This window comes from Aeromicrobium sp. S22 (assembly GCF_009661045.1).
Taxonomy (GTDB): Bacteria; Actinomycetota; Actinomycetes; order Propionibacteriales; family Nocardioidaceae; genus Aeromicrobium; species Aeromicrobium yanjiei.
In genome coordinates this window covers 1-56,123 of record NZ_WJWV01000002.1, presented here as the reverse complement: position 1 = coordinate 56,123, position 56,123 = coordinate 1, and the positions used below count along the sequence as shown (strand labels likewise).

Here is a 56,123-nt window from a genome sequence, read left to right as displayed (position 1 = left end):
GCCAGAAGACCTGGACCAGCTACGCCCAGTTCGCCGACTTCCAGGAACTCCTGATCAGGACCAGCCGCGCCGACAAGCGCCACCACGGGATCACCTGGGCCGTGTGCGACATGCACGCCCCCGGCATCACGGTGCGTCCCATCGAGCTCCTCACGGGCGAGCCCGAGGTGTGCGATGTGTTCTATGACGATGTCCGAATCCCACTGTCGAACGTCGTGGGCGAGGTCGACGACGGCTGGAGCGTTGCGATGTCGACGCTGTCGTTCGAACGCGGCACGGGCTTCATGAAGGACCAGGTCGAGGCGTCCCGACGCATCGACCGGCTGATCGAGGAGGCCCGCACCAGGGTCGACCGTCGTGGCCGCACGCGTATCGACGATGACGCGATCGCCGATCGGCTCGCGACCGCGCGGGCCGAGGCGGCAGCGCTGTCGGCCATGAGCCTCGCGAACATCACCAGGAACGCCCGCAGCACGCAGCCCGGTCCGGAGGGATCCATGCTGAGGCTGTTCTTCGGCGAGCTCGACCAGCGTGTCAAGAAGCTCGCGGTCGACATCCTCGGCGCCGAGGCGGCGGAGCGATTCGGGGGTCCGGCAGATCCGTCGAAGGTCTGGCATCGCAGCTTTGCGGGGACGATCGCGGCCGGCAGCAAGGACATCCAGCGCAACATCATCGGCGAGCGGGTCCTCGGCCTGCCGAAGGGAAAGTGACTTCATGGATCTTCTTCTGGATGCACAGCAGGCCGCCATCGCCGACACGGCGCGACATCTGATCGAGAAGTCAGCCCCCCGGGATCGCTTGCGCGATCTTGCCGACGACCAGCCGGTGACGGACACGGAGTTCTGGGCGACGGCTGCGCAGAACGGCTTCTTCTCCCTCGATCTCCCCGAGGAGCTGGGCGGCACCGGACTCGGTCTGGCCGAAGTGACGCTGGTCTTCCGCGAGATCGGACGCGGCCTGGTTCCGGGCCCCTTCCTGGGCACGGCGCTCGCGCTGCAGATCGCACGTGCGGCCGGCCGGCTCGACCTCGTCGAGGAGATCTCCACCGGTGGGCGGCCGGTGGGCCTCATCGAACGCATCGGCGACGGCCTCTTCCGCACGCTCGATGCTGGCGAGGCAACCACATGGGTCGTCGCCGACGGCACCAGCGCCCTCTACGAGAGCTCCGCAGTCTCCACGGTCGAGACCAAGGAGTGCGTCGATCCCGGATCGCGGCTGGCACATCTGCGCATCACGGGCGAGCCCTTCGTCGAAGTCGCCCTCGCGGAGCTCGACGGCAATGCGTATCTGTCGATCCTGGTCGCGGCGATGCTCTCGGGAAGCGCCGAGGCGACGTGCGCCATGAGCGCCTCGTACACCGCGGTGCGGGAGCAGTTCGGCGTCCCGATCGGCTCGTTCCAGGCCGTGAAGCACCGCTGCGCCGACATGGCTGTCCGCGCCGAGGCAGCAACCCAGCTCGTGACCCTGGCGGCCCTGGCGCATGGCGGCGGCCGCAGCGACGAGGTCCTGCTCGGACATGCCGCCTTGTCGATCGGGCGCGACCACGCGATCAGGAATGCGGGCGACAACATCCAGAATCACGGAGGCTTGGGACTGACGACCGAGCAGGACGCTTCGCTGTACCTGAAGCGCACCCAGGTCTGGAGCACGATCGGCAGCCCGCCTGCGGAGCTGCGCGAGGCGATTCTGGCCGCGCCGTCCGAGCGACCAGCCTGATTCGTGGACACCAACAACCAATCAGTGCCGTCCGTCCTCGACTGCTGATGGGCACACCGGACTAGATGGAGGGTGGCCGCACCGCCCACGAGAAGCGCACCCCGCAGTGGGAATCTCAGGTCAGCCGCGACTGGCCCCCCGGCTGGTAGCCATCGATCTACGGTGTCGAGAGCCGTTCGCGAAGGGCGAACTTCTGCACCTTGCCCGACGGCGTGCGCGGCAGGTCCGTGACGACCTCGATCCGCTCCGGCGCCTTCTGCGGGGCGATGCCGGCCTCGGCGAACATCGACCGGATCTCCTCGACGTCCAGCGAATCGCCTTCACCGAGCAGGACGAAGGCCGCGACGCGCTCGCCGTACTTCGGGTCGGGCTCGGCGACGACCGCGGCCTCGAGCACTCGCGGATGGGTCGCCATGAGGTCCTCGACCTCCTTCGAGGCGATGTTCTCTCCGCCCCGGATGATGATGTCCTTCAACCGGTCGGTCACCGTGAGCCGGCCTCGGTCGTCGAGCCGGCCGATGTCGCCCGTGCGAAACCACCCGCCCGGCAGGAACGACTCGAGATTGAGGCTCTCGTCGTGATAGCCCACGAACTGCATCGGACCGCGCGTGACGATCTCCCCCTCCTCACCGATGGCCACGTCCTCACCCGACAGGTCGACGATCTTCAGCTCGTGGGAGAACCTGACGTGTCCGTCCGTGCGCGAACGCGTCCAGCGGTCGGCCTGCGGGCTCGACGACGCACTCGTGGGATGCTCGGTGCTGCCGTAGGCGCGGCCGACCGAGATCCCGGCGCGCTCGGCCCGGTCGACCAGCTCGGGCGGCACATTCGCCCCGCCCACCTGGATGTACCGCAGGCTTGAGATGTCGGCGCCTGTGCTGGCGGCAGCCTCGAGGATGGCCGCGACGTGCAACGGCGTGCCGCTCGTGCCCACGCAGCTGAACTCCTCGATCAGCTGGACCGCCGCGACGGCGTCCCATCGATCCATGAGAACGACCCCGGGCCCGCCGATCAGTCCCCCGCACACGCCGATCAGACCCGCGATGTGCCCCGCCGGCCACGGCACCAACTTGTTCTCGCCCGGTCCGCACTCGAGCATCGGGCCGATCGTCGCCATCTCCGCGAGCAGGGAGTTGTGGGTGTGCTGGACGCCCTTCGGATTGCTGGTCGTCCCCGACGTGTAGATGATCGTGCACACATCGTCGGCCGAGATCTCGACCTCTCGATATTGTCCGGACGTGATCATGTCGTCCCAGCGGATGCTGGTCTCGGTCGAGCCCTCTCCGAGCATGATCACGTGCTCGAGCGCCGACACGTCCTCGAGCCTGGCCACGCGTTCGAGGTAGTCGATCGAGCGCCACCGGTCGGGCAGGATCAGCGCCTTCGCCCCGGATTCGCGAAGGATGAACGAGACCTCGCGCGGACCGTAGATGTGCGTGATCGGCACGATCGTCAGCCCGGCCAGGTAGGCCCCGAAGTACGACGTGACCAGCTCGGGCCGGTTGGAGACCTGGATCGCGACCGTGTCGCCCGGCCGCAGGCCCAGCGCCTGGAGGCCACCCGCGACGCAACGGCTCTGCTCGAGCGCCTCGACGAACGTCATCGAGATCCGCTCGGCCTCGGTCGCGAAGACATAGCCCTGCCCGGGGAACTTCTCAGCCGCAACGGCCAGCTGCTCGCCGATCGTGCGCGTCGAGAAGTGCCCCTCGCGGTACCACCGCTCGCGCTGCTCTGCGATGTCGTCCGAGAACTGCTGTTTCGTCACGCTCACTGGAGTTTCCCGTCGTCGGCGCTCGATGGCTCGGGTGTTGTACAGATCACACTGTGCCTGTTATGGTCCGCTAAATCAATGCACTGATTGAGATGAGAAGTCCTTGACCATTCCTTCAGTAGACGACGTCGGAGCAGTAGTCGCCCGCGAGATGGGCGTGAACGTCCTGGACATCAGACGGCAGACCCGATGGCGCCCCACCTGGTTCGTCGAGGCCGAGAAGGACGGCATGCGTCACGATGTGGTCGTTCGCGGCGATCGGGCCGACACTCAGGCGTACCCGCTCCAGCACGAGATGGCCTTCCACCGCATCCTTCACGACAACGGCGTCAAGGTGCCCGAGCTGTACGGATATCTGCCGGAGATCGACGCGCTGATCCTCGAGCTCGTCCCGGGCAGACCCGACTTCGGCGGCGTCTCGGAGGCAGACCGCGACGTGATCGTCGATGAGTACCTGCAGGAGCTCGTCAAGGTCCATCAGCTCCCGATCGAGCCTTTCACCCAGGCAGGCATCATTCGCGCGGCTGCCGGCGAGGACCCCGCGCTCGTCCACCGCTCGCGGATGATCAAGAACTGGCGCGCCAAGAAGGCCGCGCCCGATCCGTTCACGGAGTTCTGCCTCGGCTGGATGCGACGGCACCCTCCCCGTTCCGACGGCCGTGAGGCGCCCATCATCTGCGACACCGGCCAGTTCCACCACGATCGGGGACATCTGACGGCGGTGCTCGACCTCGAGTTCGGCCACATCGGCGATCCTCTGATCGACCTGGCCGTGTGGCGCATGCGCGACACGCTCATCCCGTTCGGTGACTTCGCCACGCTCTATGCGCGCTACGAGGAGCTGTCCGGGACGATCGTCGACCTGGAGATGATCAAGCGCCACACGTTCGCGAGCACTCTGGGCAATCAGCTGATGTTCGGACCGGCGGTGGCCGATCCGGTCAGCGACACCGACTTGATGAACAACATGCAGTGGAACAGCGAGACCAATCTCCATGCGACGGGAGACCCTTGCCGAGCTGCTCGACATCGAGCTGCCCACCGTCACCGCGCCCGAGCCGCGGATCACCCGACAGGACAAGACCTTCGCCCATCTGGTCGAGTCCCTCAAGGTCGACACCGACGACTACCTGCTCAAGCACGATCTGCGTCTGGCCTTCCGCATGGCCCGCCACCTGCAACGCGCCCACGAGATCGGCGACCAGATCATCGAGGACGATCTCGACGATCTGCACGCGCTGCTCGGCCGGCGACCCGCCACCTTCGCCGAGGGCGATGCGGCACTCGAGGAATTCGTGCTCGCCGACGCCGCGGACGGCCGGCACGACGAGGCTCTCATCAAGCTCTTCCACCGCCGGAACCTCCGGGTCCACCTCCAGCTGGGACCGGCCGGCTCCAGCATGGCCACGCACCTACCGATGCGGCCCTTCCCCGCAGCCGTCGCAGCGCCATCTGAAAGGAATCATCCATGAGAAGATCGTCCACCCCACTCACGATGCTTGTCGCGGCTGCGATGCTGGCACTCGCAGCATGCAGCGGCGGCTCGACTGATGAAGCATCCCCGGCCAGCGAGGACGTCGACCGCAACGGCACCCTCAAGGTCGCGATGAACTATCCGCCCTATCCCCTCGACCCGCACAAGGCCGCCTCGACGCAGGCCTCGTTCCCGTTCACGACGCTGGTCTACGACAACCTGACCCGGATGGGGCCGGACCTCCAGCTCGAGTCGATGCTGGCCACGAAGTGGGAGTTCAGCGACGACAACAGGTCGGTCACCTTCACGCTGCGCGATGACGTCACCTTCTCCGACGGGGAGAAGCTCGATGCGAACGCCGTCAAGCTGAGCATGGAGCGCGCGATGAACCTGCCCGACTCGACGGTTGCGGTGTTCTTCCCGATGGTCGAGTCGATCGAGGTCGTCGACGCCCAGAACATCAAGTTCAACACCAACCGATCGGCCGCAGATCTCCCATACGTCCTGTCAGGCGCCGAAGGCGGCATCGTCAGCCCGGCAGCCATCGACAACGACGACCTCGACGTCAAGCCGGTCGGGTCCGGCGCATATGTGCTCGACAAGTTCACGTCCGGCCAGAACGCGTCGTTCAACCGGCGTGAGGACTACTGGGACAAGGAGGCCGCACCCGCGAAGCGCATCGAGATGACCGGCATCGTCTCGAATGCGACCCGCATCAACGCGATGCGGTCGGGCCAGTACGACATGTCGGTCAACAAGCTCGACCAGGTCAAGCAGCTCGACGCACTCCCGAAGAAGTTCACCACGACGTACTACCGGCCCGCCGTGACCTATGCGTTCATCTTCAACACCGGCAGCGAGAAGGTGTCCGATCTCAGGGTTCGACAGGCGCTGAACCATGCAGTCGACCGGGAGGCCATCAACACCTCGCTTCTCGGCGGCAAGTGCGAGCCCACGACGCAGCCACTGCCCGAGGTGTACGAAGGGCATCTCGAGAAGTCGCCCGTCGACTACACCTACGATCCCCAGAAGGCGAGGGCCATGCTCAAGGATGCCGGTGTCGCCGACGGGCTGAAGCTGGTCGCAGTGGTGGGAGCCAACATCTCCCCCGAGACCAGCATCGCCGAGACCCTGCAGGCCCAGTTCAAGGAGGTCGGTGTCGATCTCGAGGTCCGGGAGCTCGCAGGCACCCAGCTGTACCCCGCATGGGCAGACGGCGCCGCCGACGGCTTCGTCAGCGTCAAGCCGACCCAGCCCAACGGTGCGATGACACTGGCCAACCAGTACCTCAACCCGGCACGCTTCCCCGGTGGGACGCCGCCCGAGTTCGGTGAGGCGGTCAACAAGGCCTACGACCCGAAGCTCAGCGACGAGGAGCGTGTCGCGACGCTCGAGGCTGCGTCCAGGATCACGGTCGAGCAGGCGTTCGACGTCAACATCTGCGCGCTGCCGACGGTCATCGCGGCCAGTGACAAGGTGGTCGGTGCGGACACGATGGGACGGTCGGGCTTCGTCGGCATTCCCGATCTTCGCTACGTCGGCGTCACCAAGTAGTCCAGCTGAAAACGGCGAGGCGCCCGATCCGGAACTGTCGGATCGGGCGCCTTCTTCGTTCTTCTAGGCGGAGACGCGGATCGCCATCGCGCTGCCCATCCCGCCACCTGCACACATCGAGGCGATGGCGACTCCGCCGCCGCGACGTCGGAGCTCGTTGATCAGTGACGTGATCATCCGCGCACCGGTCGCGGCGACCGGATGTCCGAGGCTGCAGCCACTCCCCTGCACGTTGACCCGCTCGGGGTCGAGGCCGAGCATCTTGGTCGTCGCAACAGCCACGGTGGCAAAGGCCTCATTGATCTCCCACAGGTCCACATCGGCGACCGTGAGCCCCGTGCGCTCGAGCAGCTTCTGGATGGCCGGCACGGGTGCCGTGCCTGTGAGGCTCGGATCCACGCCCACGCTGGCCCAGCCGAGGATCGTCGCCAGCGGTTCGACGCCGTGCTCGGCGGCGAGCTCGGCCGAGGTCACGACGACGGCTGCGGCGGCGTCGTTGACACCGCTGGAGTTTCCGGCGGTCACGTTGAATCCGTCGATCTCCGGGTGCAGCGGCTTGAGATTCGCCAGCGCGTCGAGCGAGGAGGAACGTCGAGGGTGCTCGTCGACCTCGAACACGCTGACCGAGCCATCGCGTGCGGTGACCTTGACCGGCACGATCTCGTCGACGAAGTGTCCCTCGTCGATCGAGCGGATGGCCCGTTGATGCGACCGCAAGGCCCAGGCGTCGGCTTCCTCCCGGGTGATGCCGGCGGACTTGGCCGCACTCCATCCGACCGTGATGGTCATGTCCCGGTTGGGGGCGTCAGGAGTCGAGACGTGCGTGGGTGACATCCACGGGTCCTCCCACTCGTCGTCGGTACCGGGCGTGCGGCGCTTCGAGACCGGCGCGGTCGAGCTGGACTGCACTCCCCCGGCAACCACCGCGCGATCCATCCCGGCGGCAACGCTGCCCGCAGCCATCGCGATGCTGCTGAGGCCCGAGGCGCAGTGACGGTTGAGCGCGACACCGGGCACATCGGTCAGTCCGGCCTCAAGAGCCGCATAGCGGGCGATCGCTCCGCCACCGGCGAGGACCTCGCCCAAGATGACGTCGTCGAAGACCTCGACGGGCAGCTTCGACCTGCGGACGGCCTCGGAGACGATCAGCGGTGCCAGCTCGAACGCCGTCGTGTCGCGCAGAGTCCCCTTCCGGGCGGTTCCGATGGCGGTGCGGCAAGCAGCGAGGATGACGGGTTGGGACATGGGTGGGTCCTTTCGGGAAACGTTCAGTCGCGGGGTAGGCCGAGCACGCGCTCGGCGAGGATGTTCTTCATGACTTCGGTCGTGCCCGCGGCGATCGTCGCCGAGCGGGAGCGCAGGAATCGCTGGGTGCCACGATCGTCCGCCAGCAGGGAATGGTGCCCCGAGACCTTCATCTCGGTCTCGGCCAGACGAGACGACACGAGGCTCCAACCGAACTTGATGATCGACTGCTCCGAGCCGGGCTCCTCGCCCTCCTTGAGCCTGGCGAGCGCACGGGCTCCCATCAGTCCGACCAGCCGAGCGTCCATCCAGTGACCCAGGAGCTCGTCGCGCAGGATCGGATCCGTGACGGTCGTGTTCTCGACCACCTCACGAACGTCGCGCTCGAGCTTCGTTGCCATGTTGATGACGCCCGTGCGCTCGTAGCCGAGCGTCTTCATGGTCACGAGCCAGCCCTGGTTGAGCGGACCGAGCAGATTCGCCTCGGGCACCCGTACGTCGTGGAAGAACATCTCCGCGAAGCCGGACTCGCCCGTGATCTGCTTGATCGGCCGGCGTTCGATGCCCGGCGAGTCCAGCTTGACCAGCAGCGCCGAGATGCCCTTGTGCTTGGCCGCTTCCCGATCCGTGCGGACCAACAGCAGCGCGTGGGTCGACTGCATGCCGTTCGAGGTCCAGACCTTCTGGCCGTTGAGGACGAACTCGCCGTTCACGAGCTCTGCCCGCATCGTCAGCGCGGCCAGATCACTGCCCGCACCCGGCTCGCTGAAGCCCTGCGCCCAGAACTCCTCGCCGCTCAGGATGTGGGGCAGCGACCGCTGCTGCTCCTCAGTCCCGAACATCATCAGTGCGGGACCGATGTTCTGCAGCGCAATGGCACCCGCGGCCATCGGCGCGTCGACGCGTGCGAGCTCGGCATCGCAGGCGATCCGGTCGACCGTGCTGAGTCCTCTGCCGCCGTGCTCGACAGGCCACGACGGCGCAGCCCAGCCACCCTCGTTGAGCAGCTTCTGCCACGCGAGCTGGGCCTCGAAGGAGGTCGCGGCCCCCCACTCGGCGCGGAATCCGGGCATGACCTTCTCCAGATACACACGCAGCTCGCCCGCCGGTCCGTCGATGCTCATCAAGCGTCCTTCTTTCTGAATCGTGCCGTGGCATCCCGGAATTCCTGGCCCGTCAGCAGGCCGCCTTGCGTGGCACCGAGGATCGCGAGCTCCTGCTCGAAGCCGAGGGACATCGCGCGTTGGAGCGATTCCTTGCTGCTCTTGATCGCAGCCGCCGAAAGCGATCCGATGTGGTCGGTCATCGCGTCGACGGTCGTCCTCAACTCGCCTGCCGCGACGAGCTTGTTCACGAGACCCCATTCGAGCGCGGTCTGGGGTGAGACCCGCTCGCCCATCAGCACCATCTCGGTCGCTCGAGCCGTACCGATCGCGCGGCTGAGGAGGTGTGCGCCGCCCATTCCAGGGACCAGGCCGACGCCGATCCATGAGCTCGCGAACACCGCCTCGGTGCTGCTGACCCGTAGATCGCACGCCATCGCGAGATCGAGGCCTGCGCCCAGTGCGGGCCCGTTGACGGCCGCGATGACGGGGCACGGGGCCTCGGCGAGGGCCCGGACGAGCCGCTGGAACTGGGAGTAGATGACATCGGTGACGACGCGGGCACCGCCCTCGGCCACGGCGGAAAGATCGGTCAGATCGCCGCCTGCGCAGAACGCCGAGCCGCTACCGGTCAGCACGATGCATCGCACCTCGGCATCGCAACCGCCGATCGCGTCGGCGAGCTGCCTGACCAGGTCGACGGTCAGGGCATTGCGGCGCTCGGGCCGGTTCAACGTCAGCCAGAGCGTCGATCCGAATCGCTCGCTGAGCAGCACATCGTTCGACGTCATCGCAGCCCCGTCAGATCTCGCGCAATGATGGTCCGCATGATCTCCGAGGTCCCGCCGTAGATCGTCTGGATCCTCGCATCCACGTAGGACCGCGCTATCGGATATTCCAACATGTAGCCGTAGCCACCGAACAGCTGAAGGCATCGGTCGACGACGCGTTTTTGCGTCTCGGTCGACAACAGCTTGCCCTTGGCCGCATCGACAACCGTCAGCTCGCCCTCATTGAGCGCGATGATCGAGGCGTCGACATAGGCCTGCAGCACGTCCAGCTCGGTGACCATGTCGGCGAGCTCGAACTGCGTGTTCTGGAAGCTGGCGAGCGGCTGGCCGAACGCGACCCGTTCCTTGGTGTACTCGACGGTCCAGTCCAGGGCCGCGCGTGCAGCGGCCAGAGCCATCATGGAGATCGAGAGGCGCTCACGGGGAAGGCGCTCCATCAGGTGACCGAAACCGCCACCCTCGGTGCCGAGGAGATTCGCGGCGGGAACCCGCACATTGTCGAACGACAGCTCGGCGGTGTCCTGCGCCTGCAGCCCCACCTTCTCGAGCTTGCGCCCCCGCTCGAAGCCGGGCATGCCGCGCTCGACGACGAGCAGGCTGAATCCGCGCGAGCCCGCGCCGGGATCGGTCCGCGCCACCACGATCACCAGATCCGATGAGATGCCGTTGGTGATGAAGGTCTTGGACCCGTTGAGGACCCAGTCGTCCCCCTCGCGCACTGCGGTCGTACGGACGCCCTGGAGGTCGCTGCCGGCCCCCGGCTCGGTCATCGCGATCGCGCCGATGAGCTCGCCGGTGACCATCCGAGGAACCCAGCGCTCATGCTGCTCGGGCGTGCCGAGGTCGAGGATGTACGGCAGCGTGATGTCGTCCTGCAGGCTGAACCCGGACGCCACCGACGCGGCACCCACGCGGGCCAGCTCTTCGACGACGACATTGCGGTAGCGCATGTCGTCGAGGCCGCCACCGCCGAGGGAGGTGGGCGCTGCCACGCCGAGGATCCCCTGCTTGCCGGCCGCGAGCCACGTCTCGCGGTCGACGAGATGCTGTTCGTCGAACCGCTCACGGTGAGGGGTGACCTCCCGGTCCACGAACTCGCGGACGACCTGCCGATAGTCCTCGTGATCCTGATCGTAGAGCCTGCGACGCATCAGCGTCCCTTCCAGACCGGCGATCGCTTCTCAGCGAATGCGGTGGCCCCCTCGCGGGCATCCTCGGACTCGAAGACCGGCCGCATGATCTTCTCCTGGGCAGCCCACCCGTCCTCGAAGGTCCAGTCGCTGCTCTGGCGGGCGATGGCCTTCGAGGCCGCGACCGCAAGCGGTCCGTTCTCGGCGATCGCGGTCGCCCACGAGACAGCGGTCCCGAGCGCCTCACCCTCACCCGTGACCTTGTTGACCAGGCCCACCTCGGCCGCGCGGGGCGCCGTCATCGGATCGCCCGTGATCAGCAGCTCGAGGGCGATGGCGAACGGAACGCGTCGGGCCAGCAGCATCGCCGCCCCACCCCCGGCGACGAGCGAGCGCTTCACCTCGGGAACCCCGAATCGGGCGGTCTCCGCCGCCACGACGAGATCACATGCGAGGAGGAGCTCGAATCCGCCGGCCAGGGCCCAGCCCTCGACCGCGCCGATCAGCGGCTTGGTCGGCGGTGTCATGGTGATGCCGCACAGGCCGCGGCCCGGGATCGCGGGACTCTCGCCCTTGAGGAAGGCCTTGAGGTCCATCCCGGCCGAGAAGACTCCGCCGGCCCCGGTCAGGACACCGACACGCAGCTCATCTGAGGCATCGAGCTCGTCGACGGCCGCCGCGATCTGCTCGGCCACGGCCGCATTGAGCGCATTCTTCGCCTCGGGACGGTTGATCGTGATGATCTGCACGCCGTCGCGCTGCTCGACGAGTACCTCAGATGCCATGGTCTTCTCCTGTGAGTTCACGTGTCCAACAACAGTCAGTGGTTCGCGTCCTGGAACACCGCACCCGAGTCGATCAGCGATCGAATCTCCTCGGTGCCGAATCCCCACGCAGCAAGTGTCGCCTCGGTGTCCTGACCGACCCTGTGCGATGGCGAGGGGTCGAGCCCGGGCGTGCGCGAGAATCGCGGCGCCACCTTCGGATGCGGATGACCAGCCAGCTCTGCGAAGGTCCCGCGAGCGGCCATGTGCGGATGCTGCGGTGCCTCGGTGAGGCTGAGCACGGGTGCCACGCACGCGTCGGTGCCGTCGAAGTGGCTCGCCCATTCGTCGCGAGACCGCTCTGCGAACGCGTCCTCGAAGATCTTGCGGTGGGCGGGCCAGAAATCCTGGTCGAGCTGATCGCCCTCGATCGAGGTCAGGCCGAGCCCCTCGAGGAGAGCCGCATAGAACTGCGGCTCGATCGCGCCCACCGCAACGTACTTGCCGTCCGCGCAGCGGTAGGTGTCGTAGAACGGTGCTCCACCGTCGAGGAGGTTGACCCTCCGCTCGTCCTTCCAGCCGCCCTGGGCCAGTAGTCCGTAGAGCATCGTGACCAAGGAGGCCGCGCCGTCGACCATCGCGGCGTCGATGACCTGGCCGCGCCCGCTACGGGTGCGCTCCTGCAGGGCTGCGAGGACTCCGATGATCAGGTACAGCGATCCACCGCCGAAGTCGGCGATGAGGTTGACAGCCTGCATGGGCTTCTCGTGGGTGCCCGTCGTGTGGAGCGCCCCGCTGATCGCCGCGTAGTTGATGTCGTGGCCCGCGGTGTGCGCGAGCGGACCCTCCTGGCCCCATCCGGTCATCCGTGCGTAGATCAGGCCAGGATTGACCGCCAGGCAGTCATCCGGGCCGACGCCGAGGCGCTCGGTGACGCCGGGGCGGTTGCCCTCGATCAACACATCGGCGCTGGCCACCAGGCGCAGCACGGTGTCGCGGCCGCCCGCAGTCTTGAGGTTGACCGCCACATTCGCACGACCCCGGTTGAGCCCCGACGAGACGGTCGACTGCAATTCGCTTCCGCCGGGTCGGTCGATGCGGATGACCTCGGCTCCGAGCTCGTTGAGAAGGAGGCTCGCAAACGGTCCCGGCCCGATTCCTGCGAGTTCAACGACGCGTATTCCGGCCAGCGGGCCGGCCGAAGGTTCGCTCATTGCCACAGGCTAACATGGATACAGTGCAATGATTCAACTGAGAATGAATTCCCCAAAGGACTGACGCCATGGCAGCGACCCGCAGTGTCTTCACCCGGGAGCACGACGAGTTCCGAACCCTCGTCCGAGACTTCCTGAGCCGCGAGGTCGCCCCGCATCACGCTCAGTGGGAGGCCGACGGCCAGGTCGATCGCTCGGTCTACGCCGCCGCCGCGAGGGCTGGCGTCCTCGGCTTCTCCGTACCGGTCGAATATGGCGGGCTGGGGGTCACGGACTTCCGCTACAACGCGATCGTCGCGGAGGAACAATCGCGGTCTCGCCTGCACGGTCCGGCGCTGACGTTGCACAACGACATCATCTCGCCCTATCTGCAGCGACTCACGGACGACGAGCAGAAACAGCGCTGGCTTCCCGGCCTCGCCGCCGGCGACCTGATCTTTGCGATCGCGATGAGCGAGCCGGGCGCGGGCAGCGATCTGGCCGGCATCCAGACGTCCGCGCGGCGCGATGGCGACGAGTGGGTCATCAACGGCCAGAAGACTTTCATCTCCAACGGAATCCTCAGCGATGTCGTCATCGTCGTGGCGCGCACCGATCCCGACGCCGGGCACAAGGGCTTCAGCCTCATCGTGGTCGAGCGCGGCACCCCCGGCTTCGAGCGCGGCCGCAATCTCAAGAAGATCGGCAACGGCGCCCAGGACACGGCCGAGCTGTTCTTCGACGACGTCCGTGTGCCGGTCTCGAACCTGCTCGGCGTCGAGGGGCGCGGCTTCATCCACCTGATGGAGAATCTGCCGTCCGAGCGGCTGTCGATCGCGATCTCCGCGATCGCGAGCGCGCGCAAGGTCTTCGACGACACGCTCGTCTACGCCAAGGAGCGCACCGCCTTCGGATCGCCGATCGGATCGTTCCAGGCGAATCGGTTCGCGCTCGCCGAGATGGACACCGAGCTCGACATCGCCCGTGTCTACATCGACCACTGCATCCAGGGCGTCCTCGACGACACCCTGACGGCGGTGGACGCCGCGAAGGCCAAGTGGTGGGCGACCGAGCTGAACAAGAAGGTCGTCGATCGCTGCCTCCAGCTGCACGGCGGCTACGGCTACATGCTCGAGTACCCCGTCGCGAAGGCGTACCAAGACGTGCGCATCTCCACGATCCTCGGTGGCAGCACCGAGATCATGAAGGAGATCATCGGCAAGAACCTCGGCGTCTGAACCAACGACGATGGAGCCGGACCCGCCCTGGGTCCGGCTCCATCGCGCGTGTGACGAGATCGGGCCGATCAGCTGAGCAGCTCGATGATCGTGCCGTTGGCCATGCCGCCACCTTCGCACATGGTCTGGTAGCCGTACTGGATCCCGTTGTCGCGCATGTGATGGACGAGTGTCGTCATGATGCGGGCGCCGGAGCCGCCCAGCGGATGCCCGATCGCGATCGCGCCGCCGTTGGGGTTGAGCCGCTCGATGTCGGCGCCGGTCTCGGCCAGCCAGGCCATCGGCACCGGCGCGAACGCCTCGTTGACCTCGAACGCACCGATCTGATCGATCGTCAGACCCGACTTCTTGAGCGCCTTGTGCGTGACCGGGATGGGCGCGCTGAGCATCATGATCGGATCGTCGCCGGCCAGCACCGCGGTGTGGATGCGGGCGATGGGGGTCAAGCCGAGCTCGGCAGCCTTCTCCGACGTCATCATGAGCAGCCCGGCCGCGCCGTCGCTGATCTGCGAGGCGTTGCCCGCGTGAATGACCCCGTCCTCCTTGAACACCGGCTTGAGCTTCGAGAGGGTCTCGACCGATGTTCCGCGGCGCAGGCCCTCGTCGACGCTGAAGACCGTCCCGTCCGCGAGGGTGACGGGCGCGATCTGCGACTCGAACCGTCCCCCGTCGATCGCGGCGGCAAGCCGTTCGTGGGAGCGCGCCGAGTACTCGTCCAGCGCTTCGCGGCTCAGCGCCCACTTCTCGGCCATCATCTCGGCGCCGACTCCCTGGTTGAACGAGACGCCGTAGCGCTCCTGGACGGCAGGGCTGCTGGGAGAGCCGAGCGAGCCGTCGCCGAGCGAGGAGCCCATCGGCACCGAGCTCATGTTCTCGACGCCACCCGCGACCGCGATGTCGTACTGCCCCGAGACCAAGCCGGCGGCGACGAAGTGCACCGACTGCTGCGAGGAGCCACACTGGCGGTCGATCGTCGTGGCGGGAACCGACTCGGGCCAGCCGGCAGCGAGGACCGCATTGCGGCCGATGTTCTGCGACTGCTGCCCGACCTGCTGGACGCATCCCCAGACGACGTCGTCGACGAGCGCGGGATCGAGGGCGTTGCGCTCGGTCAGGCTGCGAAGGATGTGGGCGGAAAGCTCGGCGGCGTGGACGGATGCGAGCGAACCGTTGCGCCTCCCGACCGGAGTACGGACTGCATCGACGATAACTGCGTCGCGTGTGGACACACTAGCCTCCTCGTAACTCACCACCAGAAGAGTGATGAGTAGAATCATTTGACTCTTGATGGTAACTCACACATGGTCGCGCGGGAAGTGATCCGCCGTTGGCACAATCGCCAACTGAATATACGCTTTCGCCCATGCAGGAACCCGCTGGACCACAGCTGACGAAGACTCCCATCGACGCGATCCTGCGTCTTGAGCAGTTGGACGATCTGCTGTATCGCAGCATCCCCCAGCCCGGTGCGGGCCGACGGATGTTCGGCGGACAGGTGGCCGGACAGGCCGTGATGGCCGCCGGCCTGACGGTCCCCGCCGACCGGGTCATCCATTCGGCCCACGCCCACTTCCTGTTGCCGGGCGATGCCACGATCCCGGTGCTGTTTCATGTCGACGCCGTGCGCGACGGCGGATCGTTCACGACTCGCAGGGTCGAGGCCGTGCAGCACGGCCAGGTGATCCTCCACCTGACCGCCTCGTTCCAGAAGGAGGAGGCGGGCTTCGAGCATCAAGTGGGAACGCCGAACGTTCCGGGGCCGGACGATCTTCCGACTCCGGAGGTGCAGTTCCGCGACGACCCCGAGAGCCTGCGCTGGCATGCAACGCTCACAGGCAAGAGCCCGATCGAGTTCCGCTTCCCTGACACGCCGACCCGGGTCCTTGCTGCTCGAGGCATTGCCGGCCCGCCCCGTCAGTCAGCCTGGACCCGCTCGACGGCACCACTGCCCGACGACAGGCTGCACCAGGCCGCCGCACTGACATACCTGTCCGACATTCTCCTGCTGTCCACCGCGCTGGCCCCGCACCGCGTCGTGATCCAGGACCCCGACCTGCAGTTCGCGACCCTCGACCACACGATCTGGTTCCACTCCCCCTGCCGTGCCGACGAGTGGCTGCTGCACGACCAGGAGAGCCACTGGGCCGGCGCTGGTCGGGCCGTGTGCCGCGGCTCCTTCTTCGACCAGTCGGGACGGCTGGTCGCGACAACGATGCAGGAGGGCCTGCTCCGCATGCGGTCTCCGCAGCAGTGAGCCCGCGACGGTTCGTTCTCCGCGAACCAGAAGGCCCCCGACCTCACTGGACATTCCAGTGACGTCGGGGGCCTCCCCACTGCAAGACCTACCGGGTCAGACGTCCCAGACCAGCGGCAGCGCGGTCAGCCCGAGCTGGCCTCCGGTCTCCATCAGCTCCGCGCCGTCGGCGACGCGGTAGCTGGGGATGCGCTTGTGCCACTCCTCCAGGCCGATCTTGAGCTCACGACGCGCCAGGTGCGATCCGAGGCAGCGGTGCGGGCCCGCCCCGAACGCGATGTGGTTGTTCGGGCTGCGATCGATCTTGACGGTACGCGCATCCTCGAACTCGGCACTGTCGCGGGTCGAGGCGTACAGCGGGATCTGGACCATGTCGCCGGCCTTCATCGGGCAGCCCTGGATCTCGACGTCCTTCATCACCTTGCGGGCGGGCGAGACGATCGCGTACGCACGCACGAACTCCTCGATCGCCGTGGGGATCAGCTCGGGCTCGGCCACGATCCGCTCGCGGTCTGCCGGGTTGTTGGCCAGGTGCAGGAACGACCACCCGAGCGTCACCGAGACGGTGTCCATGCCGGCCATGAACATCAGCAAGCAGAACGAGAGCAGGTCCTCGTCGCTCACCGGCTTGCCGTCGACCTCGAACTTCATCGCCTTGCTGACGATGTCGTCCTTCGGCTCCTCGCGGCGCTCGGCGACAACCTGGGCGAACCGTGTCATCACCGCACCCATCGCGGCGATGCGCGCCTCGCCGCCCTCGGGGCCACGCGCGGTGTGCAGGATCGCGTGCTCCCACTCCATGAACTGGTCGAGCTCCTCGACCGGGAGACCGATCAGCTCAAGGAAGATCGACGTCGGGAACTGCTGGGCGAAGTCGGCCATGAAGTCGCAGGAGCCCTTGTCCTTGATGGCCTCGATCAGGTCGACCGCCCGCTGACGGACCTTGGCGTCGAGCAGCTCGGTCTGCTTGGGCGAGAACAGCGGTCCGAGCTGCTTGCGCCACTGCAGGTGCTCGTCGCCGTCGAGCATCTCCGGGATCCACTTGTAGCTCGGGTTCGGATCGACCGGGGTGACGACGCTGTTGGAGAAGGTCTCGGGCGATTGCAGGATCTCCAGGATGCCTTCGTGATTGATCATCGACCAGAAGCCGTTGGCGAAGTCGTTGCGGAACCACGGGAACTGCTCGCGCAGCTCGTCATAGGTCCGGGTCCAGGTGCCGGCGGGCTTGTGCTCGCTGTAGTCGAAGTTCAGGACGGGGCACTCCGCCGTGCTCTGGTCGGTGGTGTCGGTCGCACTCATGAAAGCTCCTTGAAGATGTGTCAGCCAACGCGCCGAAGGCGCACCCTGGGGTCGGGCTGCTCCAAGCATGGCCCACTGTGACCCCGGTTACAAGCAATATCGCTAAATGATCGCCCTTGTTTGGCTGATCGGATGAATGGTCCGGTCAGCGTCCCTGCGATACCGGGCTGTTCGATCTGACGCCAGCCGCGTCCAACAGCTCGTCCCAGGTGTCGACCTTGACGTTTCCACGCCCGTGGGTCTCTCCGTGGAGCGCTTCGTGGGCGGCGATGGCGGTCCACGAGCTCCGATCGACGCAGCTGATCCCCCGGTCGCGCAGCAGCTGAGCCACGCCCGGCTTGAGCCCTCCCTCGTCGTACTGGCCGCCGGCAATGTCCGCCTTGAGGCTCTCGACGGCATCCTCGGCATCGGCGCGGTTCGTGCCCAGGATGCCCGTGGGGCCTCGCTTCACCCACCCGACCACGTACTCCCCCATGCTCGGAGCGCCGGACCGGACGACACGGCTCGCCTCGGACGGGATGGTCGCGGTCTCCTCGTCGAACGGCACTCCGGGAAAGGGCAGCGCCCGGTAGCCAACGGACCGCAGCATCATCTGAGCATCGAGGTCCCACTGTCTCGTCTCCCCCCCGATCGACTCCTCGACCCGGAGGCCGGACATCGCCCCCTGGCCCATGACCTCGAGCGGGCGGGTGTCGAAGTGCAAGTGCAACCGGCGGCCGGCGCCCGTCAGCTCGCGCTCGGCCCACCCCGCAAGGACCTTGAGGTTCCGCTTGACCGCGGGCGTGTGGCCATCCGGATCGATGCCCTCGAGGTGGCGGGGATCCAGCACGACGTCGACACCGTCCAGCTCACCCAGCTCCCGCAGCTCCTTGGTCGTGAACTTCGCGTACTGAGGGCCGCGACGGCCGAACACGTGAACGTCCCGGACCTTGTTGCCTCGAAGAACGTCAAGGACACGGTGAGGCACATCCGTGATCGCGAAGTCATCCGCCGACTTGAGCAGGATGCGGGCGACGTCCAGAGCGACGTTGCCGGCGCCGATGATCGCGACAGACTCCGCCTCCAGCGCATCGAAGCGGTCACCTTCGGGGTGGCCGTTGTACCACTTGACGAACGACGTCGCGGAGATGCTGCCGGGTAGATCCTCGCCCGGAATGCCGAGACGGCGATCGCTGCTGGCTCCGGTTGCGTAGACCACGGCGTCGTAGTTCGCGCGGATCTCCTCGACCGTCACATCGTTGCCGACGTCGACATTGCACAACAGGTTGACGTCGGGACGATCGAGGATCTCCTCGAAAGTCGCGCCGGCCGCCTTGATGTTCGGATGGTCGGGGGCGACGCCGTACCTGAGCAGTCCCAAGGGGGTCGGCAGCCGCTCGATCAGATCGACGACAATCTGCCCCCCGTCGCCGTACGTCAGGTGATCGGCGGTGAAGAACCCAGCCGGCCCCGCTCCCACGATCGCGACGCGAGTGAACTGCTTCGGACTTGCCATGCTGGCGTTCTCCTTCGACCCGAGGCGCCTCCCACGGGCGGCAACACGCCGGGGACGTACGCCTAACTTAGTGTTAATATAACTGAATAAGTGAGTCGCGTCACGAGGCCTCGCGACCACGTTTCGACCAGAGCCCTCAGGAGGTTCGATGACCTACGTAATCACCGACGCATGCGTCGATGTCATGGACAGGTCGTGCATCCGGGAATGCCCCGTCGACTGCATCTACGAGGGCAAACGCCAGGTCTACGTGCATCCCGATGAGTGCATCGACTGCGGTGCGTGCGAGGCGGTCTGCCCCCAGGATGCGATCTTCTACGAGGCTGACATGCCCGATGAGCTGAGCGTCATGGTCGAGCGACAGGCGAGCATGTTCGTCTCCCTCGGACGACTGGGTGGGGCTCGCAAGTTCGGCCCGCTCGGCAAGGACCACCCGGACGTCGAGGCGCTGCCTCCTCGTACCCCCAACGACTGAGCACAGCACACGAACGACAGAGCTGGCCCCACCCGGATGATCCGGGTGGGGCCAGCTCTGTTCAGCGACTCGTGATCAGATCGCGGCGATCGCCCGCTCCGGGCAGGACGCCGCCCCAGCTCGTGCCCTGTCCTCCGCGCCGGCGGGGACCTCTTCCTCCGTCACGGCGGAGTAGCCGAGGTCGTCCAGCGGGAACAGCTCCGCGTCGGCCGCATAGCAGCGAGCGTGCCCCGAGCACTTGTCCTGGTTGACTGCAATCTTCATGATGCTCCATTCACTCCATTCAACGAATCGTGGCGTGTGCCCCTGTCAGCCCTCTTTGGCACTCCACGTGATCGACTTGGTCTGCAGGAACTCGTCGAGCCCTGCCTCACCCCATTCACGACCCAGGCCGCTCTGCTTGTAGCCACCGAACGATGCGTGCGGCGTCACGCCGCCGCCACCGCCGTTGATGCCGACCATGCCCGTTCGCAGCTGCTTGGCGATCCCATAGGCGCGCACTGGACTCTTGGACCAGACCGCACCTCCGAGCCCGAAGTCGCTGTCGTTCGCGAGCTTGACCGCCTCGGCATCGTCCTTGAAGGAGATGACGACGCCCACGGGGCCGAAGAACTCCTCCTGAGCGATCGACATCGAGTTGTCGACGTCGACGAACAGCGTGGGCTCGACGAAGAAGCCCTTGTCGAGTCCGACCGGACGCCCGCCGCCGTAGGCGATCTGCGCGCCTTCGTCCTGCCCCTTGCGGATCAGCTTCTCGACCTTGTCGCGCTGGGCAGCGCTGATCAGCGGCCCCATGACCGTCTCGGGATCGGCCGGATCGCCGACCTTGATGTAGTCGAGCGCAGCCTTGATCATGCCGATCAGCTCATCCTTGCGCGACTCGTGCACGATCGTGCGCGTCAGCAGCGAACAGCCCTGGCCTGCGTGCACCGTGATGCCCATGATCACATCGCGCACGGCCAAGGTGAGATCGGCGTCCTCGCAGATGATGTTGGCAGATTTGCCGCCGAGCTCGAGGACGACCTTCTTCATGGTCGGCGCGGCCTGGGCGTACACGAGACGACCCACGGTGTCCGAACCCGTGAAGCTCACCAGATCGACCATCGGATTGGTGGTCAGCTCCTGGCCCGCTGCGATGTCGCCGGTCACGACGTTGAAGACTCCCGGCGGGACACCCGCCTCATCTGCGAACTCCGCGATCAGGAAGGCCTCGAGCGGCGTGGTGGGCGCAGGCTTGAGGATCACGGTGCAGCCGGCCGCAAGCGCCGGCGCGACCTTCATGATGTTGAGGAAGAACGGGAAGTTGTAGGCCGAGATCAGCGCGGTCACGCCGAACGGCTCACGCCGGATGACTCCCTGACCGATCTGTCCGGCGGCCTCGTTGATCGTCGGCGTCATCGCCTTCTCGTACGGGAACGTGACCATGGCTCGCTCGGCCATGTCTCGGAAGTTGGAGATCGGGATGCCGACCTGGATCGAGTCGGCCAGGGCCCGGGTCGAGCCGCACTCGCGCATGTTGAGCTGGATGATCTCCTCGCGGCGACGATCCATGATGTCGGCCATGCGGAGGAGCACCTCTGAGCGCTCCTTGACGGTCATGGTCGGCCACGGACCGTCGTCGAATGCGGTACGCGCCGCCTGGACTGCTCGGGCGACGTCGGAAGAAGTCGCCTGCGGCACCCGGCCGATGACCTCTTCGGTCGCCGGGTTGATGACCTCGATCATCTCCGAGCCGTCGCTGTCCCGCCATGCGCCATCGATGTACAGCTTGTACGTATGAACAGCCATCTTCACTCTTCCTCGCGCCGGAACCATTAATTATATGATTCCACTGATTAGCCTGTGACGCCGATCATACCTCGGCCGACCGCGTCAGGGTAGTGGACTCGCGAATAAGCGAATTCAGTCCCCGATCGGGTCCGCGCCCTAGCCAACTTATGGTTAGATCATTAATATAATGTGAGACACATCACCGCACACACGAAGGATGAGAGCTATGGGTCGCGTCGAGGGCAAAGTCGTGTTCATCACCGGGGCAGCACGCGGGCAGGGCAGGTCCCACGCGATCCGTCTCGCTCAAGAGGGTGCTGACATCATTGGCGTAGACATCTGCGCCGACATCGCCACCAACAGCTACGGCATGGCGACGCGCGAGGACCTCGACGAGACGGTTCGCCTCGTCGAGAAGGAGGGGCGGCGCATGATCGCGAGCGTCGCGGACGTCCGCGACCCGCAGGCTCTCAAGGACGCGGTCGCAGCCGGCGTCTCGGCACTCGGCCGGCTCGACAGCGTCGTCGCCCAGGCAGGCATCTGCCCGATGGGCACTGATGACCCCGAGGCGTTCCTCGACGCCGTCACGGTTGACCTCAACGGCGTGATCAACGCCGTCCAGGCCGCGATGCCACACCTCAGCAAGGGGGCGTCCATCGTGGCGACCGGCAGCCTGGCCGGCCTCGTGCAGGGCTCGACCGACAACCCCGACAACGGTGCCGGCGGTCTCGGCTACTCCTGGGCCAAGCGCGCAGTCGCATCCTTCGTGCACGATCTGTCCATCGTGCTCGGCCCCAAGGGCATGCGCGCGAATGCCGTGCACCCGACCAACTGCAACACCGACATGCTCAACAGCGACATCATGTACAAGATCTTCCGTCCGGACCTGGACAAGCCCACGCGGGACGACGCGCTGGTGGCCTTCCCGGCGATGACCAACATGGGTGTCCCCTACGTCGAGCCCCAGGACATCTCCGACATGGTGCTCTTCCTGCTCTCGGACGAGTCGCGCTACGTCACTGGCATGCAGATGCGGGTCGACGCGGGCGCCTACACGCTGCGCCGCCCTCAGGCGCCCGCCTTCTAGCCTTCCCTACCCCACCGCCCCGTTCGTGCCGCGACTCCTCGGAGCCGCGGCACGAACACGTAACGATGGAGCACCTGACATGAGCACGATTGGATTCGTCGGACCGGGCCAGATGGGCATGCCGATGGTTGAGCGACTCGTCACCGCGGGGCACTCAGTCGTCGTCCACGCCCGGCGTCAGGAGGTGCGCGAGCACCTCGACGAGCTCGGAGCACGGGCCGTTGCCGATCCGCGAGAGGTGGCGGACGGGGCCGACCTCGTACTGATCTGCCTGTTCTCCGATCCGCAGCTGCAGGAGGTCGCGCCGTCTCTCATCGACGCGGCTCGCAAGGGCTCGATCATCGCCTCGCACGTCACCGGCAGCATCGCGACCATCCAGGAGCTCGCCGAGCGAGGTCGATCCCGCGGGATCGACGTGCTGGACGCCCCGGTGAGCGGCACGGATACCAAGATCCGAGCGGGCGAGCTGACGGTGATGCTGGGCGGTGACTCCGACGCCGTTGCGGCCGCAACGGGCCCGATCAGCGCCTACAGCAACCCGGTGCTGCCGACGGGACCGCTCGGTTCGGCGTTGAAGATGAAGCTCGTGAACAACCTGCTGTTCGCCGCCAACGTCCAGCTGGTGGCCGAGGCGGCCGCACTGGGTGAGAGCCTCGGCCTGGAGACCTCCACGCTCCTTACGACGCTGGGCCACTGCAGCGGTGGCAGCGCGGCCAGCAGCTATGCCTCGGCAGCCGGCGACATCGCAACCTTCGGCGCGGGCATCGCCCACTACCTCGGCAAGGACGTCGCGGTGTGCCAGCAGGTCGCCGCCGAGCTGGGTGCGAACCCCGAGCTCCTGCTGTCCGTGGTCGACCGCGGGCCGCTGCCGCTGACCTCCTGAGACACACGACAAGACCGGCCGGGCGAGATCACTCGCCCGGCCGGTTCTCAGTTGGCGCCGATCAGGTGACGGCGCCGGCGATCTTGAGCTCGATGAGTCGCTCTTCGCTGAGTCCGAGCTCGGACAGGATGTCGTCGGTGTGCTCGGCGAACTGCGGAGCGCGCGTCAGCGACACGTCCGTCTCGTCGAACTGCACGGGATTGACGACCAGCTTCTGCGCATTGCCGTCGGCGTCGACCACATCGGCGATCTGGCCGTTCGCCACCAGCGACACGTCGTTGCCGACCTCCCACGCATTCTGCACCGCGGCCCACTGCCCGTCCATGCCCTCGAACAGCTTGACCCATTCGTCGTACGGCCGGGACTCCATGATCTCGGCCACGATCTCAGCCGCCTCCAGGGCGTTGGCCATGATCTTCTCCACCGAGTCGAAACGCTCGTCGGTGATCAGGTCCTCACGTCCGACAACGGTGCAGAACTCCGGCCAGTACTTCCCGGGCTGGAGCATCGAGAACATCAGCCAGCGATCATCGGAGGTTCGGTAGGTGCCGATGAGCGGATTGGTCGCCGAGCCGTGCTTGGGCGCATTCCTCTTGGGAAGGGCCTGCCCGGCCATGAGTGCCAGATTGACCGAGAACTGCGTGGCCCAGGCGCCCACGCCGAGCAGCGAGACGTCCACGACCGAGGTCTCCCCCGTCGTCGCACGCTTGTAGAGCGCTGCGGCGATGCCACCGGCGATCGTCATGCCCCCCATCGAGTCGCCGTAGGCGCCGGAGGGCATACCCAGGAGCTGTTCGGATCCTTCGGGGGTCACGCCGTCGCCGCTGCCGCCGCGCGCCCAGAAGGCGGTGCTGTCATATCCACCCTTGTCGATCTCTTCGCCGCGCTGCCCGAAGCCGCTGCCTCGCACGACGATGATGTCGGGGTTGATCTTGCGGACGTCCTCGAGCTCGATGCCCAGCTTCTTGCGTGCCCGGGGCAGGAAGTTGGTCAAGAACACGTCACTGTTGCGAATCAGCTCGTGCAGCACCTCCATCGCCTCGGGCTTCTCCAGTGCCAGGCCGATGCTGCGCTTGCCGCGGTTCGGGCCTTCCATGATCGGGAAGAACGACGCACCCTTGCTGAGGACGTCGAGGCCGAGGAGACGGACGAGGCCGCGCTGTGCATCCCCGGTCTCGGCGTGCTCGACCTTGATGACGTCGGCACCCCAGTCGGCGAGCACCGCGCCTGCCGCCGGCACGAAGGTGAACTGGGCGACTTCCAGAACGCGCACGCCCTGCATGGGTCCGGTCATTGTGTGTCTCCTTCGTCTTGGTACTTGATGATGTGCAGGTTGACAAGGCTGAATCCCACGGCACTCACCGGCTAGGCGCCACGCAGGAGCATGACGCCAGATGGCACGCCTCCGCCGGCCGCGACCGCGGCCACCTGCGCGCCCGCCACCTGACGACCCGTCGCCTCGCCGCGCAGCTGGAGCATCGCTTCGCGGACGAAGCCGTATCCGTGCAGTCGCCCCGCCGACAGCTGGCCGCCGTGGGTGTTGAGGGGCAGCCTGCCGTCCAGCGCGATGCCGCGACCCTCGTCGATGAAGTCCTTCGCACCACCCAGCTCGCAAAAGCCCAGCGCTTCGAGATACGACAGGCAGTTGAACGTGAAGCCGTCGTAGAGCTGAGCGACGTCGACGTCCTCGGGCGTCAGGGACGTGCGACTCCAGAGGTGTGCCGAAGGACCGAGCGTCTGCGGCAGATGCGTCAAGGTGTCCTGGTCCCAGGAGAGGCGTTCCATGATCTGCGTGCCGACAGCCTCCACGAAGACCGCAGGCTTGGGCCGGTCCTTGACCGTCTCCGCCGCCGAGACGATGACGGCGATCGCACCGTCCACGGGGACATCGCAGTCGAACAGTCCGAACGGCGACGTGACCATCCGCGCCGACATGTAGTCGTCCATGGTCATCGGATCGCGGTAGACGGCCTCCGGGTTGAGCATCGCATTCTTGCGAGCGTTGATCGCGATGTGCCCGAGGGTCTCGCGGCCGCCGCCATAGGTGTGGAAGTAGTTCGACGCATTGCACGCAATCCAGTTGGCCGCAGAGACGGCGCCGAACGGGGCGCGCCACTCCATCATGCCGGTGGCCCGCTCATTGCCGACCTTCCAGGCACCCGACCGCGTCATGGCCGAGTACGAGCCCTGCCAGACAGTGCGGAAGCACAAGACATGCCGGCACAGACCAGCGGAGACTGCGAGCATCGCGGCCATGATCGAACCGATCTGCCCCGGGGTTTCGCCACCGCCGTTGACCCAGGTGGGGCGAATCTGGAGGGCCTCCTCGACCGCCATGACACCGCCTTCGGACATCCCGGCCGGCGCATTGCCCGGATAGGTCGCGAGGCCATCGATCTCATCGATCGTCAGGCCCGCATCCTCGATCGCCTTCAAGCTGGCCTCGACCGTCAGCGACAGCGGATCCACCATCAGCCGGCGGCCGACCCTCGACTGGCCGACGCCCGTGAGAGCGACATCGTCCTCGAACTTCTTGGACGAGGCCATCGGCCGAAGCGCTGCTGCGACGTCACGCTGTGCGGGGATGGGTCCGAGCTCGGGCCCCGCATCCGGATCGGGTTCGAACAACGGCAGATAGACCTCTTCGGCCTTCTCGAACAGCACCCGGACGCGCATGCCGATCGCGACGGCCTCGGGCTCGCAGTTGACGATGTTGGTCATCAGTCGCGCGCCGTCGTCCTCTTCAAGAGCGACGATCGCCACGACGTAGGGAGGCGGAAACGACGGAAGCCAATGCTGACTGTTGACCGTGAAGCCGACCACCACGGCCCGGCCCGACACCGGGGTCATGGTGACGTTGATGCTCCGGCAGCTCCGGCAGGTCGGCAGCGGCGGGTGCATGTAGGTCGAGCAGTCGTCGCAGCGGGCTATCCGCAGCTCGCCGTCGGCTCCCGCGGACCAGAAGTCCGCGCTCGCCAGGGTCGGCTGCGGCAGCGGGCGCACCACTTCAGATGTTGTCATCGACTTCTGCTCTCTCGTCGTGGTCATGTCATTCACAGGCCGGGGAACGCCGGCGGTCAGTACGAGCTGCTGCGCGGCCCCGCGCCTCCGAGCGCGTCGATGCTCTGGTCACCCCACGTCACGAGACGAAGCTCTTCAGCTGGGCGATCGTGCTGACTCGACCCGCGTGGGTGGGCGCGAGAGGTGACGTGTTCAGCGTGGTGACGCCGCTCTCGGCGAAGGCTGCTGCCCGCTCCTTGACCCAGCCGGGTGCGCCGATCAGGGCGACGCCGTGGACGAACTCGTCGGGAACGGCTGCCGCGGCCTCGGCCTTCTTCCCCGACAGGAAGAGCTCTTGGATGACCGGTGCGGACTCCTCGTAGCCGTAGCGGATCGCGAGGTCGTTGTAGAAGTTCTTGCCCTTGGCGCCCATGCCGCCGACGTACAGAGCCAGGTGCTCGCGCACGTTCTGCATCGCGGCCTCCTTCTCATCGGCGTCCTCGGTGATCGCGACCTTGACGTCGACGATGATCTGCAACGGGTCCAGACCGGCCTGCCGGTTGGCCTTCCCCTTGGCGAGTGCATCGCCGAACGCCGCTTCAGCGCGTTCGGGCACGTAGAAGATCGGCTCCCAGCCGTCGAACATCTCGGCGGCGAGCTGGACGTTCTTGGGACCGAGAGCAGCCAGCACGACCGGGATGTTGTCGCGGACCGGGTGATTGATCAGCCGCAGCGGCTTCCCGAGCCCGCTGCCGCCGTGCTCCTTCGTGAGCGGGAGGTGGAAGTGCTTGCCGTCGTACTCGAGCGGTTCGCGACGCCAGACCTTGCGGCAGATCTCCACGACCTCGCGGCAGCGGCCGTGCGGTGCGTCGTACTTGATGCCGTGGAAGCCCTCGACGACCTGGGGGCCCGAGGCGCCGATGCCCAGCGTGAACCGGCCGTCCGAGACGTAGTCGAGTCCTGCGGCCGTCATGGCCAGCAGTGCAGGCGTGCGTGAGTAGATGTTGAGGATTCCGGAGGTGATTCCCAGGGTGGATGTCTTCGCGGCGATGTAACCGAGCTGGCTCACAGCGTCGAAGGTGTACGCCTCGGGCAGCAGGACGTCGTCGAGACCCACGGCTTCGTACTCCACGAGCTCTTCGACCGTCTCCTTGAAACCGCCGCTGTAGCTCATCGGCATGCCGATCTTCATGTGCATTCCTCTCGACATCTCATCGACGCTCGACCGGGATCGATCAAAATCAGTTAACTATATAACGCGAGAGGGCGCATCGGTAGCCCCGGCGCAGACACCATCCTGTCCGGTCATCGGGCCACCCGGGGGATGGTCAGGGCCGTGGCGCCTGCAACGAGCGCAATGCCTGCGCCGACGACGAAGGCGATCTCATAGGCACCCAGCGAGGGCAGCCCGGTGCCGACCACGACGCCGGCCACCAGGATCGCCGAGACCAGTTGCGTACCGAGCGAGGAGCCGATCGACCTGACAACGGCATTGACTCCCGTCCCTTCGCCTGTGCGCTCGGGCATCACCCCTTCGATGATCGCGTTCGCCATCGCGGCGAACGCGATCGAGCCTCCGACGAGCGCCACCGTCGTCAACACGATGACGAGCAGGAGTCCCCCACCAGCAGACAGAGCGAGGAACGCCAGCCCGACGGCATTGACGATGCACCCCAGCGACAAGGCGATCCGACTCCCCCACCTCGATGAGATCCAGCCGGAGAGCGGACCCGCGAACAGCGACAGCAGCGTGCCGGGAACCAGCAGAAGACCGGCCTCGGTCGCGGTCAGCCCGTGCCCGTAGTCGGTCCAGGCCGGCGCTTGGCCGATCGCGGGCACCAGCAGGAACGGCACGAAGATCGCACTTCCCGCGAGGAGCGTCGTGGTGTTGGTCCGCAGCAGCACGGGCTTCATCGCGAGTCGGAGGTCGATGAGCGGTGCGCTCGCCCTGAGACTGTGCACCACCCACGCAGCCAGCACGAGGACGCCGAGCGCCGCGAGGGCGAGGGTCCTCGCGTCGGACCACCCCCACGCACCCCCCTGGCTGAGTGCCAGGAGAGGCGCCGTCAGGCCGATCGACAGCAACACGGCGCCGACGACATCGACCGCACCTCCGCCCTTGTCATCCGATTCGGGCAGCCGCCATTTGTCGACCAGGCACACGACCGCCGCAGGGACCGCGCCGGCCCAGAACAGCAGCCGGAAGCCGCCCAGATCCATGATCACCCCGCCCAGGAACAGTCCCCCGCTGGCGCCCAGTCCGGCCATCGCCGAAAGGGTGCCGATGGTCGACGGCACCTGACGTGCCCCCATCGTGCTCCGGATGATGCCGAAACACAGCGGCAGGACACCGCCGCCTGCGCCGGCGACGATTCGACCCAGCACCACCAGCTCGAGCGTCGGTGCGACCGCAGAGATCAGGCTCCCGAGGGCGAACAACGCCATCGCGAGCATCAGGATCCTCCGGCGCCCCCACATGTCACCCAGCCTGCCGAGGATCGGCGTGCACACCGCGGCGCTGACGAAGTACCCCGTCAGGATCCACGCGACGTCCGCAGTGTTGCGGTCGAGCTCGGCACCGATGTGCGGCAGCGCGGGGATCACCGCGGTCTGCGCCAGCGCGAACACCATGACGTTCGCGGCGAGGACGTACTGCGTGCCGGACGACTCGTCCGCGGCCATCATCGCTCCTTACCGGGGCAAGGCAGACACCGCGGAACGCCCGTGGGCGTTCCGCGGAGTCTGAGCAGGCTCTCGGGTCAGCTCGTGCGCGGGAAGTTGAGCACTTCGCGGGCGTTGAGCTCCACGATCTTGTGGGCCTCGTCGTCGGGCACGTCAACGAGGGACTCAGCGATGACCTTGCGGCTGTTGGGCCACTGCGAGTCAGAGTGCGGGTAGTCGATCTCGACACAGATGCGGTCGACGCCGATCTCGTGACGATTGGCCAGGCCGTGACGATCGTCGATGTAGCAGCCCCAGAAGTGCTTGCGAATCAGGTCGGACGGCTTCGTGTCGAAGTCGATCGGCTGATACCACCGGTGCTGGAACCACGAGTAGTCGGCGCGCTCGGCGACGTACGGAAGCCAACCGATACCGCCCTCGGCCAGCATGATCTTCAGATTCGGGTGCTTCTGCAGCTGGCCCGAGAACACCAGCTCGACCGTCGACCACATCAGATTGGTCGAGAACAGGGCGATGTTGACGATGAACGGCGCCTCGATGTGAGGCGAGCCGTCGGGCATCGTCGCCGGCGTGACCGGCGGGAAGGCCGCAGCGGCAGAGGCGTTGAATCCCGGGACGAAGCTGCCCGAGCCGAAGTGCAGGCTGACCGGCATGTTCGTGTCTTCGCAGACATCCCACAGTGGCGCCCAGTAGTCACTGCTGAATCCGGGGAGACCGAGGGGCGAGGGGCTGTCGGGGAACGAGACCGTCCGAGCGCCCATGTTGGCAACGCGCAGCGCCTCCTTGGCCGCCAGCTCGACGTCCCACGTCGGCAGGATGGCCAGCGGGACGTAGCGATCGGGGGCGCTCGCGCTCCACTCCTCGATGCTGAAGTCATTCCAGGCCTGGACTGCCGCGAGCGACAGCTCCTTGTCCTTGCTGCGATGGAACACACCGCCGCCGAAGCCCGGGAAGGACGGGAAGCAGCATGCGGCCTGAACGCCGTCGATGTCCATGTCCTTGACGCGGGCAATCGGGTCGTAGCAACCCGGGATCATGTCGTCGTATCGCACGGGCTCCATGCCGAAGTCCTTCGGCTCCTTGCCCGCCACCGCGTTGAGTCCGATGTACGGGTAGATGTCGCCGTCGTACTTCCAGACGTGGTGTCCTTGGTCCGTCTCGATGATCTGCGGCCCGCGCTCGACGAACTTCTTGGGAAGCCGATCCGTCCAGACCCTTGGATGCTCGATCACGTGGTCATCGACCGAAATGATTTGCATATGGTCTTGAAGTGGCATGCCCAGGCTCCTATCGCTTAGTGAGGTCGATCATATAACTTATTAGTCAGCGTTGTAAACCGGTACTACACAGAGGGGACAGACATGAACGACTCCAATGAGGTCGAGCGCGAGATCGAGGACGATCACGACCTGCTGACGTACAACGAATCCAGTGCCCGACTGAGTGAGGAGATCGCGAATCTCCGCTCCCAGATCGAGCAGGCAGGCACCGACGGCATCACCGCCGATGGCCTGACGGTGGAAGCTGCGAAGCAGCGGATCGTCGATCTGGAAGAAGCGGCACAGCGCAACTCCCAGCTGGCCGAGACGGACAAGGACGCCGCGGGATTCCTCGGGTTCACGCCCGGACAGTCAACGACGGACTAGATCTCGGGCAGGTCGCGCCCTCAGGTGGACGACGGCTTCGGCCGGTACGACGTCACCATGAGGAGCGCGGCCCCCGCGATCCCGGTGACCGCCGCCGCGATCGCCCAGCCGTAGCCGGCGACGTCGAGACCGAGTGCGTGATCGAGCGACCAGTCACCCGGGCCGACCGCGGCCAGTCCCACGGCGACCATCGCGACGAGGACGACGTACTCGACGCCGCCCTTGAAGATGAAGTAGCCCTTGCCGCGATGATCCGTCAGAGCCGCCACAGCCATGAGTCCGACGAATGCGGCGGCGCCCAGGCTCGTCAGCAGGCCCAAGGTGACCAGCAGGCCCGCCCCGATCTCGGCGACGGCCGCGACCCGCGCATGGAGCCATGCCGGCCGAAGTCCGAGACTCTCGAACCAGCCTGTGGTCCCGCTGAGTCCTCCCCCGCCGAAGATCTTGTTCCAGCCGTGCGTGATCAGCATCGGCCCGAGGGCCAGACGCACCATGAGCATTCCGAAATCGACGTCCATCAGTGCGCTCCTCAGACCGGGCATTGGGTTTACTGATATTACTACACACAGCGAAACTGTCCCGCCACTCACCACACCGAACGGATCGCCGCAGATGACCACACCCGGAATCGTCGGTCCGACGACGGACGACCGCACGCTGCTCGAGATGCTCGAGCTCGAGACGATCGACACGAACGTGTTCCGCGCCAATTTCGTCTTTCCCGACCACTACGCGCTCTACGGGGGCCAGGTGGCGGCCCAGGCGCTGCGCGCTGCCGGACTCACGGCCGAGGGCCGGCTGCCCCACTCGCTCCACGGCTACTTCCTGCGCCCCGGTGACGCCTCCCGTCCCATGCTGCTGAAGGTCTACCGCGATCGAGACGGCCGATCGTTCTCGGCCCGCCGCGTCGTGGCGCTCCAGGAGGGAGAGGTGATCTTCAACATGTCTGCCTCCTTCTCGACACCTGCCGGCGGCGACGACCGTCAGATCGCCCAGCTACCCGACGTATCGGCTCCCGATGAGAATCGGGTCTACACGATTCCCCGACTCTTCTCCTTCGAGGGACGAAAGGCCGAGCAGGCCCTTCCGGGTCTCGAGTATCCGATCAGGTTCTGGGCGCGGTGCACCGCTCCCCTGGGGACGGACCCGCTGCTGAACGCGTGCGCCCTGACCTACCTGTCCGACATCTCGAGCGGCACTGCCGCCTTCAACACGCCGACGCACGCCACATCCTCGAGCCTGGACCATGCGATGTGGTTCCACCGACCGATCATCGCGAACGACTGGCTCCTCGTCGACCTGGTGCCACACACGCTCGCGGCGGGGCGAGGCTGGTACACGGGGTCGATTTTTCACTCCGATGGCAGCTTGGTAGCGAGCCTTACACAGGAGGCCTTGTTCAGAAGGCGACATTGACGGTGTTATCCGAGTCGATTACTGATATCACCTCGATTGAGATGTAGGCTGCAACTATGAGTACGACGAGTACGTCCCATGACGACATCATGCAAGTCGGTAAGGTCATGCGTGCGCCGAAGACCGCCGAGCTGATCGCGACCCATCTGCGCCGCCAGATCGTGAAGGGCGAACTCACGCCCGGCGAGACGCTGCCGCCCGAGGTTCAGCTGATGTCCCAGTACGGCGTCTCGCGGCCAACGCTGCGCGAGGCCTTCCGGATCCTCGAGACCGAGACGCTGATCAGCGTCCGTCGAGGCTCACGGGGCGGCGCCCAGGTCATGCAGCCCGACATCTCCGTGGCCGCCCGATACGTCGGTCTGCTGCTCCAGATCTCGGGCACCACGATCGACGATGTGTACGAGGCCCGCAAGGTGTCCGAGCCCGAGTGCGCTCGCCTGCTGGCGAAGACCCGCACCAAGCAGGACATCGCCGATCTCCAGAGCTGCATCGAAGATCTGCGGAAGGTCGTCGAGGCCGGCACGAAGGCTGTTCCCGATCCGAGTCGTTGGTCGGGCCTGACCTACAAGTTCCATGAGCTGATCATGCAGCGGTGCGGCAACAAGACCCTTGCCGTGCAGGGCGCGGTGCTGCACGACATCGTGACCACCCACCTCGAGTTGTCGGTCGCCACCAAGTTCGACCAGGGTGACAGCTCTGAACGGTTCCAGCGAGTCATCAAGGCCTACGAGAAGCTCGTTGCTCTCGTCGAGGCCAAGGACGGCGACGGTGCTGCCGAGCACTGGCGCAAGCACATGGACGTCGCAGCGAAGTACCTGTTCCAGAACGACCTCAAGAACAAGCCCGTGGTCGACTTGTTCGCCTGATCCACCTCACATAGCTGAAAGCCGAAGTGCCTGATGGCCTTCGGCTTTCTGCGTTCCAGATCGTGACCGCGCGCGGCCATGCGTTATACAGTTAGATTAGCGTGCGATATCTGACCAGCTGCCGCGGTCTCGAGCAAGGACACTGTGATGACGTCTGAACCCCTTCGTCCCGACGACTTCCTCCGCCTCCACGAGCGGGTCGCCCTCGTCACGGGAGCCGGACAGGGCGTGGGCGCAAGCATCGCCCGCTATCTCGCAGCCAGCGGGGCACGAGTCGTGGTCAACGACTACTTCTCGGATCGTGCGGCCGAGGTGGCACAGAGCATCGTCGACGCGGGCGGTGAGGCGATCGCCCTCGCGTGCGACGTCAGCGACTTCGCATCGGTCTCATCGATGCTGGCACAGGCCGAGCACGAGCTCGGACCGGTCAGCATCCTGGTCAACAATGCCGGCAACGCCGGCGCTCGCGGCACCTTCGACTCGATGGCGATCCCGTTCTGGGAGTCCGATCCGTCCGACTGGCAGCCATTCCTCGACGTCAATCTCACGGGCGTCATGAACTGTTGCCGGGCCGCCATGCCGGCGATGGTCCGCGGCGGTCACGGCCGCATCATCACGATCGTCTCGGACGCCGGACGCGTGGGCGAGCCGAGCCTGCCCGTCTACGCCGCGGCCAAGGCCGGAGCCGCAGGCTTCATGCGCTCGATCGCCAAGGCCGGCGGACGCCACCTGGTCACGGCCAACTGCGTCTCGCTGTCGACAATTCGTGACTCCGATGCGGCCGCCGATCCCGAGAAGGACGCGAGGCACCTGCGCGACTACACGATCAGGCGCTTCGGCACGCCGGACGACGCGGCCGGCGTGGTGCTGCTCCTGGCATCGGAGTCCGGTTCGTGGATCACGGGTCAGACCATCCCGGTGAACGGCGGATACTCCTCGGCGCTGTGACAGCCCACGCCGGCAGCAGACGTCAGCTCCCGGCGGGCGTCGCGATCCGGTACGGCTGCGGTGCTCCGGGGACCTCGACGCGCGTCTTGGCGATGTGCGGGTTCACGATCGATCCCACGAGGAGGTCGCGCCGGTCGGGTCCGGTGAACACCGGGTTGGTCGGCCAGCCGAGATCGGTCTCGGCGGGGTCGAAGGCGTACATCTGCACGTCCTTGCCGCCCGGGGCGATCACCGCCAGCGCATTGCGGTTGTAGACCCCGACCCACAGCGCCCCCGACTCGTCGAAGGCCATGCCGTCCGGGCCCGCCGCCATGAGCTCGGCCTCCAGGCCGTCCTCGGGCAGGATGCAGTAGGTCTCGAGCTCGCCCAGCCCGCCGCCCGGGAGGATCGCGGCACGGCTCAGTCGGCCGGTGAACGTCTCGGCGACGTACAGGTGTCGGCCGTCCGGCGACAGGGCCAGACCGTTGGCGAAGCTGAGCCCGTCGGCCAGGATCTCCGAGCTGCCGTCCGGCCTCCGCACGAACAACCAGCCATCCGGATCGGCCAGCATCTCGGGAATCTTGTCCGGGCCGGGGTGGGGGAAGCGGGTGGACTCGGTGGCCCAGACGAAGCCGTTCGCATCGGCCAGCGCGTAGTTGGCGTGCGTGACTTCCTGGCCGTCGACCACGTCGATCAAGGTCTCGACGGCACCGTCGGCGGTGTCGAGCACCTGCAGCGCCCCTTCGAAGTTGGCGATCAGCAGCCGTCCGTCGGGCAGGAAGTTGAGGCTGTTCGGCTCTCCCCCGGCCTTGCCGATCTGAGTGATCGAGCCGTCAGAGGCCACCCGTGCAGCCGCACCGGCCTTGTCGCTGACCCAGATGGAACCGTCCGGAGCCTCCGCGATGTCCTCGGGCCGGGTGACACCGGATCCGAACGGTTCGAATGTCAGGGTCTCGCTCATCATTGCCTCCCAGTGCGTGACGGCCATCTGCCGACCCCGACATTGTTCTACCTATTTGTACTAAACACAAGGCATATGGCGAGAAGCGGTCAGGAGACGGCGGACGATCGTGCAGAGAGCATTCCCTCGGCCACCAGGGGCCGGTACTTCCCGATCAGGCGTGGAGAGCCGAAGGTCGCCACGGCCACCAAGGACTCGCCGTCGTGATAGCCGTACACGGCGGAGCCGCTGTCGGCGTCCTGCTCGAGCCAGCCACCCGTCCGTGCCATCTCGGTGCGCCCGATCACCTGGATCTTGATGCCGTGCTGATCTGACCAGAAGTAGGGCGCCTGCCGCAGGTAGTCCGGCACCGGAAGACCCAGGATCGTGTGAGCCACGATGGCAGCCTGGTCGCCAGCCGTCGACCAGTGCTCTCGGCGGGTCGGCAGCCCGGTGAGCTCGTCGCGCCACCGGGCGACGTCGCCGAGCGCGTAGACACCATCCAGACCTTCGACCGCGCCCGATCCGTCACACAAAACCCCGCCGACGACGTCGAGTCCGAGTCCGTCGAGCACCCCCGTGTTGAGGGACGCCCCCAGCCCGACCAACGCCAGGTCTGCGGTGACGTGGGTGCCGTCCTCCAGCGTCACGGTCACCCCGCCGTCCGCACCGGAGAGCCCCCGTACAGGGCTGCCGGAGAGCACCCGCACCCCGTGGCGACGGTGCAGCTCGGAGCAGTACTCACCCGCCTCGGCACCGAGCGCACGGTGGAACAACGTCGGCATGGCCTCCACGATCGTGACGTCCACCCCGAGCACCCGGGCAGCGGCGGCCACCTCACCACCGATGAAGCCTCCGCCCACGACGACCAGCGACTCGGCCGCGGGCAGCGCCGAGCGCAGGCGCATCGCGTCATCGAGGGTGCGCAACCGGTGGATGAGCGGATGGTCGGGGACGAAGTCAGGCATCCGCGCCTCGGCGCCGGTCGCCACCACGACGACGTCGAAGTCCTCGGTCGAGCCGCTGGCCAGGTGGACGCGCCCGGGCGTCACCGCGCGAACGACGGCTCCCGGCCGAAGGTCCAGGGACAGCGCCTCGAGCTCGGCATCATCGGCGAGCCGAGCCTCGTCCACGGTCCAGTCGCCGAGCAGGATCTGCTTCGACAGCGGAGGCCGATCGTACGGAGGGTGCGTCTCGGCGCCGAACACGACCAACGGCCCGGTGTGCCCCAGTCGGCGCAGATCGGCCGCGACGCGGAAGCCTCCGAGGCCACTTCCCACCACGCCGATACGACAGGACTCGACGGCTGACATGGCCCACCTCATTCGCAACGAATCGGATCCTGCGCATCCCTGCTGGGTCGTCCAGCAAACATCTAGATAATCGTACTGTTAGGCGGACTGGGAGGGCAAGTTCCGCCGCGCGACGGCCCGCGGTGCCCCTCAGCTCTTCGACCGGAAGGCACCGGCGAGCAAGACCGTGTCGACGCCCGGCGTGGGGAGACCGACTGCGTAGCGGTAGATCAGAGCACGCGCGTACGCGCCCACCGCGCCGACCAGGCTTCCGACGACGATCATCGCGACGGCTCCTACGGCCATGAGAGCGACGCCGAGGACAAGCAGCCGCGAGGGGCCGGAGAAGACCATCACAGCGCCTGCGACCAGAAGACTGATCGCCGCCACCCAGGAGACAATCGCCAAGGCCCCGCCCCGGACCGCTGTGCGCAGGCTGGTGCCCCAGGTGTCCCTGAGAACGACAGTCGAGCGCCGGATTGCCGTGACCGGGCCGACGTCCTCGGCAACGAGCACCGGCACCACGACAAACGTGGCGACCCCCCAAGCCATCCCACCGACGAAATTCAGAAGGGATCCGAGGAAGCTGAGCCGCTCCTCGATCATCTGGAGCACGAATCCAACCGTCGCGGTGACGACGGACCACGCAAGGATCGTCCACTTGAGCCTCCACGCTGCGCGCAGGCACGACCGCGCGGTGGGCTCGCCGCCGTCCGCGCGGTGGTTCGCACCAATGACCAGCGCGGTCTGAAAGTAGACCGAGACGATCGTCGCCCCCAGGCCGGCTAGCGCCGCACCCGCGTAGCAAGCGACCTCGCCGCGGTGGCCCGTGACCAGCCATCCGATGCCATAGCCCAGGCAGAAGGAAATGACAGCGGCGATAGCTCCGACCACCATGCCGATGAATGGCAGGGACAACATCTGCTTGTCCTGACGCAGCAGAGCGAAGGTGGCGCGCAACAGCTGCCGGCCTGTGGGGTTCGACCCGGGTGACGCAGCTCGGGGTCGCGGCGCCTCATGGGTCTGACTGGAACCTTGCGGATCCGGCGTGCCGGGGTGGGGCATGCGTCCTCCCTGCCTGAAGACTATCTGTCGCAATCGTTGCACGATGAGGCCGAGATCGCTGGAACCGCTTCAGACGTCACGGTTCCTGCGCGAGCTGACCACCGACCCCAGACGCGACGACCAACCCAGAAACTAAAAAGTCCCGGACCTGCTTCCGCAGGTCCGGGACTTTCCTGTCTCTTGCGAGACTCGTACGGTCGGGCTGACAGGATTTGAACCTGCGACCCCCTGACCCCCAGTCAGGTGCGCTACCAAGCTGCGCTACAGCCCGTTCGTACCGAAGAGGAACTTTACCGCAGGTCCTCCCGGCACCTCACATCGGCCACACCCTCGGGACGTCATACCCGCCAAACCTGCTGCGATTCGAGCCGGATGACGCCCGCGAGACGTCAGCGGCGTTCGCGCTTCTTGCGCGGACGCTGCTGGATGTGGATCGGCGTGCCGACGAAGCCGAACTCCTCGCGGAGACGACGCTCGATGAATCGCATGTACGACTGCTCAAGCTTGCCCGACGTGAACAGCACGAAGGTCGGCGGCGCGGTGGAGGCCTGCGTGCCGAACATGATCTTGGACTGCTTGCCGCCGCGCACCGGGTGCGGGTGCTCGGACACCAGACGGCCGAGGAACGCGTTGAGCGCGCCCGTGGAGACGCGGGTCTCCCAGCCCTCCAGGGCGGCGTCGAGCGCCCGCACGAGGCGATCGATGTGCCAGCCCGTGCGCGCCGTGATGTTGATCGTCGGGGCCCACGGCACCTGGACGAGCTCGCGCTCCATCTCGCGCTCGAGGTAGTAGCGACGCTCGTCGTCGACGAGGTCCCACTTGTTGAACGCGATGATCAGCGCCCGTCCGGCCTCGGCCACCGAGCTGATGATGCGGGTGTCCTGCTCGGTCAGCGGCACGCTGCCGTCGATGATGACGACCGCGACCTCCGCCCGGTCGATCGCCGAGCTGGTGCGCAGGCTCGCGTAGTACTCGTGGCCTGACGCATCGCGCACCCGGCGACGGATGCCGGCGGTGTCGATGAAGTTCCACGTACGCCCGCCGAGCTCCACGATCTCGTCGACCGGGTCGACCGTGGTGCCAGAGGCGTCGTCGACGACGACCCGCTCCTCGCCCGCGAGGCGGTTGAGCAGGCTGGACTTGCCGACGTTGGGCTTGCCGACGATCGCCACCCGACGCGGACCCTGCGGGGCGTCGAAGTCCTCCGGCGGCGGATCGGGCAGTGCGTCGAGGATCGCGTCGAGCATGTCGCCGCTCCCCCGCCCGTGCAGCGCCGAGACGGGCCACGGCTGACCGAGCCCGAGGTTCCACAGACCGGCGGCCTCGATCTCGGCGCGCTGGTCGTCGACCTTGTTGGCCGCGAGGATGACCGGCTTCTTGGCCGCCCGCAGGATCTTCACGACCTTCTCGTCGACGTCGGTGATGCCGACCGTCGCATCGACCACGAACAGCACCGCGTCCGCGACCTGGATCGCGATCTCGGCCTGCGCGGCGATGCGCTCGGCCAGACCGCGGGCGTCGGGGTCCCAGCCGCCGGTGTCGACCACCGTGAACGCGCGACCGTTCCACACCGCGTCGTACGAGACACGGTCGCGGGTCACGCCGGGGACGTCCTCCACGACGGCTTCGCGTCGGCCGATGATGCGGTTGACCAGCGTCGACTTCCCGACGTTGGGTCGCCCGATCACGGCGAGTACGGGAACGGCGTCAGCCATCGGAGCGTCCTGTCAGCAGGGGGCCCGGCAGGTCACGCTTGACCGCGTCCTTGGCCCAGGAGATGTGGGATCACAGGTGACCGTGGATCCGGGCACCTGCGTCCTCCATCATCCCACGATCGGGCCGCCGATCCCGCATCGGGAACTGGATCGGCCCGCGGTGGGGTCATCCAGCGGCGTCGACGATCGCCACGATCGCGTCGATGACCTCGTCGAGCGTCATGTGGGTGCTGTCGACCACGACCGCTCCCTCGGGCTTCGCGAGCGGAGACGTGGCACGGGTGGAGTCGATCTCGTCGCGTCGCGCGAGCGCCTGCTCCGTCGCCGCGGCGTCACCTCCGCCGTTCTCGGCTGCGCGCCGTGCGGCACGGGCGGCGGGGTCGGCGACCAGGTAGATCTTCACCCGGGCGTCGGGGGCCACGGTCGAGCCGATGTCGCGCCCCTCGACCACGATGCCGTGGCTGCCGGCGATCGTTGCGCGCTGCAAGTCGACGAGGATCTCGCGGACGCGCGGCACCGCGGCGACGAGGCTGACCGAGCCGGTGACCTCGTCCGAGCGGATGGGCTCGGCCACGTCGACGCCGTCGGCGTGGATCGTGGGCGCCGCCGGATCGGTGCCCGACTCGAGCGAGATCTTCTCCGCCGCGACTGCGACCGCATCGCTGTCGGTGAGGTCGACGCCGTGCTGCAGCAGGGCCCACGTCATCGCCCGGTACATCGCTCCGGTGTCCAGGTACGCGAGGTCCAGCCGGGCGGCGACGCCGCGCGACGTGCTCGACTTGCCGGACCCGGAGGGCCCGTCGATCGCAACGACCAGGGGTGATGTCACAGGTGCTCAACTTCCTTCGGCAGTACGGATCAGTACGTCGGGGGTCGGGGTCATCTAGCGGTACGCGGTCCAGCCGCGTGCGGTCAGGGCGTCGACCAGGGAGTCCCCCACGCCCAGTGCGACCGCGATCTCGGCCAGGCCGACGGGCCGTCCCAGGTCGTGGTCCAGGCGCAGGTCCTCGATGTTCACACCCGATTGTCCCGTATCGGTCATGAGACGCGACAGCTCGCCGGGACGGTCCGCGACCTGGACGTGCACGATGTCGACGCGCGCCGGAGCCGAGCCGTGCTTGCCCGGGATCTGCTCGGTGCCACGGCGGCCCGACTCGAGCACGTCACCGATCACCGCGTCGTCCTGGCCCAGCGCATCGATGACCCGGTCGAGATCGGCCCGTACGAGCTCGAGCACGGCCCGCACGTCGGCTGCATTCGTGCCGAGGATGTCGATCCACAGCGCGCTGTCGCTGCCCGCGATCCGCGTGGTGTCACGCAGCCCGGGGCCGGCCAGGGCGAGGTGGTTGCCCTGAGCGTCGTTGAGGCGAGCCGCGGTGAGGGTCGACATCACCTGGGGCACGTGGGAGACCAGTGCGACGGCGCGATCGTGCGCGGCCGCCTCGAGGATGATCGGGACAGCGCCCACGTGCAGCGCCATGTCGACGACAGCGTCCAGCGCCTCCGGGAGCGTCGCGGAACCGGGGGTCACCGCCCACGGCCGGCCCTCGAACAGCTGGGCCGATCCGGCCATCGGTCCGGACCGCTCGCTGCCCGCCATGGGGTGTCCGCCGGCGAACCGCTCGGCCCCGGGGTGTGCGTCGATCTCCCGCTGCAGACCGGCCTTCACACTCGTCACGTCGGTGACGTACGCCGCGGGCCACCTCCTCAGTGCCTGGACGACGACGTCGGCCGCCGCGGTCGGCGGCACTGCTGCCACCACCAGGTAGGGCTCCACGTGATCGGTGGCCGGACGCCCCGCGCCCCTGGAGGCCGCGGCCTCGACGTTGCCGGGCTCGGCGTCAGCGAGCAGCACGTCGACCTCGTGGGCCCTCAGCGCCAGGCCGATCGACGTGCCGATCAGCCCGCACCCGATCACGAGCACCGGCCCCGGCAACGCCCGAGGAGCAGCTGCGCTCATCGCTCGTCGACGCTGTCGAACAGCGCACCCAGCTCGTCCCTCGTCAGATCGCGCATTGCGCCGACCGAGAGGCCGCCGAGGTGCAGCGGCCCGAACGCGGTGCGGGTCAGCTCCCGCACCGGGTGACCGGCCGCGTCGAGGAGTCGCCGCACGATGCGGTTGCGGCCCATGTGGATGTCGAGCTCCACGAGCGAACGTCCCCGCGACCGGTCCTTGACCTGGAAGCGGTCGACCTGCGCCGGGCCGTCGTCGAGCTCGATGCCCGCCTTGAGCTTCGCGGCGAGACTGTCCGGCACGGTCCCGTCGACGAGAGCGACATAGGTCTTGGTGATCTCGAACGACGGGTGCGCGAGCTTGTGCGCCAGGTCGCCGTCGTTGGTCAGCACCAGCAGACCGGACGTGTCGGTGTCGAGGCGGCCGACGTGGAACAGGCGGTCGTCGCGCCCCTCGACGAACGTCGACAGGTCGGGCCGTCCGCGCTCGTCGGCCATCGACGTCACGACGCCGCGAGGCTTGTTGAGCAGCACGTACGCATGACCGCTCGGCGCGGGGATGCGCTTGCCGTTGACCCGGATGACATCGGTTGCGGGGTCGACGCGCGCGCCCATGACGTCGATGACCTCGCCGTTGACCTCGACCCGGCCCTGGGCGATCATGTCGTCGCAACGACGACGACTCCCGAGCCCGGCCTGGGCCAGGACCTTCTGCAGGCGGATCTCAGCCACGGTCGCCCCCCTCCGTCGCCGGCGCCTCAGGCTCGGCCTCGGCGATCGGCTCCTGCGTCGCGACGCCCGCGAGCGCCTCCTCGGCGCCCCGCAGCCCGTCGTCCTCCATGTCGTCCATGTCGGGCAGGTGCTGGGCGATGTCGGGCAGCTCGCTCAGGTCCCCCAGTCCCATCCGCTCGAGGAAGTAGCTGGTGGTGCGGTAGAGGATCGCGCCGCTCTCGCCGTCCACGCCGCTCTCCTCGATGAGGCCACGGGTCACCAGCGTGCGGACGACTCCGTCGACGTTGACGCCACGGATGGCCGAGATGCGCGAGCGCGTGATGGGCTGGCGGTACGCCACGACGGCCATCGTCTCGAGGGCCGCCTGCGTGAGCCTGGCCTGCTGCCCGTCGAGGATGAATCGCTCGACCGCGCCGGCGAACTCCTCGCGGGTGAAGAAGCGCCAACCGCCTGCGATGTTGCGCAGCTCGAAGCCACGGCCCTGGTCGGTGTACTCCTGCGCGAGCTCGGCGAGCGCCGACTCGACGTCGGTCGGCGGGTGGCCGACGGCCTGTGCCAGGACCAGGTGGTCGAGGGGCTGGTCGGCGACCATGAGCACCGCCTCCAGGGCGGGCTTGAGGTCGAGCATCTCCAGCTCGAGCTCGTGGTGTCCGGTCGGGACGTGCTGGTCAGTCATCGGTGCTCTCAGGCTCGGGTGGTGGTGTGTCGTGCGATGTCGTCGGCTCGCCGTCCGTGTCGTCGAGGAGCTCCTCGGGGATCAGGACCGGCTCGTCGTCGGGGCCCAGCAGGGGTGCGTCGAACTCCTGACCGACGTCGATCTCGCCCTCATCGGTGCCGGTCCACCGCACGTGCAGATCGCCCAGCGGGGTCGCCTGCTCGAAGGCGATGACGCCCTCGCGGAACAGCTCGAGCACCGCGAGGAAGCGCGCGACCTTGGTCATCAGGTCCGGCGCGTCGGCCGTGAGCGCGCGGAACGTCATCTCGCCCTTGCGCCGCAGCTGGTCGACCACGAGGTGGGCCTGCTCGCGGACGCTGACCTGCGGTGCGTGCAGGTGGGTGAGCGAGAGGATCGGGACCGGCTTGTCCTCGAATGCCCTCGCGGCCAGCTGGGCCAGCTCCCCGGGACCGACGGAGATCAGGACCTCGGGCAGGAGGTCCGCGAACCGCGGCTCGAGCGTCACGATGCGGGGGAACCTCTTCGACTCGCGCGCGAGCCGATCGGCCATGATCCCCGCGACCTGCTTGAACGCGCGGTACTGCATGAGACGGGCGAACAGCAGGTCCCTGGCCTCCAGGAGCGCCAGGTCCTCCTCGTCCTCGACCTCGGCCTGCGGCAGCAGCCGGGCGGTCTTGAGGTCCAGCAGGGTCGAGGCCACGAGCAGGAAGCTGGTGGTCTGCTCCAGGTCGTCCGTCATGCCCTTGATGTACGTGATGAACTCACCCGTCACGACGGACAGGGCGACCTCGGTGATGTCGAGCTCGTGCTTGGAGATGAGCTGCAGGAGCAGGTCGAAGGGTCCCTCGAAGTTGGTCAGGTTGACCTGGAACCCGGGGGGCGCGGACTCGTCGACGTCCGCGACCGTCACGACTCGCTCAATCGCCGGGCGACGTCGCTCTGGGTGCCGCGGGCGTCGAGATCCTCCAGCGCGACGGCCAGCGCCGCCCGCACGAACCGGCCGCGGTCCACGCTGCGTCCGAGCTGACCGCGCAGCACGAGCCGAGCCTGCTCGACGGCCAACAGCTCGGCCGACGTGACATACACCGTCATCTTCTCGTCGTGCTTGACCCGGCCGCTGGCCGCGACGACCGGCTCGGGCTCGATCTGCGGCTCGGGCTCGGACGTCTCGACCGGTGGTGTCTTGGCGGTCGCCCGGAACAGCTCGTCGGCCCCCGGCATGGTGGGGCGCTTGCCTCCCCCCGAGGACGTGGTCACGCGTCGGGGCATCGAACGAGAACCTCCCTGGCCAGCTGGCGGTACGACTCGGCACCCGGGGACGACGTCGCGTACTCCGTGATCGGCTCGCCGGCGACCGTCGAGTCCGAGAACTTCACCGTGCGGCGGATGACGGTGTGGAACACCAGGTCGCCCCATCCCTGGACGAGGGTCTGGAGCACCTCCTTGCCGTGCAGCGTGCGGCTGTCGTACATCGTGCCCAGCAGGCCGATGATCTGCAGCTCGTCGTTCGTGCGGTCACGGACCTTCTCGATCGTGTCCTTCAGGAGCGCGACACCCCGCAGGGCGAAGTACTCGCACTCCAGCGGGATCAGCACGCCGTTGGCGGCGGTCAGCGCGTTGACGGTCAGCAGGCCCAATGAGGGCTGGCAGTCGATGAGGATGACGTCGTAGTCGTGGCGGATCGGCTTGAGCACCCGGGCGAGCACCTGCTCGCGGCCGACCTCGGTGACCAGCTGCATCTCGGCGGCGGACAGGTCGATGTTGGACGGCACGAGGTCGAGCCCCTCGACCGTCGTCGACATGATGAGGTCCTTGATCGAGATCTCCCGGTCCATCAGGACGTGGTAGATGCTCTGGTCCAGGTCATGAGCGTTGACGCCCAGGCCGACCGTGAGTGATCCCTGCGGGTCGAAGTCGACGAGCAGCACCTTGCGGCCGGTCTCGACCAGCGCGGCACCCAGGTTGATGGTCGTCGTGGTCTTGCCGACCCCACCCTTTTGGTTGCACAGCGCGATGATCGTCGCGGGCTTGGACGGATCCCGCGGCTGCGGATCGGGGAAGACCGGCATCGGTCGTCCGGTGGGACCCAGCTCCATGCTCATTCATAACCCCTGCGACTCGACCCGGCGGACGAGCGTCACTCTACCGGCACAAGTCGACTTGGCGACCACGCAAGCAGAGGAGTCGCACTGTCATTGCCGTGCGGCCCGGGGGTGGGCTGTGGCGTATATCTCCCGAAGCTTCTCGACGGTCACCAACGTGTAGATCTGCGTGGTGGTCACCGACGCGTGGCCGAGCAGCTCCTGCACCACGCGGACGTCCGCGCCCCCGTCGAGCAGATGGGTCGCGAACGAGTGGCGCAGCGTGTGCGGCGACACCTCCGTGGAGATCCCGGCCCGGTCCGCCGCCTTGGTCAGCACGGTCCACGCACTCTGGCGCGACAGCCGCCCGCCCCGGGCGTTCAGGAACACCGCGGGCGTCCGGGTCGTGCCGCCGACCAGCGCCGGCCGCGACGCGGTGAGGTAGTCCGCGAGGGACGCCTTGGCGTACGAGCCGAGCGGCACGATCCGCTGCTTGCCGCCCTTGCCGCGCAGCAGGACCGTGGAATCCTCCAGGTCGAGGTCGTCGATGTCGAGGCCGACCGCCTCCGAGATCCGCGCCCCAGTGCCGTAGAGCACCTCGAGCAGGGCCCGGTCGCGGGCCGAGAGGGTCGTGCCCGGTGCGCCGGCCGCGTCGAGCAATGCCTCGACGTCCGAGAGCGGGAGCGCCTTGGGCAGCCGGCTCGCCGGACGCGGCGGCTTGATGGCGGAGGTCACGTCGGTCGCCACGTTCTGCTCGCGGAGCCAGAACCGGTGCAGTCCGCGGACTGCCACGATCGTCCGCGCGGCGCTGGCCGTCCCGAGCGGAGGGTGGTCGGGATCCCCCGTGCGCAGCTCACCCAGGAACGCTGCGACGTCGTTCTCGGTGATCGCCGCGGGATCGGACAGGTCGCGCGAGGCGAGGAACGCCCGATAGCGCCGCAGGTCGCGACGGTACGACGTCAAGGTGTTGTCGGCGAGGCCGCGCTCGACGCCCAGGTGGCTGAGGTAGTCCTGGATGCCCCGGGCGACGTCCCCGCTCATGGGTGGCGCAGGGCGTGTGCCGCCAGGATCCCCGAGACGGTCATGGAGTCGGTGATGCGGCCGTCGAGGACTGCGGCCAGGGCCTGGTCGAACGGCAGCCACCACTGGACCATGTCGGCCTCCTCGGCCACCCGCTCGGTGCGATCGGCGTCCGGCACCGGACGCAGGTCGGTCGCCCGGAACACCTCCCACCTCTCGGTCGAGTAGCCCGGGGTGGCCAGCAGGTGGAGCATCGACGTCCACTCCCCCGCGATGATGTCCGCCTCCTCGGCGAGCTCACGCACCGCAGCCTCCAGGGGCTCCTCCCCCGCGACGTCCAGTGTCCCGGCGGGCAGCTCGAGCAGGCGGCGCCCGACCGGGTGGCGGTACTGCTCGACCAGGAGGACGCGGTCGTCCTCGTCGATCGCGAGCACGCCGACCGCCCCGTTGGGCTGGACGACGGCCCGCGCGTGCTCATGTCCTGCGGGATCGACGATCGTGTCGGTCCTCAGGGCGATGTAGGCGCTGTCGTAGATCGACTCGCTGCGAGCCACCGGCCACGACTGGTCGGAGTCGGCGACCGACGCGTCGGCCAGCCGCCCCGGCAGCGTGGGGTGGTCGGTCATCCCTCGACCGAGACGGGCTCGTCGACGGGCAGCCGGGTCTCGCGCTGACGATCAAGCGCCGCGCCGACGAGGCCTGCGAACAACGGGTGCGGCTTGGTCGGGCGGGACCGCAGCTCGGGGTGGGCCTGCGTCGCGACGTAGTAGGGGTGCACGTCCCGCGGGAGCTCCACGAACTCCACCAGCTTGGCGTCGGGGGACGTCCCGCTGAACACGAGGCCGGCCTGCTCGAGCTGCTCACGGTACGCGTTGTTGACCTCGTAGCGGTGCCGGTGGCGCTCCTCGATCTTGCTGGCGCCGTAGACCTCGGCGACGATGCTGCCCTCCTGGAGGGCCGCCGGGTAGGAGCCGAGACGCATCGTGCCGCCGAGATCGCCCTCGCCGTCGACGATCGTCAGCTGCTCGGCCATCGTCGCGATGACCGGGTGCGGCGTCTTGGGGTCGAACTCCGACGAGCTCGCCCCCTCGATGCCGGCGACGTTGCGGGCGTACTCGATGACCATGCACTGCAGGCCGAGGCACAGGCCCAGGACCGGGATGCCGCGCTCGCGGGCGTACTTCAGGGCGCCCAGCTTGCCCTCGATGCCACGGATGCCGAAGCCGCCCGGCACGCAGATGCCGTCGACGTCGTGCAGGTTGGCGTGGGCCCCGGCCGGCGTCTCGCAGTCGTCCGAGCCGACCCAGCGGAGCTTGACGCGGGCGTCATGGGCGAAGCCGCCCGCACGCAGCGCCTCGGCCACCGACAGGTAGGCGTCCGGGAGGTCGATGTACTTGCCGACCAGCGCGATCGTGACCTCCTCGGCGGGCTGGTGGACCCGTCGCAGCAGCTCGTCCCAGTGCGTCCAGTCGACGTCGCGGAACGGCAGGTCGAGGCGGCGCACGACGTACGCGTCGAGGCCCTCGGAGTGCAGCACCTTGGGGATGTCGTAGATCGACGGGGCGTCGGCGCAGGTGACCACGGCCTCCTTGTCGACGTCGCACATCAGCGAGATCTTGTGCTTGATTCCCTCGGGGATGTCGCGGTCGGCGCGGCAGACGATCGCATCGGGCTGGATGCCGATCGAGCGCAGCGCGGCGACCGAGTGCTGGGTCGGCTTCGTCTTCAGCTCACCGGACGGGCCGATGTACGGCACGAGCGAGACGTGCAGGAAGAAGACGTTGCCCCGGCCGACGTCGTGACGCACCTGACGCGCGGCCTCGAGGAACGGCAGCGACTCGATGTCGCCGACCGTGCCACCGATCTCGGTGATGACCACGTCCACGTCGGGACCGGCCATCGCCCGGATGCGGGACTTGATCTCGTTGGTGATGTGCGGGATGACCTGGACCGTGTCGCCCAGGTAGTCGCCGCGGCGCTCGCGGGCGATGACCTCGGAGTAGACCTGGCCGGTCGTCACGTTGGCCTTGCCCGAGAGGTCGACGTCGAGGAAGCGCTCGTAGTGACCGATGTCGAGATCGGTCTCCGCGCCGTCGTCGGTCACGAACACCTCGCCGTGCTGGAACGGGTTCATCGTGCCGGGATCGACGTTGAGGTACGGATCGAGCTTCTGCATCGTGACGCGGAGACCGCGTGACTTCAGAAGCCGTCCGAGGCTCGAGGCGGTCAAGCCCTTGCCGAGCGAGGATGCCACCCCGCCGGTGACGAAAACGTGCTTGGTAACCGCGCTACCTGCCAAGGTGACTCCCGTGGTCGAATGCTGTGTCGAGCGCTCATCTGGTGCAGATTGCATCAGGGCTCCACGGGATTCCAGCCTACCAATCAATCGGCCCTGACCGCCAACGACACACGTGTCGGTTCGCCCACATGTGCCGTCGGCGTCGCTACTTCGGCAGCGCGCCGCTGTCGCTGCGGGACGTGCCCCAGGCTCCGGGCTGGCCGGAGGCCTGCTCGGCGGCTGCGAGGACCGTCACGACGCGACCGGCGGCCGTGTCGGTGACGTCGACCGTCGAGATCTCCGATGCCGCGGCGCCCTCGCGCACGGCCTTGACCGCTCCCCCGTCCGTGCTGGACGACGCGGGGCCGGCGACGACCACGCCCTGTCCGGTCGGGTTGATCGCAGCGGCCAGCGCTGCGATCACGGTGCTCTGGCCGGCGCCGGTGGCGCGCTGCGGTCCGGTCACCAGGACGGCCAGCGTCGCGGCTCGCTTGGGAGCGCGCGTCTCGGTGATCAGGTCACCCTCGGTGAAGGCCGACCGGATGGTCGTGGCCGTCTCGTCGAGCGTCCCGGGCTCGCTCGCCATCAGCGCGCGGGCCAGGGCCGAGCCGATGCGGCCGTAGCTGTCACCGGCCTCCGTCACCCCGTCCACGCCCTCGGCTGCCTGCTGGGCCACGCCCTCGGCGAACTGGCGCCCGGACGAGTCGAGCATCTTGCTGGTCAGGGCCACCTGGCCGGTCACCTCCGCGCCGGCGAGACCCAGGCCCTTGACGACGTCCTTGACCTCGGACGCACTGGTGCCGGGGACGGTCAGGACGACCACCGGGCGGTCCTTGAGCGTGTCCTTCAGCATGCCCGGGGCCGTGCGGGCGGCGAAGCCGGTCTCGAAGGATCGCACACCCGGGTCGTCGGACCGGGAGGTCGTCTGGCTCGCGGCCTGTGTGTCGTCGTCGTCCTCGAGCGGTCCCGAGCCGAGAGCGATGCCCGCCGCGAGCGCGATGAGGATCGCGGCGATCGAGACGAGGTGGTAGCGGAAGTTGATCACGTGAAGAGTCCTTTGATCCAGGTGCCGAGATCGGCGAGCTGGTCACCGAGCGAGTCGAACCAGTCCTGCCCGACCGGGGTGATGGCCACGGCCACGCCGACCGCCACGATGCCCGCGAGGAGCATGAGCAGGACCGGCCAGAGGGCGAGGCGCTGGGAGGTGAAGTGGTGCACGGACTTGGCGTCGACGATCTTGGCGCCGGCGCGCAGCCGCGCGACGAACATCCGGGCGGCGTCGGCCGGCGTGCGCTCGAGCATCTCGGTCATGGTCCGCGGTGCGCCGACGTGCACGATGACCGCGGCCTCGTGGGTGTCGGCCAGCAGGATCGCCAGGTCGTCGTCCGAGCCGGTCGACACGAACGTGGCGATCTCCTTGCCGTGCCGTTCGAGGCGTTCGGGCATGTCCACGGTGCCGGACGGCGTGGTCACGACGACCTCGCCGGACGTCCGGATCGCCTGGTCCGAGACGTTGTCCATCGAGCCGACCACCACGGCAGGCGTGTAGCCCGCCGCGATCAGCACGTCGGCTCCGGCTCCTGCGCCGACGAGCACGGGGTCGTGGTCGGAGATCCAGCGCTTGAGCCCGCGCAGGTCGGCCGCGTCGTCATATGCGCGGGAGACCACCACGACGGCACGACCCGCCAGCTCGGTGCGCAGGCTCGGCACCTTCTCGCCGCTCAGGAGCATGCCCTGCTCACGACGGATGTGGTCGCTCGCATTGGCCACGACGGAGTCCAGGCGGGTCGCGAGGCCGTCCTGGGCCGCCGCCAGGTCGGCGTCGGCGCGAGAGGCATCGATCTCCTCGCCCTCGACGACCAGCTCCTCGTCGCGCCAGACCTTGCCGTCGTGGACCCGGAGTCCTTCGCCGCTCTTGAGGCGGGTCCAGGCACCTTCGCCGGCGAGGTCGACCAGCATGATGCCGGCGCGCACCAGCATCGGCGGTCCCGTGTTGGGGACGCGTCCGCTGCTGGACGGAGCGGTGTTGAGCACCGCCCGGACGCGTCGGTCGATCAGGGCTTGAGCCTGCCGGGCGTCGAGATCGGGGTGCGCGACCAGAGCGATCTCGCCCTCACGAAGAGAGGCGATGTCGCTGTCGCGCCGGGCGAACCTGAGGGTGCCGACAACACCCTCGACGTCCGGCGGCAGGGGCGTCTTGCGTTTCCAGATGGCCATCGCGGTCCATCGTTCCTCGTGGGCGCGACGCATCGGGGAGGTGGTCCCGGCGTGTCGCCGATGTGGCGCAACTATCAGTGCGCCGCCCGCGTCAGCCCCGTGCGAGATCGAGCAGCTCGCGGGCGTGCGCCTGTGCGGTGGCGGACTCCTCCTGGCCGGCCAGCATCCGTGCGAGCTCGTCGACCCGGCCGGACTCCTGCACCAGGATCACCGAGCTGCTGGTGACGTTGCCGTCGTCGTCCTTGGACACCACGAAGTGGTGGTCGGCGAAGGCTGCGACCTGCGGCAGGTGCGTGACGGCGATGACCTGGGCGTGATCGGCCAGGCGGGCGAGACGACGTCCCACCTCGACCGCAGCCTTGCCGCCGATGCCCGCGTCGACCTCGTCGAAGACCAGGGTCGGCACCGTCGTGCGATCCGCGAGCACGACCTCGAGAGCCAGCATGAGCCGCGAGAGCTCGCCGCCGCTCGCCCCCTTGTTGAGCGGCCGGGGACCCATCCCGCTGTTGGCCGAGAAGAGCATCTCGACGTCGTCGACGCCGTGGGGACCGGGAGTCGCGTCCTCGGCGGTCGTGACCTGGACCTCCAGATGAGCCGACGGCATCGACAGCTGCGCGATCTCGACGTCGACCAGCTGGGCGAACCGGACCGCGGCGTCACGCCGGATCGTGGTCATGCGGGCTGCGAGCCGCACGACCTCGGGCGCGAGCTCGAGTCGTTCGGCCTCGAGAGCTGCGACGGCCTCGTCGTCGTTTCCGAGCTCGCCCAGCCGCGCGGCGCTCTGCTGCGCCCATGCGAGCACGTCGTCCAGCGTCGGACCGTACTTGCGTTGCAGGCCCGCGAGGGCCGCCCGCCGCTCCTGCAGGCTCGCGAGCCGCTCGGGGTCGAGCTCGATCCCCTCGGAGTAGGTGCCGAGCTCGGCGCCCACGTCGTCGAGCAGGATGCCGAGCTCGAAGACGCGATCGGCCAACGCGTCCAGGGCCGGGTCGTGACCGCCCGCCTCGCGCAGCAGCGCGGTCGCCTCGGCCACGGTGGTGCGCGCCGACGTGGCGTCCAGATCGCCCACGAGCGCACGATGCGCCTGGTCGGCCGCTCGGGCCAGCGACTCGGAGTGGGCCAGCCGGCTCTCCTCGGCCTTGAGGGCCTCGTCCTCCCCCGGCTGCGGGTCCACCTCGGCGACCTCGTCGAGGCCGAAGCGCAGGACGTCGAGCTCACGGGCGCGCTCCTGCGCGTGCGTGCGCAGCTCGTCGAGCCGCTGCTCGACGGCACGCCAGCGGGCGTAGACCGGGGCGTACGCGGCCGCGGCCTCCGCGAGCTCGTCGCCGGCGAACCGGTCGAGGGCGGCACGCTGCTCGGCCGGGCGCAGCAGCCGGTGCTGGTCGGACTGTCCGTGGACGGCGACCAGCTCGTCGGTGACCTCCGCGAGCAGCGCGGCCGGCACCGTGGCGCCGCCGGCCAGCGCACGCGAGCGGCCCTGCGCCGACAGCACGCGTCCGAGGATCACGACGTCCTCGTCGATGCGGCCACCTGCCTCCTCGACCGCGGTGACCGCCCGCGCCCCGGGACGGACCCCGATGCTGGCCTCGACCCGTGCCTGGTCAGCACCCCGCCTCACCAGGCCGAGATCGGCCCGGTCTCCGCGCAGCAGGCCGAGCGCGGTGACGACCATGGTCTTGCCCGCGCCCGTCTCACCTGTGATGACGGTGAAGCCGGGCGAGAGCTCCAGCTCGGCGGAGTCGATCACTCCCAGGTCGCGCAGGGCGAGGCGCTCCCAGATCGGGCGGGGGGTCGTCATCGGTCGAGCTCCTCCTGGCGCCGCTCGGCGGCACCCCGCCAGCCGGCCACGGGAAGATCGAACTTGCGGACCAGACGGTCGGCGAACGATGCGGGGTGCAGGCGGGCCAGGCGCACGGTCTCGCGGCCCCTGCGGACCTCGACCCGGGCGCCGAGCGGCAGCTCGGCCGCGCGCCGGCCGTCGCACCAGAGCACGCCGGTCGACTGCTCACCGACGACCTCGATCGCGAGGGTCGAGCTGGGCGACACGACCAGCGGCCGGGCGAAGAGGGCGTGCGCGCTGATCGGGACCATGAGCAGCGCCTCGACCTCGGGCCACACGATCGGTCCGCCCGCGCTGAAGTTGTAGGCGGTCGACCCGGTCGGCGTGGCGCACACGATGCCGTCGCAGCCCCAGCGGGACACCGGCCGGTCGTCGATCTCCAGGACGATCTCCAGCATGCGCTCGCGGGCGGCCTTCTCCACCGACGCCTCGTTGAGCGCCCAGTTGGTCGCCACGACCTCACCGGCGACCGTGACCGACACGTCGACGGTCAGACGTTCCTCGACCGTGTAGCTGCGGTCGACCACGCCCCGGACGACGTCCTGCAGGTCCTCCACGTCGGCCTCGGCCAGGAAGCCGACGTGACCGAGGTTGACCCCGAGCACCGCGGTGCTGGTGCCGCGGCACATCTCAGCGGCTCGCAGGATGGTGCCGTCGCCGCCGAACACGACGGCGAGCTCGCAGCCGGCCGCTGCGCCGGGCCCGGCGGCCACGACGTGGGCGTCCTGCAGGCCCGCCGCTCGCAGCGCCTCGGCATCGGAGTCCAGCACACAGACCTCGATGCCGTGGACCTGCACCTCGGCCGCGAACGAGGCCGCCACCTTGGCGGCCGCCTCCCGAGCCGCGTGGACGGCCAGCAGCACCCTTCTCATCTGTTCACCCCTGTCGTGTCGAGCGGGCCGGCGGCGACGACGTCGTGAGCCGCCTGCTCGGTGGGAGCATCAGCGTCCGAGCGCAACCAGCAGAAGTACTCGACGTTGCCCGCAGGACCCGGCAGCGGGCTGGGCGCCAGCGCGCGCGTGCCCCAGCCGAGCTCGTGGGCCGATCGGCAGACCCGCAGGACAGCGTCGGCGTGCAGCGCGGGATCGCGCACCACCCCGTTCTTGCCCAGGTTGCTCTTGCCGACCTCGAACTGCGGCTTGATCATCAGCACGATGTCGCCTTCCGGGCTCGGCTCGCACACCCGGGTGAGGGCGGGCATGACCACCGTAAGGGAGATGAAGGACAGATCCGAGACGACGAGCTGCACCGGCCCGCCGATGTCGTCCGCCTCCAGGTTGCGCACGTTGGTCCGGTCGAACACGTGGACGCGCTCGTCGGACTGCAGCGCCCACACCAGCTGGCCGTAGCCGACGTCGACCGCGCAGACCTCACGTGCGCCCTTGCGCAGCAGCACGTCGGTGAATCCACCGGTCGAGGCGCCCGCGTCGAGGCACCGCCGGCCCTCGACGCTCAGCCCCATGGGCTCGAACACCGCGAGCGCACCCAACAGCTTGTGGGCACCGCGGGAGGCGTAGGTCGGCTCCTTGCTCTCGCGCACGACGATCGCCTGGTCCGTCGTGACACCGGTCGCCGCCTTGGCCGCCACCGAGCCGCCGACCCGGACCAGGCCTTCCTCGATCATCGTCGCGGCATGCTCGCGGGAACGGGCCAGCCCCCGGCGGACGAGCTCGGCGTCCAGGCGCAGGCGTCGGCTCATGCGCGGCTCACGGCGAGGCCTGCTCGGCCGGGTCGCGACCCGCATTGGCCAGGGACGCCCGCAGGACGCCGTGGATCGCGTCGAACTGCTCGGCGTGGTCGGAGATCTCGAGGTCGTCGAGCCGGTCCAGGCGTCCGAGCGCCTCGTCGATCTCGGCGTGACCTGTGGGTTCCACGGCGGGGCCGGCCTCGTCGGGCATCGTGGTCATGTGTCCAGTGTCCCATCCAGCACCACCTGCACGTCGGACCGATCGGCCGCGTCCCACGCCAGCGCGACGACCGCGCGCAGGGCGTCGGTCGAGCCGGCCTCACCGCCCACCAGACCGATGACCCCGTCGTGCACCTCGGCCACGGCCGCACCGCAACGCGCCCGACCGTCGCCGGCCACCTGCACCTCACGGTGCACCTCGACCAGACCGCGCAGATCGGCCGAGACGAACGTCGGACGGTGACCGGGCCGAGCCGCGGCGACCTCCGCCAGCGAGCTCACGCCGGTGAGCACCACCAGGCTGTCGATGCCGGCGTTGATCGCGCCGTCGATGTCGGTGTCGAGCCGGTCGCCCACCATCAACGGCTTGCGGCCACCGACCCGGGCAAGGGTCTCGTCGAACAGTGCGCGCTCGGGCTTGCCCGCGACGATCGGCTCGGCACCTGTGGCGTTGCGCACCGCCTGCACGAGCGAGCCATTGCCCGGTGCGATGCCTCGGGGCGTGGGGACGGTCAGGTCCGTGTTGCTGACGTACCACGGCAGCCCCGACTGGATCGCGTACGCGGCCTCGGCCAGGTGCGCCCAGCCGATGTCACCGTGGAAGCCCTGCACCACGGCCGACGGCCCGTCGTCGAGACTCGCCACGCAGCGCAGGCCGCGCTCCTCCAGGGGCACGCGCAGCCCCTCCCCGCCGACGACCAGCACGGCTGAGCCAGCAGGCAAGGCGTCCGCCACCAGATGGGCGACGGCCTGCCCCGCGGTGACGACGTCCTCGTCCGCGAGCTCGGGCATGTCCATCTCGCGCAGCTTCTTGGCAACGGCCAGAGCCGGCCGCGAGGCGTTGTTGGTGATGTACGCCAGATGGATGCCGCCCTCGCGGGCCTGCCGCAGGGCGTCGGCGGCGCCCGGCACGGGGTCGGCACCGAGATAGACGACGCCGTCCAGGTCGAGCATCGCCAGGTCGTACGTCGCACCGAGCTCCCGCGTCGTCGAGCCGAGGACGTCCTGCGGGGTCGAGGTCATGGGTCCGAGGCTACCGCCGTGGCCGAGAGCTTCCGGCAGGTGTCGACGTCGACCGAGACGAAGCTCATCACGCCGGCGCCACCGCTCACGAACCGCCGCCGCAGCGCACCCGCGACCGTCACCGCGGAGCCCGGCTCCAACCGGAGCACCGAGCGGCGCAGCGCCGCCCGCCAGACCGAGCACTCGATCGTGTCGACGACCTGCTTGGACCGGCGACGGGCAGCGGCACTGCGGCGCACGACCAGCCGGAACGAGACGACCTCGTCGCCGCTCGGCAGGACCTTGGACTCCGGGACGCCGGAGACGCGACCCGTCAGGTGGACTCTGTTGTTGTCATCAGTCATGGACATGACGATGCCCCCCACCGCAGGTGGGGGGCATCGGGTCACGGCGCAGATGTGGACAGCTTCGCCGGTGGGTCAGTCCTGTGGACGCTTGTCGAGCTCGCGCAGCCGCTCCTCGGCATCCGTCGACTTGTTGCCGTCAACGGCGACCGTGCGGTGGAACCACTCGATCGCCTCGTCGCGCCGGCCCGCGTCGAGCAGGGCGTCGGCGTACGCATAGCGCAGCCGCGGAACCCAGTCGCCACGACCCTTGGTGTGCAGCGGCTCGGTCTCGAGCAGCCGCACGGCCGCGTCGTACTGGCCCTGGTCGCGGCGGGCACCCGCCACCACGATCGACAGCTCGATCTGACCTGCGTCGTCCAGCTGGCCGCGGATCTCGGGGGTGTCGTACGCGATCGCCTTGTCGGGACGCTTCAGCGCCCGCTCGCAGTCGGCCATCATCGGGGCGTACATGTAGCCGCCGGTCATGCGGCGCGCCGCACGGAACTCCGACAACGCCTCGGCCCACTTGCCGCACGCATACGCAGTCTCACCGCACGCCTCGCGGACGAGCCCGGTGCGGGTGGCACGGGCACGCGCTGCCAGCGCGTGACGGTGCGCGGTCTCGGGATCCTCCGCGATCAGCATGCCCGCCATCACCAGGTGACGCGCGACCTTGTCGGCCAGCTTCTCCGGCAGGCTCTGAAGTGCCTGCCTTGCGTGCTTGTCCAGGTCCTTTGCGCTGACGTCGTCCGGGATCGGCGGACCGTCGTAGATCTTCTGCGCCGCGGTCCGGTCGCCCTCTTCCTGGCGGCGGTTGCGCGGGGCGTCGTACGCCTTGCCGTCACGGCGCGGGTGCGCCGGCCGGCCGTCGCGCCTCGCGTCGGGCTTGCCGTCGCGCCGGGCGTCCGGCTTCCCACCGCGGGCAGGCTTGCCGTCGCGCCGATCGGGGGAACCGCTTCCCCGCTGGTCGCGTCCTCCACGGCTCTCGGGCTTGCCGCCACGAGCGCCACCGCTGCCGGCCCCTCGGCCAGCAGGCTTCCCACCGTCACGGCGGGGATTTCTCGACTCAGCCATGAGTCGTTCCTTCCATCGAACACTTCGCGCACACGCAGATGTGTGCACATGATTTTCCGTACACGTCCTTGGTACACCATTGGGTGCACAAACAGCAGCGAGGCCGCCCCAGTGGGGCGGCCTCGCGCTAATGATTGTCCGGCGACGTCCTACTCTCCCACACAGTCTCCCGTGCAGTACCATCGGCGCTGAGAGGCTTGACTTCCGGG

The 56,123-nt window shown here is 68.1% G+C and carries 54 protein-coding genes, 1 tRNA gene and 1 pseudogene (1 of these 56 running past the window's edge); 14 read left to right on the top strand and 42 right to left on the bottom strand.

The genetic code is table 11. From position 1 onward, the window contains the following. Both GEV27_RS08930 and GEV27_RS08925 read left to right on the top strand, forming a co-directional pair. On the top strand, positions 1-710 hold the 3' portion of the coding sequence (locus tag GEV27_RS08930; protein WP_309222129.1) for an acyl-CoA dehydrogenase family protein. 460 nt of this gene lie to the left of the window's left edge; only the last 710 of its 1,170 coding nucleotides appear in the window; its start codon lies beyond the left edge, outside the window; it ends in the stop codon at positions 708-710. A gap of 4 nt (positions 711-714) precedes the next feature. Next, positions 715-1,716 (top strand): acyl-CoA dehydrogenase family protein, encoded by a 1,002-nt coding sequence (locus tag GEV27_RS08925; protein ID WP_153934077.1) that lies wholly within the window; start codon positions 715-717, stop codon positions 1,714-1,716. A 157-nt stretch (positions 1,717-1,873) separates the two neighbouring features. Here the strand turns inward: GEV27_RS08925 and GEV27_RS08920 are convergent, their stop codons facing one another. Beyond that, positions 1,874-3,481: an AMP-binding protein gene (locus GEV27_RS08920; protein ID WP_153934076.1), complete on the bottom strand. Its 1,608-nt coding sequence runs from the start codon at positions 3,479-3,481 to the stop codon at positions 1,874-1,876. A 157-nt stretch (positions 3,482-3,638) separates the two neighbouring features. Here GEV27_RS08920 and GEV27_RS18305 point away from each other — a divergent pair. The 3 genes and pseudogenes from GEV27_RS18305 to GEV27_RS08910 all read left to right on the top strand — a co-directional run. After that, positions 3,639-4,208: pseudogene (locus GEV27_RS18305) on the top strand (phosphotransferase); the annotation flags it as partial. A gap of 274 nt (positions 4,209-4,482) precedes the next feature. Beyond that, on the top strand, positions 4,483-4,959 hold the full coding sequence (locus tag GEV27_RS17775; protein WP_228765137.1) for a hypothetical protein: 477 nt from the start codon (positions 4,483-4,485) through the stop codon (positions 4,957-4,959). Beyond that, a complete protein-coding gene (locus tag GEV27_RS08910) occupies positions 4,956-6,515 on the top strand; it encodes an ABC transporter substrate-binding protein (RefSeq protein WP_153934075.1) in 1,560 nt (519 codons plus the stop codon). Before GEV27_RS17775 ends, GEV27_RS08910 begins: the two co-directional genes overlap by 4 nt. A gap of 63 nt (positions 6,516-6,578) precedes the next feature. Here the strand turns inward: GEV27_RS08910 and GEV27_RS08905 are convergent, their stop codons facing one another. The 6 genes from GEV27_RS08905 to GEV27_RS08880 are packed head-to-tail and all read right to left on the bottom strand — an operon-like array spanning position 6,579 to position 12,762. Further along, a complete protein-coding gene (locus tag GEV27_RS08905) occupies positions 6,579-7,760 on the bottom strand; it encodes a thiolase family protein (protein WP_153652863.1) in 1,182 nt (393 codons plus the stop codon). 23 nt (positions 7,761-7,783) lie between these two features. Then, positions 7,784-8,884, bottom strand: coding sequence for an acyl-CoA dehydrogenase family protein (locus GEV27_RS08900; RefSeq protein ID WP_153934074.1), 1,101 nt, complete (start codon positions 8,882-8,884; stop codon positions 7,784-7,786). Next, positions 8,884-9,639, bottom strand: coding sequence for an enoyl-CoA hydratase/isomerase family protein (locus GEV27_RS08895; RefSeq protein WP_194944171.1), 756 nt, complete (start codon positions 9,637-9,639; stop codon positions 8,884-8,886). Before GEV27_RS08895 ends, GEV27_RS08900 begins: the two co-directional genes overlap by 1 nt. Before the next feature lie 11 nt (positions 9,640-9,650). Further along, positions 9,651-10,805, bottom strand: coding sequence for an acyl-CoA dehydrogenase family protein (locus tag GEV27_RS08890; protein ID WP_153934073.1), 1,155 nt, complete (start codon positions 10,803-10,805; stop codon positions 9,651-9,653). Then, positions 10,805-11,569 carry a crotonase/enoyl-CoA hydratase family protein gene (locus tag GEV27_RS08885; RefSeq protein WP_153652867.1) on the bottom strand — a complete coding sequence of 255 codons (765 nt, stop codon included), beginning with the start codon at positions 11,567-11,569 and terminating at the stop codon, positions 10,805-10,807. The genes GEV27_RS08890 and GEV27_RS08885 overlap by 1 nt, the downstream gene beginning before the upstream one ends. 35 nt (positions 11,570-11,604) lie before the next feature. Then, entirely contained in the window at positions 11,605-12,762 is a 1,158-nt protein-coding gene (locus tag GEV27_RS08880; protein WP_153934072.1) for a CaiB/BaiF CoA-transferase family protein, read from the bottom strand. Positions 12,763-12,830: 68 nt separating this feature from the next. On the opposite strand from GEV27_RS08880, the gene GEV27_RS08875 reads away from it, so the two are divergent. After that, on the top strand, positions 12,831-13,979 hold the full coding sequence (locus GEV27_RS08875) for an acyl-CoA dehydrogenase family protein (protein ID WP_153934071.1): 1,149 nt from the start codon (positions 12,831-12,833) through the stop codon (positions 13,977-13,979). A 68-nt stretch (positions 13,980-14,047) separates the two neighbouring features. Here GEV27_RS08875 and GEV27_RS08870 read toward each other — a convergent pair whose 3' ends face one another. After that, on the bottom strand, positions 14,048-15,208 hold the full coding sequence (locus GEV27_RS08870; RefSeq protein ID WP_243838687.1) for a thiolase family protein: 1,161 nt from the start codon (positions 15,206-15,208) through the stop codon (positions 14,048-14,050). A 134-nt stretch (positions 15,209-15,342) separates the two neighbouring features. Here GEV27_RS08870 and GEV27_RS08865 point away from each other — a divergent pair, with 134 nt between their 5' ends. Further along, positions 15,343-16,233: an acyl-CoA thioesterase II gene (locus GEV27_RS08865; RefSeq protein ID WP_153934070.1), complete on the top strand. Its 891-nt coding sequence runs from the start codon at positions 15,343-15,345 to the stop codon at positions 16,231-16,233. A 96-nt stretch (positions 16,234-16,329) separates the two neighbouring features. On the opposite strand, the gene GEV27_RS08860 is transcribed toward GEV27_RS08865, so the two are convergent. Together GEV27_RS08860 and GEV27_RS08855 are read right to left on the bottom strand one after the other, a co-directional pair. Next, the gene (locus tag GEV27_RS08860; protein ID WP_153652872.1) at positions 16,330-17,532 is read right to left on the bottom strand and encodes a cytochrome P450; all 1,203 of its coding nucleotides are present in this window, start codon (positions 17,530-17,532) and stop codon (positions 16,330-16,332) included. Between the two features lie 145 nt (positions 17,533-17,677). After that, complete coding sequence (locus GEV27_RS08855) at positions 17,678-19,027, bottom strand: FAD-dependent oxidoreductase (RefSeq protein ID WP_153934068.1); 1,350 nt, start codon at positions 19,025-19,027, stop codon at positions 17,678-17,680. A gap of 148 nt (positions 19,028-19,175) precedes the next feature. On the opposite strand from GEV27_RS08855, the gene fdxA reads away from it, so the two are divergent. After that, on the top strand, positions 19,176-19,502 hold the full coding sequence (gene fdxA / locus GEV27_RS08850; RefSeq protein ID WP_153652874.1) for a ferredoxin: 327 nt from the start codon (positions 19,176-19,178) through the stop codon (positions 19,500-19,502). 75 nt (positions 19,503-19,577) lie between these two features. Here the strand turns inward: fdxA and GEV27_RS08845 are convergent, their stop codons facing one another. Together GEV27_RS08845 and GEV27_RS08840 are read right to left on the bottom strand one after the other, a co-directional pair. After that, positions 19,578-19,766 carry a ferredoxin gene (locus GEV27_RS08845; protein ID WP_153652875.1) on the bottom strand — a complete coding sequence of 63 codons (189 nt, stop codon included), beginning with the start codon at positions 19,764-19,766 and terminating at the stop codon, positions 19,578-19,580. Between the two features lie 45 nt (positions 19,767-19,811). Beyond that, positions 19,812-21,290, bottom strand: coding sequence for an aldehyde dehydrogenase family protein (locus tag GEV27_RS08840; protein ID WP_153652876.1), 1,479 nt, complete (start codon positions 21,288-21,290; stop codon positions 19,812-19,814). A 208-nt stretch (positions 21,291-21,498) separates the two neighbouring features. Here GEV27_RS08840 and GEV27_RS08835 point away from each other — a divergent pair, with 208 nt between their 5' ends. Continuing rightward, positions 21,499-22,359 carry a mycofactocin-coupled SDR family oxidoreductase gene (locus GEV27_RS08835; protein ID WP_153652877.1) on the top strand — a complete coding sequence of 287 codons (861 nt, stop codon included), beginning with the start codon at positions 21,499-21,501 and terminating at the stop codon, positions 22,357-22,359. Positions 22,360-22,438: 79 nt separating this feature from the next. Beyond that, positions 22,439-23,242: an NAD(P)-dependent oxidoreductase gene (locus GEV27_RS08830; RefSeq protein ID WP_153934066.1), complete on the top strand. Its 804-nt coding sequence runs from the start codon at positions 22,439-22,441 to the stop codon at positions 23,240-23,242. 61 nt (positions 23,243-23,303) lie between these two features. Here GEV27_RS08830 and GEV27_RS08825 read toward each other — a convergent pair whose 3' ends face one another. The 5 genes from GEV27_RS08825 to GEV27_RS08805 form a co-directional block, all read right to left on the bottom strand. Beyond that, positions 23,304-24,536 carry a CaiB/BaiF CoA-transferase family protein gene (locus tag GEV27_RS08825; RefSeq protein ID WP_194839809.1) on the bottom strand — a complete coding sequence of 411 codons (1,233 nt, stop codon included), beginning with the start codon at positions 24,534-24,536 and terminating at the stop codon, positions 23,304-23,306. Between the two features lie 71 nt (positions 24,537-24,607). After that, positions 24,608-26,263, bottom strand: a complete 1,656-nt coding sequence (locus tag GEV27_RS08820; protein ID WP_153655046.1) for an OB-fold domain-containing protein — start codon at positions 26,261-26,263, stop codon at positions 24,608-24,610. Between the two features lie 118 nt (positions 26,264-26,381). Beyond that, complete coding sequence (locus GEV27_RS08815) at positions 26,382-27,434, bottom strand: LLM class F420-dependent oxidoreductase (RefSeq protein WP_153652879.1); 1,053 nt, start codon at positions 27,432-27,434, stop codon at positions 26,382-26,384. Positions 27,435-27,547: 113 nt separating this feature from the next. After that, entirely contained in the window at positions 27,548-28,924 is a 1,377-nt protein-coding gene (locus tag GEV27_RS08810) for an MFS transporter (RefSeq protein WP_194944170.1), read from the bottom strand. Between the two features lie 77 nt (positions 28,925-29,001). Beyond that, on the bottom strand, positions 29,002-30,156 hold the full coding sequence (locus GEV27_RS08805; RefSeq protein WP_243838688.1) for an amidohydrolase family protein: 1,155 nt from the start codon (positions 30,154-30,156) through the stop codon (positions 29,002-29,004). 129 nt (positions 30,157-30,285) lie between these two features. On the opposite strand from GEV27_RS08805, the gene GEV27_RS08800 reads away from it, so the two are divergent. Beyond that, positions 30,286-30,570: a hypothetical protein gene (locus GEV27_RS08800; protein ID WP_153652882.1), complete on the top strand. Its 285-nt coding sequence runs from the start codon at positions 30,286-30,288 to the stop codon at positions 30,568-30,570. Positions 30,571-30,590: 20 nt separating this feature from the next. Here the strand turns inward: GEV27_RS08800 and GEV27_RS08795 are convergent, their stop codons facing one another. Then, positions 30,591-31,088: a DoxX family protein gene (locus tag GEV27_RS08795; RefSeq protein ID WP_153652883.1), complete on the bottom strand. Its 498-nt coding sequence runs from the start codon at positions 31,086-31,088 to the stop codon at positions 30,591-30,593. 94 nt (positions 31,089-31,182) lie between these two features. Here GEV27_RS08795 and GEV27_RS08790 point away from each other — a divergent pair, with 94 nt between their 5' ends. The 3 genes from GEV27_RS08790 to GEV27_RS08780 all read left to right on the top strand — a co-directional run bounded on the left by GEV27_RS08790 (position 31,183) and on the right by GEV27_RS08780 (position 33,800). After that, positions 31,183-31,986, top strand: coding sequence for an acyl-CoA thioesterase II (locus GEV27_RS08790; protein ID WP_153934063.1), 804 nt, complete (start codon positions 31,183-31,185; stop codon positions 31,984-31,986). Between the two features lie 89 nt (positions 31,987-32,075). Further along, a complete protein-coding gene (locus GEV27_RS08785; RefSeq protein WP_228765135.1) occupies positions 32,076-32,852 on the top strand; it encodes a FadR/GntR family transcriptional regulator in 777 nt (258 codons plus the stop codon). Between the two features lie 147 nt (positions 32,853-32,999). Further along, positions 33,000-33,800, top strand: coding sequence for an SDR family NAD(P)-dependent oxidoreductase (locus GEV27_RS08780; RefSeq protein WP_153934062.1), 801 nt, complete (start codon positions 33,000-33,002; stop codon positions 33,798-33,800). Positions 33,801-33,822: 22 nt separating this feature from the next. Here GEV27_RS08780 and GEV27_RS08775 read toward each other — a convergent pair whose 3' ends face one another. The 24 genes from GEV27_RS08775 to GEV27_RS08660 form a co-directional block, all read right to left on the bottom strand. Further along, a complete protein-coding gene (locus GEV27_RS08775) occupies positions 33,823-34,740 on the bottom strand; it encodes an SMP-30/gluconolactonase/LRE family protein (RefSeq protein ID WP_194944169.1) in 918 nt (305 codons plus the stop codon). Positions 34,741-34,829: 89 nt separating this feature from the next. Beyond that, positions 34,830-36,032, bottom strand: a complete 1,203-nt coding sequence (locus GEV27_RS08770; protein WP_194839812.1) for an NAD(P)/FAD-dependent oxidoreductase — start codon at positions 36,030-36,032, stop codon at positions 34,830-34,832. Positions 36,033-36,161: 129 nt separating this feature from the next. Continuing rightward, positions 36,162-36,971, bottom strand: a complete 810-nt coding sequence (locus GEV27_RS08765; RefSeq protein ID WP_153652889.1) for a DUF6159 family protein — start codon at positions 36,969-36,971, stop codon at positions 36,162-36,164. 302 nt (positions 36,972-37,273) lie between these two features. After that, positions 37,274-37,347: transfer RNA gene (locus GEV27_RS08760), tRNA-Pro, on the bottom strand. A 118-nt stretch (positions 37,348-37,465) separates the two neighbouring features. Continuing rightward, entirely contained in the window at positions 37,466-38,791 is a 1,326-nt protein-coding gene (der, locus tag GEV27_RS08755) for a ribosome biogenesis GTPase Der (RefSeq protein ID WP_153652890.1), read from the bottom strand. A 166-nt stretch (positions 38,792-38,957) separates the two neighbouring features. After that, the gene (gene cmk, locus GEV27_RS08750) at positions 38,958-39,620 is read right to left on the bottom strand and encodes a (d)CMP kinase (protein ID WP_309222128.1); all 663 of its coding nucleotides are present in this window, start codon (positions 39,618-39,620) and stop codon (positions 38,958-38,960) included. 54 nt (positions 39,621-39,674) lie between these two features. Further along, the gene (locus tag GEV27_RS08745; RefSeq protein WP_153652892.1) at positions 39,675-40,751 is read right to left on the bottom strand and encodes a prephenate dehydrogenase; all 1,077 of its coding nucleotides are present in this window, start codon (positions 40,749-40,751) and stop codon (positions 39,675-39,677) included. Further along, positions 40,748-41,476 (bottom strand): pseudouridine synthase, encoded by a 729-nt coding sequence (locus GEV27_RS08740; RefSeq protein WP_309222127.1) that lies wholly within the window; start codon positions 41,474-41,476, stop codon positions 40,748-40,750. Before GEV27_RS08740 ends, GEV27_RS08745 begins: the two co-directional genes overlap by 4 nt. Then, positions 41,469-42,152: an SMC-Scp complex subunit ScpB gene (gene scpB, locus GEV27_RS08735; protein WP_153911181.1), complete on the bottom strand. Its 684-nt coding sequence runs from the start codon at positions 42,150-42,152 to the stop codon at positions 41,469-41,471. The genes GEV27_RS08740 and scpB overlap by 8 nt, the downstream gene beginning before the upstream one ends. Further along, a complete protein-coding gene (locus GEV27_RS08730) occupies positions 42,145-43,062 on the bottom strand; it encodes a ScpA family protein (protein ID WP_153652895.1) in 918 nt (305 codons plus the stop codon). Before GEV27_RS08730 ends, scpB begins: the two co-directional genes overlap by 8 nt. Then, positions 43,059-43,421, bottom strand: a complete 363-nt coding sequence (locus tag GEV27_RS08725; protein WP_153652896.1) for a hypothetical protein — start codon at positions 43,419-43,421, stop codon at positions 43,059-43,061. The genes GEV27_RS08730 and GEV27_RS08725 overlap by 4 nt, the downstream gene beginning before the upstream one ends. Beyond that, on the bottom strand, positions 43,406-44,254 hold the full coding sequence (locus GEV27_RS08720) for a ParA family protein (RefSeq protein WP_153652897.1): 849 nt from the start codon (positions 44,252-44,254) through the stop codon (positions 43,406-43,408). The genes GEV27_RS08725 and GEV27_RS08720 overlap by 16 nt, the downstream gene beginning before the upstream one ends. A 90-nt stretch (positions 44,255-44,344) precedes the next feature. Next, positions 44,345-45,274: a site-specific tyrosine recombinase XerD gene (xerD, locus tag GEV27_RS08715; RefSeq protein WP_153652898.1), complete on the bottom strand. Its 930-nt coding sequence runs from the start codon at positions 45,272-45,274 to the stop codon at positions 44,345-44,347. Beyond that, the gene (locus GEV27_RS08710) at positions 45,271-45,879 is read right to left on the bottom strand and encodes an NUDIX domain-containing protein (protein ID WP_153934059.1); all 609 of its coding nucleotides are present in this window, start codon (positions 45,877-45,879) and stop codon (positions 45,271-45,273) included. The genes xerD and GEV27_RS08710 overlap by 4 nt, the downstream gene beginning before the upstream one ends. Then, a complete protein-coding gene (locus tag GEV27_RS08705; RefSeq protein WP_153652900.1) occupies positions 45,876-47,606 on the bottom strand; it encodes a CTP synthase in 1,731 nt (576 codons plus the stop codon). The genes GEV27_RS08710 and GEV27_RS08705 overlap by 4 nt, the downstream gene beginning before the upstream one ends. Before the next feature lie 91 nt (positions 47,607-47,697). Further along, the gene (locus tag GEV27_RS08700; protein WP_194944168.1) at positions 47,698-48,576 is read right to left on the bottom strand and encodes a copper transporter; all 879 of its coding nucleotides are present in this window, start codon (positions 48,574-48,576) and stop codon (positions 47,698-47,700) included. Continuing rightward, positions 48,573-49,748 (bottom strand): putative cytokinetic ring protein SteA, encoded by a 1,176-nt coding sequence (gene steA, locus GEV27_RS08695; protein ID WP_153652902.1) that lies wholly within the window; start codon positions 49,746-49,748, stop codon positions 48,573-48,575. The genes GEV27_RS08700 and steA overlap by 4 nt, the downstream gene beginning before the upstream one ends. Positions 49,749-49,839: 91 nt before the next feature. After that, a complete protein-coding gene (recN, locus tag GEV27_RS08690; RefSeq protein ID WP_153652903.1) occupies positions 49,840-51,543 on the bottom strand; it encodes a DNA repair protein RecN in 1,704 nt (567 codons plus the stop codon). Beyond that, positions 51,540-52,457: an NAD kinase gene (locus GEV27_RS08685; RefSeq protein WP_153934057.1), complete on the bottom strand. Its 918-nt coding sequence runs from the start codon at positions 52,455-52,457 to the stop codon at positions 51,540-51,542. Before GEV27_RS08685 ends, recN begins: the two co-directional genes overlap by 4 nt. Further along, positions 52,454-53,284: a TlyA family RNA methyltransferase gene (locus GEV27_RS08680; RefSeq protein WP_153652905.1), complete on the bottom strand. Its 831-nt coding sequence runs from the start codon at positions 53,282-53,284 to the stop codon at positions 52,454-52,456. The genes GEV27_RS08685 and GEV27_RS08680 overlap by 4 nt, the downstream gene beginning before the upstream one ends. Before the next feature lie 7 nt (positions 53,285-53,291). Then, positions 53,292-53,492 (bottom strand): hypothetical protein, encoded by a 201-nt coding sequence (locus tag GEV27_RS08675; RefSeq protein WP_153911177.1) that lies wholly within the window; start codon positions 53,490-53,492, stop codon positions 53,292-53,294. After that, positions 53,489-54,514 carry an HAD-IIA family hydrolase gene (locus GEV27_RS08670; protein ID WP_153652907.1) on the bottom strand — a complete coding sequence of 342 codons (1,026 nt, stop codon included), beginning with the start codon at positions 54,512-54,514 and terminating at the stop codon, positions 53,489-53,491. The genes GEV27_RS08675 and GEV27_RS08670 overlap by 4 nt, the downstream gene beginning before the upstream one ends. After that, positions 54,511-54,858, bottom strand: coding sequence for a single-stranded DNA-binding protein (locus GEV27_RS08665; RefSeq protein ID WP_153934055.1), 348 nt, complete (start codon positions 54,856-54,858; stop codon positions 54,511-54,513). Before GEV27_RS08665 ends, GEV27_RS08670 begins: the two co-directional genes overlap by 4 nt. Positions 54,859-54,933: 75 nt before the next feature. After that, a complete protein-coding gene (locus GEV27_RS08660) occupies positions 54,934-55,914 on the bottom strand; it encodes a tetratricopeptide repeat protein (protein WP_153652909.1) in 981 nt (326 codons plus the stop codon). Positions 55,915-56,123 lie beyond the last annotated feature (209 nt).

What these genes read in the sequence shown, in the direction of transcription:
- GEV27_RS08705 (WP_153652900.1), bottom strand. Translation starts at nt 47,606, where the DNA reads ATGCAATCTGCACCAGATGAGCGCTCGACACAGCATTCGACCACGGGA.
- GEV27_RS08720 (WP_153652897.1), bottom strand. Translation starts at nt 44,254, where the DNA reads ATGAGCATGGAGCTGGGTCCCACCGGACGACCGATGCCGGTCTTCCCC.
- GEV27_RS08675 (WP_153911177.1), bottom strand. Translation starts at nt 53,492, where the DNA reads ATGACCACGATGCCCGACGAGGCCGGCCCCGCCGTGGAACCCACAGGT.
- GEV27_RS08910 (WP_153934075.1), top strand. Translation starts at nt 4,956, where the DNA reads ATGAGAAGATCGTCCACCCCACTCACGATGCTTGTCGCGGCTGCGATG.
- GEV27_RS08905 (WP_153652863.1), bottom strand. Translation starts at nt 7,760, where the DNA reads ATGTCCCAACCCGTCATCCTCGCTGCTTGCCGCACCGCCATCGGAACC.
- GEV27_RS08820 (WP_153655046.1), bottom strand. Translation starts at nt 26,263, where the DNA reads ATGACAACATCTGAAGTGGTGCGCCCGCTGCCGCAGCCGACCCTGGCG.
- GEV27_RS08900 (WP_153934074.1), bottom strand. Translation starts at nt 8,884, where the DNA reads ATGAGCATCGACGGACCGGCGGGCGAGCTGCGTGTGTATCTGGAGAAG.
- GEV27_RS08770 (WP_194839812.1), bottom strand. Translation starts at nt 36,032, where the DNA reads ATGTCAGCCGTCGAGTCCTGTCGTATCGGCGTGGTGGGAAGTGGCCTC.
- GEV27_RS08665 (WP_153934055.1), bottom strand. Translation starts at nt 54,858, where the DNA reads ATGACTGATGACAACAACAGAGTCCACCTGACGGGTCGCGTCTCCGGC.
- GEV27_RS08725 (WP_153652896.1), bottom strand. Translation starts at nt 43,421, where the DNA reads ATGCCCCGACGCGTGACCACGTCCTCGGGGGGAGGCAAGCGCCCCACC.
- der (WP_153652890.1), bottom strand. Translation starts at nt 38,791, where the DNA reads ATGGCTGACGCCGTTCCCGTACTCGCCGTGATCGGGCGACCCAACGTC.
- GEV27_RS08875 (WP_153934071.1), top strand. Translation starts at nt 12,831, where the DNA reads ATGGCAGCGACCCGCAGTGTCTTCACCCGGGAGCACGACGAGTTCCGA.
- GEV27_RS08670 (WP_153652907.1), bottom strand. Translation starts at nt 54,514, where the DNA reads ATGACCTCGACCCCGCAGGACGTCCTCGGCTCGACGACGCGGGAGCTC.
- xerD (WP_153652898.1), bottom strand. Translation starts at nt 45,274, where the DNA reads ATGAGCGGGGACGTCGCCCGGGGCATCCAGGACTACCTCAGCCACCTG.
- GEV27_RS08885 (WP_153652867.1), bottom strand. Translation starts at nt 11,569, where the DNA reads ATGGCATCTGAGGTACTCGTCGAGCAGCGCGACGGCGTGCAGATCATC.
- steA (WP_153652902.1), bottom strand. Translation starts at nt 49,748, where the DNA reads ATGGCCATCTGGAAACGCAAGACGCCCCTGCCGCCGGACGTCGAGGGT.
- GEV27_RS08685 (WP_153934057.1), bottom strand. Translation starts at nt 52,457, where the DNA reads ATGAGAAGGGTGCTGCTGGCCGTCCACGCGGCTCGGGAGGCGGCCGCC.
- GEV27_RS08855 (WP_153934068.1), bottom strand. Translation starts at nt 19,027, where the DNA reads ATGGCAAGTCCGAAGCAGTTCACTCGCGTCGCGATCGTGGGAGCGGGG.
- GEV27_RS08745 (WP_153652892.1), bottom strand. Translation starts at nt 40,751, where the DNA reads ATGAGCGCAGCTGCTCCTCGGGCGTTGCCGGGGCCGGTGCTCGTGATC.
- GEV27_RS08880 (WP_153934072.1), bottom strand. Translation starts at nt 12,762, where the DNA reads ATGAGCGAACCTTCGGCCGGCCCGCTGGCCGGAATACGCGTCGTTGAA.
- GEV27_RS08775 (WP_194944169.1), bottom strand. Translation starts at nt 34,740, where the DNA reads ATGAGCGAGACCCTGACATTCGAACCGTTCGGATCCGGTGTCACCCGG.
- GEV27_RS08860 (WP_153652872.1), bottom strand. Translation starts at nt 17,532, where the DNA reads ATGAGTGCGACCGACACCACCGACCAGAGCACGGCGGAGTGCCCCGTC.
- GEV27_RS08785 (WP_228765135.1), top strand. Translation starts at nt 32,076, where the DNA reads ATGCAAGTCGGTAAGGTCATGCGTGCGCCGAAGACCGCCGAGCTGATC.
- GEV27_RS08890 (WP_153934073.1), bottom strand. Translation starts at nt 10,805, where the DNA reads ATGCGTCGCAGGCTCTACGATCAGGATCACGAGGACTATCGGCAGGTC.
- GEV27_RS08800 (WP_153652882.1), top strand. Translation starts at nt 30,286, where the DNA reads ATGAACGACTCCAATGAGGTCGAGCGCGAGATCGAGGACGATCACGAC.
- GEV27_RS08790 (WP_153934063.1), top strand. Translation starts at nt 31,183, where the DNA reads ATGACCACACCCGGAATCGTCGGTCCGACGACGGACGACCGCACGCTG.
- GEV27_RS08840 (WP_153652876.1), bottom strand. Translation starts at nt 21,290, where the DNA reads ATGGCTGTTCATACGTACAAGCTGTACATCGATGGCGCATGGCGGGAC.
- GEV27_RS08865 (WP_153934070.1), top strand. Translation starts at nt 15,343, where the DNA reads ATGCAGGAACCCGCTGGACCACAGCTGACGAAGACTCCCATCGACGCG.
- GEV27_RS08660 (WP_153652909.1), bottom strand. Translation starts at nt 55,914, where the DNA reads ATGGCTGAGTCGAGAAATCCCCGCCGTGACGGTGGGAAGCCTGCTGGC.
- fdxA (WP_153652874.1), top strand. Translation starts at nt 19,176, where the DNA reads ATGACCTACGTAATCACCGACGCATGCGTCGATGTCATGGACAGGTCG.
- GEV27_RS08710 (WP_153934059.1), bottom strand. Translation starts at nt 45,879, where the DNA reads ATGACCGACCACCCCACGCTGCCGGGGCGGCTGGCCGACGCGTCGGTC.
- GEV27_RS08810 (WP_194944170.1), bottom strand. Translation starts at nt 28,924, where the DNA reads ATGGCCGCGGACGAGTCGTCCGGCACGCAGTACGTCCTCGCCGCGAAC.
- GEV27_RS08825 (WP_194839809.1), bottom strand. Translation starts at nt 24,536, where the DNA reads ATGACCGGACCCATGCAGGGCGTGCGCGTTCTGGAAGTCGCCCAGTTC.
- GEV27_RS08830 (WP_153934066.1), top strand. Translation starts at nt 22,439, where the DNA reads ATGAGCACGATTGGATTCGTCGGACCGGGCCAGATGGGCATGCCGATG.
- GEV27_RS08835 (WP_153652877.1), top strand. Translation starts at nt 21,499, where the DNA reads ATGGGTCGCGTCGAGGGCAAAGTCGTGTTCATCACCGGGGCAGCACGC.
- GEV27_RS08780 (WP_153934062.1), top strand. Translation starts at nt 33,000, where the DNA reads ATGACGTCTGAACCCCTTCGTCCCGACGACTTCCTCCGCCTCCACGAG.
- GEV27_RS08925 (WP_153934077.1), top strand. Translation starts at nt 715, where the DNA reads ATGGATCTTCTTCTGGATGCACAGCAGGCCGCCATCGCCGACACGGCG.
- GEV27_RS08680 (WP_153652905.1), bottom strand. Translation starts at nt 53,284, where the DNA reads ATGAGCCGACGCCTGCGCCTGGACGCCGAGCTCGTCCGCCGGGGGCTG.
- scpB (WP_153911181.1), bottom strand. Translation starts at nt 42,152, where the DNA reads ATGACTGACCAGCACGTCCCGACCGGACACCACGAGCTCGAGCTGGAG.
- GEV27_RS08845 (WP_153652875.1), bottom strand. Translation starts at nt 19,766, where the DNA reads ATGAAGATTGCAGTCAACCAGGACAAGTGCTCGGGGCACGCTCGCTGC.
- GEV27_RS08795 (WP_153652883.1), bottom strand. Translation starts at nt 31,088, where the DNA reads ATGGACGTCGATTTCGGAATGCTCATGGTGCGTCTGGCCCTCGGGCCG.
- recN (WP_153652903.1), bottom strand. Translation starts at nt 51,543, where the DNA reads ATGACGACCCCCCGCCCGATCTGGGAGCGCCTCGCCCTGCGCGACCTG.
- GEV27_RS08815 (WP_153652879.1), bottom strand. Translation starts at nt 27,434, where the DNA reads ATGAAGATCGGCATGCCGATGAGCTACAGCGGCGGTTTCAAGGAGACG.
- GEV27_RS17775 (WP_228765137.1), top strand. Translation starts at nt 4,483, where the DNA reads ATGCGACGGGAGACCCTTGCCGAGCTGCTCGACATCGAGCTGCCCACC.